The following is a 57671-nucleotide window of genomic DNA, read 5'->3' as shown; positions in this document are numbered from 1 at the left end:
CCACTGCACAAAACCCCATTCATACATACTCAGACACCGGTTGCTATGATGTGGGCTTATGGGTGATTAACCGGTACGGCTGCGAAGACTCGATACATACGACGGTGTGCGTGAAAGACATCTCCAGTATCTATATTCCCAATGCATTCACCCCGAACAAGGATGGCAAGAACGAATACTTCACAGTGGGCCAGTACAACTATTGCGAATTTGAGATGTATATTTTCGACCGATGGGGCAACCTGATTTTCAATACCACCAACCTGCAGGGATGGGACGGCACCGCCAACAACGGCACCGAGATGGCCCAGGAAGATGTGTATGTGTGGTTGGTGAAGGCGGTGGATTGCTATGGCACTCCATGGAGCAGGATAGGGCGTGTAACCCTGATCCGATAACCCACTTTCCGATCGGAAAAATAAAAATCAAACCGGAGTTCCTGCTCCGGTTTTTTTGTTGTGTCATGTGACATGCAGGGATGTATTCTCTTTGGTATTCTTTTGTTTTGAAGCCGGCATGCTAAAAAAAAGCCTGCGATTTTTTTGTCAAAACTTCCCATTATTACTACTTTGTTTACCTATAAACCGTAACCAATTCCGCTCCCCAGGGCGGATTGTTAATTAAGTCTTTGTTGAAAATTCGTCTTGGATCCCAGGCCAGGTGTCATGCATCCTAATATATACCCCCGTCCTATGAATTTGAGGTATTACCTTCATTTGTGCTTCGTTGGTTGTTTGTTGACTTTATTAACAACCGGCGCATGGGCCCAGTCCGGCTCCCGGATCAATGCTACAAATGCCGTGAGAGATATTGTTGATTGTGGTAGCAACCTCGGATTTGAAGATGGAAATCTTTCAAATTGGGAGGGGTGTTATTTTTCCGGATGTCCGGTGGGGCAGAAGTTTCCCAATTCATGTCCTGCCGATTGTTTTTCCACCAGCCTGACCTATGAAAACGGTGCATGGGTATGTACCTGCAACTCTTGTGGAGCAGGCAGCAGCCCGACCAAAAGCCCTTGTTGCCCCATCAAGTGTGATCAGGCGGGTTTGCAGCCGGGTGTCAACTCGGTCAATGGAACCCTTGGAACGTGCAGCGCACTTACGCCGACAGCCGGCAATGTGCGTCATACGGTAACTACGGGTGGCGGTACAGATCCCAACAGCGATGGCAACATTCCCGTGGTGGCTCCGGGAGGAGGCAATTTTTCCGTACGCATCGGGAACCAGGAGGCCGGATGGGAAGCAGAATGCCTTTCTCAATCATTCACCGTTTCCCCGCAAAATGCCCTGTTTACCTATATGTATGCGGTGGTGTTCATGGACCCGCCGGGACATACTGACGACAACCGTCCCCGTTTTGAGATCAACATCACCGATCCCAATGGCGATCCTGTTCCCTGCGGAGGAGAGTACCTGGTTGTGAGTAAGGATGCCGAAAGCCAGGAGGGCTTCAAAAAAGCCACCAGCCCGAATTGTTCTCGTGACTCGGAGGGCGACACCACGAACGTGTGGTACAAAGAATGGACGCCGGTTGCAACCGATCTTTCATCTTTCATCAACCAACAGGTGACCATTAAGTTCTGTACCGCTGACTGCGGACAAGGTGGTCACTGGGGGTACGCGTATGTGGATACCTACTGTTCTCCGCTGGAGGTATTGGGTACGCGCGTTTGCTCAACCGACCCCACGGTTACATTAACAGCCCCGTCCGGGTTCAGCAGTTATGAGTGGTTTGAAGGACAGGCGCCCGGTACGCCTCCGAGCATCGGCAACAGCATCGACCTGACCGTTCCGGTTGTGGATGGCGGAATCTATACCGTGAAGCTGGAAAACGTGGCCACACCCGGTTGCTATACCTATATCACGGATACCGTGGAAGTGTTCTCCGCCGAAGCCACCGGTGATACAACCGTGTGTCGGTATTCCACCAGCCCCTTGCAACTCACTGCCTCAGGTAGCGATGATGAAACGACTTACAGCTGGAGTCCGACCACCGGCCTGAGTTGCAGCACCTGTCCCAACCCGCAGGTCAATCCGCCCTTCTCTGACATCACTTATACCGTAACAATGACCAGTTCCCTCGGATGCGTCATCACGGAAGACATCAGCATCACAGCCATCGAGTGTCCGCCCAATGTCACCGCAACGGCTGATTCATTGTGTGAAGGCGGATGTGGAGATGTGACGGCCATAGGTACCGGAGGAACCCCGCCGTATACCTGGACGTGGTCACCCAACATCGGCACAGAGGCAGGCCCCTACAACGAGTGTCCCACTTCCACCACGGTGTACCATGTTACCATTACGGATGCATTGGGAGAAGTCGACAGCACCACAACAACCTTCGTGGTTTATCCGGTACCCACGGTAACCATGACACCGGATCTGAATGTTTGTTCGGATGACGACCCGACCTCTGACCTGACGGCAACCGTCAACGGTGGCACCGGTCCGTTCACCTATGTATGGGACGATCCCAACTCAGGTAACACATCCACCATCACGGTGACCAACGTATTGAATACATCCGTCACCTATCATGTATCCATCACCGATATCAACGGTTGTACCACAGATGGTGAGGTGACAGTTACCACAGCCTGCTCACCTTTTGTGACACTGGATGCAGCCGAGTATTGCCAGGGCGGATGTACCACCCTCGAGCCTCAGGCCAATGGTGGAGCGCCGCCTTATACATGGAATTGGGACAACCCCACGCTCAACGGACCGGGCCCCTTCGATGTATGTCCGACAGTAACCACCACCTATTGCGTAACGGTGACGGATTTGAACGGTGCCACTGCCAGCACCTGCGCAACAGTTACGGTGAATGATCCGCCGGTACTGACCACGTCATCTACCACAGCTACCTGCGGGCAGTGTGATGGTTCGGTTACGGTGACTGCTACCGGCGCCGGTCCGTTTGACTACCTGTGGAGTTCAGGATGCACCACAGCTACCTGTCAGAACATGTGTACCGGCAATTATTCGGTCACAGTTACGGATGACAATGGCTGTCAGTCGGAGATATCTCAACCGGTAAGTAATACCAATGCGCCGGAGATCCAGGCCATTCCCGATAGTGTGGCCTGCTTCGGAGATTGTGACGGAACGGTTGTTGCCATCGTTACCTCCACCGGAACCCCGCCGTATAGCTTCCAATGGAGTCCGGCTGGAACAGATTCGGTATTGACCGGGCAGTGTGCAGGAACTTACACCGTAACCATTACCGATCAACTGGGCTGCCAATCCGTAGCCAGTACCTTTATCTATGAACCCTCGGAAATGAGCCAGACGGTTTCCCATACAGACCTGTTATGTTACGGTGACCAGAACGGAACCATTACCTGGATTGTAGAAGGAGGAACATTGCCATATACTTTCAACTGGACACCGGGTGGTTATACAACGGCAAGTCTCACCGGGCTTGCCAGCGGCACATACAACGGCACCGTAACGGATGCCAACGGTTGTACGCAGACCACATCTGCAACCATTATAGAACCCACACCGCTGGTGCTGTCCATCACTCATACCAACACAACATGCTCCAATGATGATGGTACCGTAACGGTGACAGCTTCAGGCGCAACGCCGCCGTATTCATACATCTGGAACAACGGGGGTACCACTTCGGGTATCTCGGGATTGGTGCCGGGAACCTATTCGGTGACCGTAACGGATGTCAACGGTTGTGAAGTAACCACCGATGATGCGGTGCAAGGCATTCCGTTGCCGGCTGTGGATATCTCCGGCAGCACCGACCCGCTTTGTTACGGAGACTGCACCGGAACGGCCACTGCCCAGGGAAGCGGTGGTACGCCACCCTACAACTATGGGTGGAATGATGCAGCCAACCAGACGGGAGCTACAGCTACCGGCCTTTGTGCAGGAGAATACAAGGTATGTCTGACCGATGCCAATGGTTGCCCGGCCTGTGATTCAGTGGTGATCAATCAGCCGCCGCCGGTGACCTTGAGTACGGGAGCCACCGACGAGATCTGCCATGATTCCACCGGAACGGTTTATGCCACCCCGGGTGGAGGCACACCACCTTATACGTTGATCTGGAGCGATCCCACCGGTTCAACCACAGATACAGTAGCCGGATTGAAGGAAGGTACCTATTCGGTGACGGCAACCGATGCCAACGGATGCGTGATCACCGGCAGTGACATGGTGGAAAACATCCAGATACTGCCCGTGGCACATTTCGTTCCTGATCCGTATGAGGCATTGCTGATGAACCCGGTCATCAGTTTCTTCGACAAATCTAGCGATGCCATCAGCTGGGTGTGGGACTTCGGTGACAGTTCAACATCTACCTTGCAAAATCCTATTCACACCTACTCGGATACCGGTTGCTACGATGTGAGCCTCTGGATCATCAACCAGTATGGCTGTGAAGACTCGATAGAAACGACGGTATGTGTGAAAGACATTTCGAGTATCTATATCCCCAATGCATTCACCCCGAACCAGGATGGTAAGAATGAATACTTTACCGTGGGCCAGTACAACTACTGCGAGTTCGAGATGTACATCTTTGACCGATGGGGGAACCTGATCTTCAAGACCACCAGTTTGAAGGGGTGGGATGGTACTGCCAACAACGGCACCGAGATCGCCCAGGAAGATGTGTATGTGTGGTTGGTGAAGGCGGTTGACTGCTATGGCAATCCGTGGAAGCGCGTCGGGCACGTGACGTTGATACGTTAGACGGAAGGTAAGGGGGTAAGGAATTGTAAAAAGGCGGAGGGCTGTAACGTGTTGTCGGGGTAGTGTAGGGAAATGTGTTATTTTCCTCTTCCTTGTACAACAGTCAGAACGGTATACCCGATGATTTTCAGGTCGAGGGCGAGTGACATGTTCTCGATGTAGATGATGTCATACTTCAGTCGCTCGATCATCTGCTCCACATTTTCCGCGTAACCATACTTCACCTGGCCCCAGGATGTGATACCAGGTCTTACCTTGTGCAGGTGATGGTAGTGTTCGGCTTTCATTACGATCTGGTCAATGAAGTACTGGCGTTCAGGACGCGGTCCCACCAGTGACATATCTCCAATCAATACATTGTAGAATTGCGGGATCTCATCCAGGCGGGTTTTTCGCATGAAGCTTCCCAGGGGCGTGATGCGGCTGTCGTTTTCGCTGGCCAGCATGGGCTTGTCTTTTTCCGCATTCACATACATCGACCTGAATTTGTAGATGGTGAACGGTTTGCCGTACTGTCCGATCCTTTCGTGGCTGTAAAACACGGGACCTTTGGAAGAGATTTTTACGGCCAATGCGGTAAGGATGTACAAGGGTGCGCAGAACACAAGTACGCCCAGGGATATGGTAATGTCCATCGCACGTTTCATGAACTTTTGCCAGTGCGGCATCAGGTCGGGGTAGATCTCGATCAGTGCTGCACCGAAGATGGACGTCATTTTCACCGAACCGGCCAGGATGTCGTACATATCGGGAATGATCTTGATGACGATGCCCATGCCTTCCACGCGGTCCATGATGCGCCGGAGGTTGTCGTGTTCCGAAGACTCAATGGCGATGATCACTTCTTCAGCCTTGTTCTGTTCGATGATTTCCCGCAGGTTGTCAACATGGCCCAGGTGAGGTATGTTCTCTTTTAAAGGTGATCCGCCGTTTCCACCGTTCACCTGCACATAGCCGATGAACCGGTTACCCACGGCATGTCTCATGGATTCGAACTCCTGAAAGAGGTCCACTGCTTTTTGGTTGCTGCCGATCAGGATGGTTGGGAAACCGATCTTGCGGTGTTTGATCCTGTAAGACGTGATGCTGGTGAGGATGAACCGCAACAGGAAAGTAAGGGTGAAATGAAGGGTGAGGAGAAACAGGAACGATCGGTAATAACTTTTGTAGCTGGCCACTTCATCATCTAGAATCAGTGCGAAGAAAATGGTCAGAACACCGAGAAATGATGTCCACAGGGTTTGCGCCAGCTCTTTGAGCCTAGACTTCCGGTAAATGTCCCTGTAAGAACCCACAACGGTATACAGTATCAACCAGAAGATGGGGATGCAAATCAATCCGATAATGAAAGTCTGATCAACCTGTACGGGTATTTCATGTCCGAACTTCTGCGGTTCGATTACTTTTTTCCGGTACATGTAGAACAGACCCCACGCAAGTGCAGCCGCCACGAGGTCGGCCAGAACATATTTCAGCACTTGAAGGGTACGGTTCATACTCAGTGTACCAGTTTCATATTATCGATCAGGATATCCGGGTCAACACCATATGTGTCATCCCTGCTTACGCCGATGAACAGGGAGAAATCAATGGCGCTGGTATGGCTGCTCACCTCCTGGGTAAGGTTGATGTAAATCTTGTTCCAGGTTTCTGAGGGGTTCAGGAAGATCACAGGCACCTGGGTGCTGATCTGTGATTCATTGGCCATGATGCCCACGATGAAAGGGTGGTTGCATTTATAATTAAGTTCCAGGAAAACCGGTTTGCCGCTTTTGGGTAGCACGAAGGCATCACTGGTGGTGGCTTCGAAAATGTCTCTTCCCGGTTCAAGGTAGATGTGTCCGGAGGCTTTTCCTTCGAATGCTTCGGATGCGGAGGATTTCAGTAAAACCGTATCGCTTTTGGAGGTGGCAGCAAATCCTGAACCGGCATTCTCAAAGTCTTCCATAAACGGTATGTCCGTGAAGGAAGCATAAGAAGTGGTGGGGGAAAGTGTTGTGGTTTCGAGGTCTTTCAGGTCAACGTTGAAATCATGGGGATTGTAAAACGGATAGATCACCCGGGTAGCTGCAATGCCGTTCATTTTGATCCCGGGGTAGACGGAAATGGTGTGCTTCCCTTTTTTCAGCAGGGGAAAGTGGGCGGGTAACTCATAAGCACCGGCAATTTCATCATCCACAAAGATCCAGGCGTCGGTGATTTTTTGAGACGTTGTGCCTTGGGTGGTATAGTCGGTTGTAAGTTGAAAGTCATTGATGGTGATGTAGGCGGGAAGTTCTTCGTCGGGATTGATCCAGTCACAGGACACCCATAGCATTGACATGCTGGTCAGCAAAGTACATACGAACCGGAAGGAGGTCCGGTCTGCCCTTCGGTACAGGTGCTTCATTCGGGATGCAGTCAGGAAGGAAACGATGTTGTTTATCATTTATTGCCGATCAGCGTTTTTGTGAGATCAAAGCGGTGAAATGCGCACCTTCTCATTGATCTGCCATGCGATTCTGAGTGCATGATAGCCATCTTCTATGGTAACCGGAGGTTGGCTTCCCGTGCGGATGGCTTCCAGGAAGCAGGTCAGTTCTTCTTTGATTGCATTGGACGCGGGAATGTCAGGATGTTCAAAGTAAATTTCCTTTTTCCCCTTCTCGCCGAGGTCCAGAATGAGTGACATGGGATCAATGGGCTCTACGGCTTCCTTGATGCGGGTCACCTCGGCCTTTTTTTCCAGGAAGTCTACGGCTACATAAGCCTGGCCCTGGAAGAAGCGGCATTTACGCATGTTTTTAAGGGAGATTCTGCTGGCGGTAAGGTTGGCCACGCATCCGTTCTCAAATTCAATTCGTGCGTTGGTGATGTCCGGTGTGTCGCTTACCACCGCTACGCCACTTGCATGTATGTCCTTTACGGGCGATCTGACCACGCTCAGGATAACATCAATGTCGTGGATCATCAGGTCCAGCACGACGGATACGTCGGTTCCCCGCGGATTGAATTCAGCAAGCCGGTGCGCCTCTATGAACAAGGGCCGTGAACAGATGTGCCTTACCGCCTGAAATGCAGGATTGAACCTTTCTACATGTCCGACCTGTGCTGTAAGTCCGGATTCCCGTACCATCTTCACCAGCGTTTCCGCTTCTTCCGGGGTGTTGGTTACCGGTTTTTCAATGAAGATGTGTTTACCGGCGGCCAGCGCTTTTCTCGCACATTCAAAATGAGAAAGGGTAGGGGTAACGATGTCAACGGCATCCACCGCATCCATCAGGGCATCCACCGACTCAAAGGAAGGAATTCCGAAATTGGTTTCCGCTTCCTTCCGTTTCGCGGGATCTGGATCATAAAAACCTGTAAGTTCATAGCCGGGAATCTCGCGGAGCAACCGGATATGAATTGTTCCCAGGTGCCCCGCCCCCAATACTCCTATCTTCATGAATTTGCCTTTTGCGTGTAATGCCCGGCAAAAATGCAAATTCTGTCGGCAATAATGAACTCCAAACTGCTCTTATTTGAGCAGATGTACAAACGATTTTGATGTGATCAGGTGAACTGTTTCCGGGAACTCCCCGTGAATCACCAGTTGGTTGACATGGTGGTGCTCCAGTTCTTCCAACTGAGAACGGTTCAGAAGCAATACGGTGGATTGTCCGTGGTGATCGGTACGATCCAGGATGGTGGTGCCGTTGAACTCGCATTGCCAATGTGTTTCTGCCGTATTCTCGGCATACCCGATCTCAATGGTGGGTGTACGGAAGTAGTCGTTGTTTCCGATGCCATTCAGGTTAATGACGATGCGCAGGTGTCCTCCTTCGATTTCAACCTGTTCTTCATCCAATCCGAGGCTGGAGAACGATAGGTTCGACTGATGTTCTTTTTTCAGGTTAACAAGGATCTCGCCCGGGTTGACTTCAATGTTCGATTGCATGATGTTGGATTTTAAGTATAACGTTGGGCAAAGCTAACCATGCGACCCTCACGCCTTACTGAGGAATGTCAGTCGGCGTGGTGACTTTTTTCAGGAAGCATCGGTTTACAGGTTCCGTGTGTTACGCACAGAGAGCCGTTCCAGCAGCATCACCAGGGCGAACCCCGCAATGCAAAGAAGAATGGAGAACAGCAGGTAGGGTTCATCCGGGTAGCTTCCGGGTAGCACATTTTTCTGGATCAGCGGTTGTAGTTCGCCATGTCGGTCGGTGAAAAATTCTGTGGTGACTTTCCATGGCCATACCTTGTTCAGTGAGCCGATCATGAAGCCGGTCAGTACAGCAACGGTTACGTCATGTTGCTTCCTGAACATCCATGATAACAAACGGGCGAAGCTAGTTAGCCCGGTCACGCAACCTGCTGCGAAAACCAGCACCACCATCAAATTCATGTTCGTGACAGCGGAGAGAATGTATTGGTATTTTCCCAGCAGGAGCAGGATGAAGCTGCCGGAAATGCCCGGAAGAATCATGGCGCAAATAGCCAGGCATCCGCTCAGGAAAATGAACCAAAGGGCATCCGGCGTTTCTGCGGGAGTAATGGATGTGATCACGAATGCAACAATGCTGCCAATGATTACCGATATGACTGTGCGAGCATTCCACTGTTGTACTTTACCGGCTACAAACAGGGAGGAGGCAATGATCAGGCCGAAGAAAAAGGACCACAGCATTTCAGGGAACTTTTCAAGCAGCATCAAAACCAGTTTCGAAAGTCCCAGGATGCTGGCGCCTATACCGGCCAGCAGGGGCAGCAGGAAGTTGCCGTTGATGGCTTTCCAGCAACCTTTGATATCTCCTTTGATGAGAAGCCGGATGGTATTCAGGTTGATGCCGCGTATGGATGCAAGCAACGTTTCATAGATGCCTGAAATAAAAGCGATGGTGCCACCTGATACGCCCGGAATAACATCTGCAGCGCCCATGGCCATGCCTTTTAACGCCAATACAAGAGGTTGTAACCGACCGCCCATGCTAAGCTACTTGTATGGATGGATCAACTTCCCTCGCATAAGCCATCAGTCCACCCCTCAGGTTGTAGATGGAAGGATGCTGAAGCCGGTGTTCCAGGGCCTGGGTAACGGAGGCCGATCTGGCTCCGCTTCTGCAATAGACGACCACATCCTTGTCTTTTGCCACCATATCGAGTGATGCCAGGATGGATTGCATGGGAATATGGTCTCCGCCGATGTTACCGGCTTCACGCTCGTAAGCTTCCCTCACATCGATCAATTGAATGTCATCGTGCCGGTCCAGTCGTTCTTTCAGTTCCGCCGGGGTGATCTCTTTCATCGGACAAGTGGGTGATTAGGATGTTTGACGTTTGACCAGGTTTTCCGGGAGGAAATCGAAAAAGGTATCTCCCCGTAACCCCAGGCGCAGTGTTTCAAGAGGAATCACTTCTTCCGGCCCGATGTTACCCAGGTTCACGTTGCTGCCGAAGTATTTGATGAACCATGCCTGCTGGGATTTTTTCGGAGCCTCCCACATGATGTCTTCGGGTTTTACCTTGGCAACGATTTTATTCACAAGCGCCACGTGGGCGGTACCGCTCGGACGGTAGATGCCTACCGTTCCACTTTCCCTGGCTTCGGCGATCACTTTCCAGGAACCTGCTTCCAGTTCGGTTTGCATCATCTTGATCCATTTGGCCGGGCTGATCAGGATGCCGGCTTCCTTTGAGCCCACTTCCGACAACACCTGGTACTCTTTGGCCATGCTGCTGATGATCTCACACTTTTTGCCGTGGGGAAGCACGATGGAGCCATCGGATACTTCCACCACTTCCATTTTATACTTGTCAAGAACTTTGCGAAAATCCTTTCGTGACTTTCTCACCTGGAAAGCTTCGAACAGTGTGCCCCCGAAATAGGGTTTCATGCCTGCTTCGCGATATATGCGGAGTTTGTCTTCCAGGTGGGTGGTTACGTAAGCCGTCCCGAATCCGAGTTTTACAAAATCCGTCAGGTGCGCGCTTGTTTGACAAAAATCTTCTGCTTGCCGAACGCTGAGTCCCTTGTCCATCATCATGGTGATGCCATGCGTACGCGGCTGCGTTGTGCGCTCCGGGATGTAGGAAAGTTCAAAGTTCATGAATGGGGGTGATAAAGCTCTATCAGGTAAGAAATATGCGGGTCATTTTTAAGGGCAGGAAACGCTTGCAGGAATTGCTGATGTCCGGGGTAGTCCAGGGCAAGGGCATCCTCCAGGTAACGGAGTCCTTCTTTTCTCTGGCTATGCAGCAGCATGTAGCCGCTGATGCGGTAGAATATTTCCGAGAAATCGGGGTGTTCTTTACTTCCTTCAATGGCTGTCAGGATGCCTTCATCCACCCGATCCTGGGCGATCAGTAATTCCGCCAGGTCTACCCAGGCGGATGCGGTGAAGGGTTCAAGCTTGATAACTGTGCGATAGGCTTCTTCTGCGCCTTCATGGTCGCCGGTTTTTTTCAGGACTTCTCCCAGCATGTACCAATATTCACCGTTGAATTCATCCAGGCGGATGGCTTTGCGCATTTGCTGAATGGCTTCTGTTTCCTTGCGGTTCTGAAAGCTGGTGATGCCCAGTCCGAACCATGCGTCGGCCATGGCGGGATCTCCGCGAAGTGCACGCTTGTAGTATCTGGCCGCTTTGCTGTAATCTTCCAGTTCTTCCCAACACTCACCGATACAGTAAAGGGTTCGTGGGCTTTTGAAGTACATGAGGGATTGCTCGTATGCAGAGATGGCTTCTTTTCTTTTGTTCAGCGCCACCAGCATCTCGCCCATTTCAAAATGGGCCTCCCAGAAATTGTCTCTGATCAGACTGGCGTATTCAAATGAATGATAGGCGCCTTCATAATCCTCTTTTTTGCATTGAGCCACGGCCAGGTTGAACCATGCCAGTTCCTGATACGGATTGTTGTCGATCAGCGCCTGATGGAAACGAATGCTTTCATCTACCTGGTCGGTCACATCATAGCAAAAGGCAAGTTCAGACAGGATGTTGGGATTGGTCGGATTGGCGTCGTAGGATTTTTTCAGGAAACGAATGGCTTCCGTGAAATTTCCGAGGCTCTCACACTCCATGGCAATGTCGAAGTACGTCATGTCCAGCTGATCGGAGTGAAAGATGGCTTTGTTAAAATTCTCCCTCGCCAGTCCTTTTTCATCCAGCTTGGAATAGATCGCCCCCTTGATAATGAACAATTCGGCTGTGGAGGGATCTATGCTTTCAACCTTGCTCAGGATACGCAGCGCCAGACGCATGCGACCGTTGGCGGCCAACAGCTGGGCTTTGGTAAGCAGGAAGTTGGTGGAGTAAGGATATTGGTCAACGGCTCGCCTCGTTGCATCCAGTGCCATGCGGGCATTGTTGCAACCCATATAGTACTGGATCACATCTTCCCACTCGAAAGCATCAAGGAATGTGAAACTGCCATTCTTGAGCATCTGCTCATATCTTTCAACTGCAGCGGGTACTTTCGGGTCAGAAGCGTGATTGCCGTTGTTCCAAAACATAAGCGGGAACTTGCTTTCCCACAAATGTAACAAAATTGACCGTGGGGTGCTTATTTTGTTTTGAACAAAAACCTGTTTGAAATTTCAATAAGAGCCAATATTGATTGGGTGTCCGGCGGTTTACCGGTTCCAGGTTTCCCATGCTTTTTCTGCCTGCAGGTGCAGCATCTTCAGTCCGTTTTCCGTTTTGCAACCGGCCTTTTTGCCTTCGAGCAGGAACCTGGTTTCCGACGGGTTGTACACCAGATCGTATAACACATGATCCGATGAAAGTGCATGGTAGGGAAGAGGAGGAATGCCTTCGGTATTCGGATGCATGCCCAATGGGGTGGTGTTGACGACAAGCAAATGTTCCCGGATCAGTTTTTCATTTACCTGCTCAAACGGGATCCGGGATGCATTGGCGGTTCGCCCTGCCAACGTTACCTTCATCCCCAATTTGTTCAAAACGTAAATCACCGCTTTGGCTGCGCCGCCTGTGCCCAGGACAAGAGCGGTTGTGTGTTTTACGGATAGCAAAGGAGTGAGTGATGTTTCAAAACCGTAGGCGTCTGTATTGAACCCGGTGCAAATCACACGGCCGTTATCCCTTGCAATGCGAATCACATTCACGGCACCGATTTCGCGGGCAACAGGATCCAATTCCGATAAATAAGGGATCACCTGCTCTTTGTAAGGGATGGTTACGTTGAGTCCGCTCAGCTTCGGGTTCTTCAGTATGTCCGGAAATAACTCGATATCCGGAATCGGAAAGTTGTCATAGGTGCAACCATCCAAATGCTCACGCTGGAATTTTTCAGTGAAGTAGGTTTTGGAAAAACTGTGCTCCAACGGATAGCCGATGAGGCCGTATATTCTTTCTGTTGCCATGCCTCAAAAGTAGGCAAGAATGTGAAACTTGCGACTTTTGCGTGACGGGTGAATGAACGTTCGCGCACAATTGTTTTCTTTGCGGCATGAATACACCTCAATGTGAAAAATTCGGAGCGTGCGGAGGATGCAGCCTTCAAGACCAGTCGTATGAAGATCAACTGGCCGGAAAACGAAAACTGATTGCGGAAGCGATAGGCTTTCCGGAAGAAGCGATCTCCCTGCACTACGACCAACCCTATGGTTACCGGAACCGGATGGACTTCATCTTCGGTGAGCAAAAGATCGGTCAGCGGATGAAAGGACGTTGGTGGGAAACGGTAGAACTGGACCGGTGTCCGATTTCCAATGACCGCTTGAACGTGTTGATGCAGGAAGTGAATGCCATTGCACCCGAAGCGGACGCATTTGACGCCAAGAAAAAGACCGGCACCTTTAAGAATGCTGTGATCCGAACACCGGCCCTGTCCTCATCCGTGACCTTTGTCCTGAATGAAGAAAGTCCACTGCTCAAGGAAGCGGAAGCGCTGTGCAGACGCTTTGCCGAGCAAACCAGTGCGGAAAATGTGTTGATCGGGTATACACCCAGGGAAAGCGGGGTTAGTATCGTGGAAAAATTTGAGGTGATCAAGGGTGGCGCCTTTCTGAAGGAAGAGATATGCGGAAAACCTTTTGAATATCATTCCCAGGGCTTCTTTCAGAACAACACCGTTATGGCAAGCCAGATGGTGGACTACGTACACGGTTTGCTTGCTCCGAGAAACGGATCGCTGCTGCTCGATTTATACGGAGGCGTGGGGGTGTTCGGGATTTGCTGCAGTGACCTATACCCTGAAGTTATCACCGCCGAGGCGCATCCCGGTTCGGTGCAGAGTGCCGGTCACAATGTGGAGGCCAACGGTTGCACAAACGTTCGCTGCATCGAAATGGACATCAAGAACATTCATCTGGTTCAGTTGCCAGACAAGCCCACGGATGTCATCCTGGATCCGCCCAGGAGTGGCATGATTCCCAAGGCCATTCGGCGTTTGCTTCAAAGGAGTCCGGATTACATTGTGTATGTTTCCTGCAATCCGAAGCAGTTTGCGCAGGAGCTTCCTCAGTTCACAGATGCCGGATACCGGATTCAATCTGCGGCCATTTTCGATCTCTTTCCCCAGACACCACACGCAGAACTGGTGACCGAACTGGTACGCGGGTAACGTTTAGGATTTTTCAGGGAAAGGCAGATTGAATTGTCGGAAGTGGTGCCCCATGTGCTTCCATTGAAACCGCAACCACTCCTCCCGGTTAAGCGGTCCGAACAACGGATGAACAGGTCGGGCGTCCGGATTTGCTTCAAAGAAGGGAAAGAAAGCCAATACATCATCCACCAGTTGGGCATTGGCCGATGCCAGGTCAGGCTTGCGCAAGGGGCCTGGATTTTCGGGCATGACCGGCGTGCGCACATCCTGAGCGAAAGGTTCGGGCCCGTGTAGAAAAGCCATTCTTTTCGGTATGTCTTCTTCCGGAATCAATAAGGGCGCCTGAGCCCTGCCGTTGGAAATACGCCAGCTGCCAATCACGTGTTCGATCATGTGTTGTGGCGTAAGCTTCCCCCAGTTAGGTTTACGGTCCGGTTCCAGTTCGGAAAGAATCTTTGTGAGGTCCTGGGTCAGGTAGGTTTCGAAAGCGGTTTCCATGGTGCAATGATACGGAACATTCATATGAAAGGGATGGAATGTGTTGCCGATCCTGGTAGGTACCAATGGGATGTTTATTCCGGATTAAATTTGGATTTGATTGAGAAGTGAAGAGCCCTGGTAACGGTGCATCTGAAGCTGATTTTCGCCGTAAGGATTTTTGTTTACATTTGCCTCTGACTCAAACATTACAACCCATTTCAATCCCGCGAAAAATGAAATACAGATTGCTAGTCTCTGGGGCAGCCATTGCGGTCCTTTTCTATGCTTGCGGATCCGGTTCGGAATCCGGAGAAGGCATGGACGCAACGCAGCAACAAGCTGCGGACACGATGTCAGAAACATCATCGGAACCTGTGGTGTATTATGCAGCACCTTCACCGATGGAAGTGGTGGGGATCGTTGAATCCAATGCCGGTATGTTCAATGAGTCATTCCTCAACCCGACATCCAATGCCGCAAAGTATACCACCGGTTTGAAAAAATCCCTGAACCTGGGTGTGTATGGTTCCGACCTGAGTTATGTGGCGATCCTGAATCAAACACAGAAGTCGAGGAATTACCTGACCACGGTGAAAAGTTTGTCTGATCAACTGGGAATGAGCGGCGCGTTCGAAAAGTCTTTCCTGGATCAATTGGAAACCAATATTGCCAACCGCGATTCGCTGATCCGTGTCATCACCGAATTTTATTGGAATGCGGATTCATACCTGGTAGAGAACGAAAGAAGCACCACATCAACCTTGATGGCCGTAGGCGGCTGGGTGGAAGGAATGTACTTCGCCACGCAAATGGCAAAGACCGCTAAAGATGGGAAAGACAAACTGGTGAACCACATTGCGGAACAGAAACTCACGTTGAAAAATCTTGTTTTCCTGATGAGGGTGAAGAGCAGTGAACAAATGGATGCAACCGACATCCTGTCTGATCTGGAAGCATTGAAGGCGGTGTTCGAACAGGTGAGTGTGACCCACAATGATGGTGAAGTAAGCACCGATGAGGCCTCTGCCACCACCAAAGTGGGAGGAACAAATACCATTCAGATGACACCCGATCAGCTGACCGATATCACCGGTAAGATAGAGGCACTCAGAAACAAAATTGTTCAATAACTCAAAACATGAAATACATGTACCGCAAAGCATTATTTGGTCTGATCTTATTGGCCGGTTTTGGAACAAGTGCAGCGATCGCGCAATGTAAGTCGTTGGCAAAAACCTCCTGTGTACCCAGCCTGGGCGATTATCTTCCAAACGGCCGGTTGTATCAATCCGTTGTTGAGAAAGGCACATCGGGTGAGTTGCACATGGTGTTGAATGGCGGACAGCATTACAGGATCATTACCTGCGCAGACGAAAAACTCGGCGCAACCGAATGGGTTTTGAAAGATGCCAATGGCAAAGTTCTTTTTGATAACCGCGAACACAACATGGCCCAGGTATGGGATATTGAAGTGTCTACCACGCAGGAATTCGTTATGGAGTTGGAGGTGGGTGAGAAAAGAGGAGTTGGACGTGGATGTTCATGTGTTCTTGTAGGATATAAGAGGAGTCCGCTCGACCAGCTGAGCGAGTGATGTGAGCTAGCCGGCGCTGGTTGCCGGTATTAATTGTGTTTCATTTGTGATGTACCGCCTTTTCATCAGGCCCATACTGTATTTGTTTCCGCCTGAAGAGATCCATCATGCCGTATTTGCTGTTTTGAAAGTATTGCGGTATGTGCCGGGTTTTCTGGGGATTTCCTCTGCATTGTTTGAAAAGAAAGACCTGCGCCTGGAGCGAAAGTTGTTCGGATTGACATTTAAGAACCCGGTTGGGCTGGCGGCAGGGTTCGATAAGGATGCACGACTGATTGATCCGTTGTCCGCCATGGGCTTCGGTTTTATTGAGATAGGTACGGTTACGCCGCTTCCGCAAATGGGCAATCCACGTCCACGGATTTTCCGGTTACCCAAGGATGAAGCACTCATCAATCGCATGGGGTTTAATAACGATGGTGTGGAAGAGGCCGTTAAGCGTCTTAGGGCGCGCAAAAGTAAGGTGCTGGTCGGTGGCAATATAGGTAAGAACAAAGTCACGGAAAATGAGTTTGCCCTTCACGACTATGTGACTTGCTTTGACAAGTTATTCCCCCACGTAGATTACTTTGTGGTGAACGTGAGCTCACCCAATACACCGGGACTGAGAGAGCTTCAGAACAAGGAAGCATTGTCGGGCATACTAGAGGCCTTGCAGCAAAAAAACAACCGGCAGCCCAAACGGAAACCCATCCTGTTGAAAATAGCGCCGGACCTGGAAAATACCCAACTCGATGACATCATCGACATTGTAAAAGAAACCGGTATCGATGGCGTGATCGCAACAAATACGACCATCAGCAGGGAGGGACTGACAACCCCGCCGGAGAAGGTGAAGTCGGCCGGACAGGGCGGATTGAGTGGCGTTCCCCTCAGGGAGCGATCAACCCAGGTAATCCGTTATCTTCATGAAAAATCCGGTGGCGCTTTCCCGATCATTGGAGTGGGTGGTATTCACTCTCCGGAAGATGCCATTGAAAAACTGGAAGCCGGTGCCAGTTTGGTTCAGTTGTATACCGGTTTTATTTACGAAGGTCCGTCTCTTGTCAGACGGATTTGCAAAGAGATTATCCGACATGGCTAACCCCACGCAACCCATCCGTCTGATCGAGTGCCCGAGGGACGCAATGCAGGGCATTAACGAATTTATTCCCACAGAGGTTAAGGCCGGCTATCTGAATAAATTATTAAAGGTTGGTTTCGACTACCTCGACTTTGGAAGTTTTGTTTCTCCGAAGGCCATTCCGCAAATGAGTGACACGGCGGATGTGATACGTTTACTGGATCTGAAAGATGTGGAAACCGAACTGCTGGCCATTGTTGGTAACATGCGGGGTGCTGAACGTGCCATGGAGTTCGATGAGGTGGATGTGATCGGATACCCGTTTTCCGTTTCTGAAACATTTCTGCAGCGGAATATAAACAGTACGATCGAATCGTCTCTGGAAACCGCCCTTCAACTCCAGAATCTGTGTGAGGTCAAAGGGAAGGACCTGGTGATATACGTGTCCATGGCTTTCGGAAATCCGTATGGAGATATGTGGGACCCGGACATAGTTGCACACTATGTGGATCGCCTGGTATCGGAAGACATTGAGACGATTTCTCTGGCGGATACCGTAGGAACTGCTTCACCGGAAAACGTACGGATGTTGTTCTCTCAGCTGATCGAGGATTTTCCCAAAACCAGCTTCGGTGGCCATTTTCACGCCCGCCCCGACAGGTGGGAAGAAAAGATTGATGCTGCCTTTGAGGCGGGGTGCACACGTTTTGATGGCGCCATTCTGGGGTTTGGCGGCTGCCCGATGGCCGAGGATGAGCTTGTGGGAAACGTGGCTACGGAAAACCTTGTGAATAAATTCGGGGTGTCAGGGCAACTGAAATTGGACATGGAAAAATTTGCGGAGGCCGTTGCTGCTGCCGGGGAGATATTCCACATATGAAGCGATAAAAGGGATATTTTTTTATTTTTGGCCAAAATCAACTGAGAAACATGGAAGGAAGAAACAACCCACGCAACATCGTTTTATTCGTATCAGGCCTGATCCTTGCGGCAGCCGTTTCACGTATTCTTCCTCACTGGCCCAATGTTACGCCGGTGGCTGCAATTGCCTTGTTCGGTGGCGCAACCCTCAGTAACAGGAAGTGGGCATACGGCATACCTATGCTGGCTTTGCTGTTGAGTGACCTTGCTATTTGCGGGATGATGGGATATGATTTCTTCACTTGGGGCCGGTTGTTCATTTATGTGCCATTTCTGTTTACCACATTTTTGGGTACGCAATTTCAAAACAAACGCACCATCGGAAACATAGCCGCTTATGGGTTTTTGGCTTCCGTTGTGTTCTTCCTGATATCCAACCTCAGTGTGTGGATCTTCGATGATTTTTACACCCGGGACTTTACCGGATTGATCGATTGCTACACCATGGCCATTCCGTTTTTCCGCAATAGTTTGCTTGGAAATGCCTTCTACATGTTCATGTTGTTCGGCTCCTTCGCCTTAGCCAAAGATCGCTTCTTCGCCCTCGCCAGGGTAAAATGACCCCGTGTTTTCTTAGTTGGAGTGGGGGCAAGGACGCTTCCATGGCATTGTTTGCCCTTCAAAAGAAAGGTGAATTCCGTGTTCACTCGTTGTTGACAACGCTCAGTAAGGACCATCAAAGGGTATCTATGCATGGCGTTCGCGAATCCATCCTGAATGCCCAGGCTGAAGCATTGGGCATTCCCCTGAAAAAAGTGTTTTTACCCGCTTCCACAGACCATGATGCCTACAATTCCATCATGAAAGACGTGATGCATGGGTTCCGTGAAGAGGGCATTCTGCATGGTGCTTTCGGTGACCTGTTTTTGGAAGACCTACGAAAATTCCGGGAAGAAAAAATGCTGGCGGCCGGCATGCAAGCGGTGTTCCCCGTATGGCAGGCAGACACCACCGCTTTTGCCAAAGATGTTATTCAGGCAGGATTCAAAGCCGTTGTGGTTTGTGTGAACGGCGATAAACTACCGCGTGAGTTCTCCGGTAGGGACTATGATCAGTCTTTTTTAAATGATCTTCCCGCAGACGTGGATCCTTGCGGAGAGAACGGGGAGTTTCACACCTGCGTGGTGGATGGCCCGGTATTCAAACATCCGGTTGATTTTGAAAAGGGAGAGGTGGTATGCAAAACCTACCAGCGTCCTGCTGGGTCCGATGATCCGGGGCCGGAACAAATTCCCTTTTGGTTTTGTGACTTGTTGCCAGGTAAGTCGTTCTGAAAGACAGAAACGACAGCAATTGGTGCGGTTTGTTGAATAATTTGGAAACGAACCGCTTTCAATTCCCGTTAAAGGAAACAGGTCATGGTTTTTTTTGCCCGGTTCGGGCGCAGAACGCTTGTATTTTTGAGATATTTAAGTATATTCGAGAGAGTCTATTCAAACTCGACGTCCGATCAACAGTGTAAGAACGTGCGGATATGACTTTGCGGGGAGGATTATATTATATGGTTACCAGACTGCACATGGTGATAATAACCCTGCTGGCTGCATGGCCGGCGGTGGCTGCCCCTTTATACGGTCAGACCGTGGGCACCCTGGAAATGGTGTGTACCGTGCGGGAAGACGGTGAAGGACTGGCGGCCGCAAAGGTTGTGGTATTCCAGGATGGTGCCGAATTCCAGGCCAGGAATACAGATACCAAGGGTCGGGTGGTGTTCAAACTGCCATACCAGCATGTCTACCGCATTGAGTTTTCCAAGGAAAAATATGTGACCAAGTTCATTGAGGTCAACGCCAAGCTACCGAAAGAAGAATCGGATATTTCTTCCTCATTCAAGTTTGATGTCCGACTGTTTCCTTTCTTCCCTGAACTTGATATCAGCGCCTTGTCCAAACCGGTTGCAAAATTAGCTTTTGATCCGGGCTTTGGCGACTTCTACTACGACATGAAGTATCACAAGGAGGTGAAAGACGAGTTGAAGGCAGTGGAAGATCACGCCCTGGCCCTGGCCGGTCAGGAGCAACGAAAGTTGGAGCTGCTTTACAACAAGGCCCTTGCGGAAGCCGACAAATCCATGGCTAACGGCGACTATGCAAATGCCAAGGAGGCATACACCCGGGCCTCATCCATCAAACCCGAGGAAGCATATCCCAAGCAAAAGCTTGCTGAGATCGAAAACCTGTTGAAAGAGCAAAATGGCTTGCGTGCCAAATACGACGCAGCCATTACCAAAGCTGAAAAGGAACTTAATGCCGAGAAGTACCTGGAGGCAAAGGCGTCCTATCAATCGGCCCTTGTTATTTTCCCCAACGAACAATTGCCCAAGACCAAGATCAGCGAGATAGACCGGATACTGGAAGGCAAGAAGAAGGAAGACGAAAAAGAACAAGCATACATGCAGGCGATCAAGCAAGCGGATGCTGCATTTGCCATCGAAAATTACCCGGTTGCCATCACTGAGTATAAAAAAGCGCTTGGTATCAAGCCCGGTGAAAAACATCCGACTGACCGCTTAGCTGAAATTGAGAGGTTGCAAGCCAAGCAAGCCGAACTTGAAGCAAGTAAGAAAGAGGAAGCCTACCAGAAAGCCATGGCCAGCGGTGATGAGAAGCGCACAAACAAACAGTACGACCTTGCCATTGCTGCATACAAAGATGCGCTGAATGCCAAGCCTGGTGACGCCGTTGCCACCCAAAAGATAAAGGAAACGGAAGAATTGAAGGCGAAGCTGGATCTGGCCAATTCCGCCCAGAAAGAAAAAGACCAGGCCTACCTGAATGCCCTTGCCAAGGGTGACCGCGCGTTAAAAGAGAAGGATTACAAGACCGCCAGAGAAGGTTATACGGAAGCCAAACAGGTGAAACCTGATGAGGCTTATCCCCAAATGAAGATCGATGAGATCGATAAACTCCTGGCCGACCAGCAGGCACTGGCTTCAAAAGAAGCGGAAAAGGACAAAGCCTATCGTGAAGCCATAGCTATGGCGGACGGACTGTATAACGAAAAGAAGTACGAAGATGCCAAGTCGGCTTATCAGAAAGCCCTTGCCATCAAACCGTATGAGGTGGTGCCCAAAGACCGCATCAAAGAGATTGACGGCATCCTGGCCGCACTGCAGAAGGAAAGGGAAGATGCTGCAGCCCTCAAAGCTAAACAGGATGCGGCTAAGAAACAGCAACTGGAAGAAGAATACAGGAATACACTGATTCTGGGAGACAAGGCGTACGGTGCGAAAGATTACGATAAAGCCATTACTCATTACCAGAAGGCCATGGGCATGAAGCCTGACGATAACTACCCAAAGAGTCAGCTCGCCAAGATCAAGGAGTTAAAGGATCAGGCAGCACAGAACAAGGATACCGGCCCGGAAAAAGTCAAAGGGAAATATGCCGACCTGGGTGAAGGCGTGCACAACATGGGTACCACCAAGGAACGGAACAATACCGTGGAGTTGATTGTGGTGGTGAGAAGCGGAGTGGCTACTGAGTATAAGAAAGTGAGCACCAACTACGGTGTTACATACTTCTACAAGGGTGACAATCAGATTACCGGTGCTGTATTCGAACAGGAAACCCGTCCTTAGAATTCTTCCTTTAATTCTTTCTTGAGAAAATCTTCAAGTTGCTCCACATCGAGCTGCTTGGCAATGATCTCTTTCTTTCTGTTCAGCAGGAAAATCTTCGGTGTGGCGGTGATGTCATAAATGGACCTGAAAGGATTCTGTGCGTCGAGGTCGGCCACATTGATCCATTCTTCCAGGTGATGGTCCTTGATGAAATTCACCCATTTGGTTTCTTCCGTCTCCGTGCAAACGGCAAAGATTTTCACACCATGGTTTTTCACCCTGTCATACAGATCTTTCAGTTTGGGTGTGGCTTTTTTGCAATGACCGCAGTCCGGATCCCAGAAGAACAACACGATGTAATCGGCATCCACCTGGTGCAGGATCTGGAAGTTGCCATCCATGTCTTTTAGCACAATGTTGGGTGCTACCTTGCCGATTAACAGGCGGCTCAACACCTGCGCCCGTTCCCTGATCCGCATCAGCTGCTCTTCCTGCACCCAGAAAGCTTGGTCTTTGGTATAGTAGTTCAGGGCCATGTGAACGAACACCGCATCCATGCCCATGTACTTGGAACGCTCATATGTATTGGTGATGTAGTGCACCACATATTTGAACATCTCCTTGTTGCCCCTGACCCTTTCCACCAGGTAATCCGCTTCTTTGTTGATGGAGTCGGGAATCTGAATGGTCAGCTTGGTGATGTATGTCTCCAGCTTGTTGTGGAAGACCGGTGTTCGCAACAGGCGGTCGTCGGTCAGGTCAATGTTGTCGAAATAGTGTTTCTTGTAATAATGGTATTTGTAAAGGGTATCCGTTTCTCCTTTGGGCGGGTCAGGAACTTCCACGTCTTTGGATGCCAGAAACACCTTGCATATGAAGGCGTCGGGTTCGTTTTTGATCATGTTGTTCTTGTAGTCCTGAACCTCTTTGGAAATGTCTTCCAGTCTGGCGTCTACTTTTTTGGTAGACTTATCGGCCTCCTTCAGTGCTTTCTGTTCTTCCTGCAGTGACCTAACGTCTTTTTCCTTTGACTTGATGAAGCGCAGATACTCGTAAAAGACCTTGTTCTGGTATGAGCCCTCGACCTTCATGTTGTTTACAAAGTCGGTTGTGTCCGTGGTCATGCTGAACTTCTGCTCGGTCACGATCAGCTCGAAGTACTTTTTCCCGGGCAGGATCACCATGTATATTCCACCGGGCAATGTGTCGTCTCCTTCAAAGACGAACTTGCCATGATGATCAACCAGCACCGTATCTGTGATGTATTGTTTGTCGCCATAGTAATGGGCAAGGTTCACCGTGGTGTCGGCAAGACCTTTTACCTGAAAGGAAAGTTTGTGTCCGTTCTGCGCGAATGCCCATGCAGACACCAGAGACAGGAGTAATAGAGCCAATACTTTTCTCATATCTTTGTTTGGTCTGATTAATTAAGGTCGGACTTCAAAAGTAACGCATTCAAACGATAGGCCAAAGTTAGCGCACATGTGGGATTTTATCTGGAATACGCGGGGGTATTTCTTTTGGTTGCTGGTGGTATCGGTATTTGTATTTTTCCTCGAGCGCTTGTTTCCATGGAGGAAAGAACAGAAGGTCATGCGTAAAGGCATCTGGCAGGATTTCTTTTTTCTGGTATTCAACGGGCACTACCTGGCCATTGTGATTTCTCTTGCAACAGCCTGGCTGCTATCCAAAATTGCACATTTCTTTCAAATTTCCTGGAACCCGGAGTCTGTGAACCTGCTTTCGGGTGCGCCCATTTGGGTGCAAGCCATCGTTTTTCTGGTTTTCAAAGACCTGGTTGAATGGTGGATTCATCGCGCCCTTCACACATTTCCCTGGCTCTGGCGGTTTCATAAACTTCACCACAGCATTCATGATATGGACTGGATAGGCAACTTCCGTTTTCACTGGATGGAAGTGGTGGTATACAAAACCCTCAGCTACCTGCCGCTGACCATCCTGGGCGTGGATGGGAATGTGATCCTGATCATCGCCGTGATCGGTACGCTGATCGGTCACCTGAATCATGCCAACCTCAGGTGGGATTACGGTCCGCTCCGGCACATCCTCAATTCGCCCCGCTTTCATGTATGGCATCACGACAAAGTGAACCACCAGCCGCACGGGCAGAATTTTGCGATTTTCTTCAGCTTCTGGGATTGGCTGTTCGGTACGGCATATTGGCCCGAACAACCTGAGCAGCCGGAGGCACTCGGCTTTCAGGGCGATGAGAAGTACCCGCAACCCCTGTGGAAGAGAATGCTTCCGTGAACCGCACGGCATTCACAGACTTCTTAATTTTTTAACATTTGATTTTCGCATCGGCGTGGTCGTTTAGGAAAAACGGCTTACATTTGCCCCGCAATGAACATGCAAGCTACATATATCTCTTTTGCAACATTCGGCGGGACGACCGGTTCCGGTAGCATTGCATCATCCATCACCATCATTGCTACCACCATTACCCCTTTGGGGGTGTAGCAGTCATATCAACCACTTATTATTTATTTTGGGGCTCCCAGAAAGCCCGGGTGTAGAACTTTTTATACGGTATACAATGTTAGTTATGAAGTTTGGTGGCAGTTCGGTGAAAGACGCCACAGTGATCAAGAAAGTCATAGAGATCGTCAAAGGGCGAATCAAAAAAGAAAAGGCAGCGGTAGTGGTGTCTGCATTCGGCGGCGTTACCGACGAACTGATTCGCCTCAGCAAGGAAGCAGCCAGTGGCGACAAGGGCTACCGTTCCGGGCTGGAAGCCATGGAACTGCGCCATCTTACCGCCGTTAGAGAGCTTGTGAAAGTAGCCAACCAGAGTGCAGTACTGGCCAACGTGAAAGTACGCTTGAATGAACTGGATGATGTGCTTCACGGGATTTTCCTCGTCCGGGAGATCAGCCCGAAAACCCAGGACTTCATCCTTAGCTTCGGGGAAAGGTTATCCTCCTACATCATTACCGAAGCCTTCAGGGACGCGGGAGTGAAATCGAATTGGGCGGATGCGGTTCAATTCATCAGCACCAACAACGAATTCAACAATGCGCAGGTGGATTTCGAAACCACCAACAAACAAATCCGCAAGTTCTTTAAAGATGCGCAGGGTGTTCAGATCGTGCCCGGCTTCATCGGCAGCACGCCTTCCGGTGAGATTACCACACTGGGTCGCGGCGGATCCGACTATACCGCCGCCATCATCGCTGCTGCACTCAAAGTAAGGGAACTTGAAATATGGACGGATGTCGATGGCATCATGACCGCCGATCCGCGTAAGGTGACAGGTGCTTTTCCCGTGAGTCATCTGTCATACGAGGAAACCATGGAGTTGAGCCATTTCGGGGCCAAGGTGGTTTATCCGCCTTCCATTCAACCCGTCATGGAAAAAGGCATTCCTTTCCGCATCCTCAATACATTCAATGTAAATGCCCCGGGTACCCTGGTCAGCAAGAAAAGTGTACACTTCGATGCAGGCATCAAAGGCATCTCATCCATCGATCATGTGGCCCTGCTTACACTGCATGGCAGCGGTATGATCGGTGTGGCCGGTATCTCGATGCGGTTGTTCGGCGCCCTGGCACGACACCACGTGAGTGTGATCATGATTTCCCAGGCATCTTCCGAACACTCCATCAACTTTGCCATCCGCCCCGATGATGTAGCCACCGCAAGAAAGGCGATCGAATCCGAGTTCCGGAATGAAATCATCCTCGGACAGGTGGAGCCGGTTAAGGTGGAGGAAGATATGTCGGTGGTGGCCGTAGTGGGTGAGAACATGCAACGCACGCCCGGTGTGGCCGGTAAGCTGTTCAGTTCCTTGGGCAGAAACGGTATCAATATTTCTGCCATCGCACAAGGTTCTTCCGAGCTGAACATCTCCCTGGTGATCGACAACAAAGACATCAAAAAAGCGCTGAACGTCATCCACGAAGGATTCTTCCTGTCGCACCAACAAACACTCAACCTGTTCGTGGTGGGTACCGGAACAGTGGGAGGAACATTGCTCAACCAAATCCGTTCCCAGTTCGAATACCTGAAAGACACCCATCACCTGCAGCTGCGAGTGGTTGGCCTTACCAATACAAGGAAGATGGCCTTTGCGGAACACGGCGTAGACCTGATCGACTGGAAGCAGATGTTGCAACTCGAAGGAAAAAAAGCCGACTTCGGTAAGTTCATTGATCGCATGTTTAAGTGCAACCTCCGCAACAGTGTACTGGTGGATTGCACATCCAGCGGTGATGTGGCGGCCATCTACAAGGATGTGCTTGAGAAAAGCATCTCCGTGGTTACTCCCAATAAGATCGCATGCTCTTCTCCGTACAACTCATACAAGGCGCTGAAGCGTACCGCAGCATTGCGCGGGGTTCGTTTTCTTTTCGAGACAAACGTTGGATCCGGTTTGCCGGTGGTGAATACGCTGAATGACCTCATCAAAAGCGGCGATCGCATCGAACAGATCGAAGCGGTGCTTTCCGGCACCCTGAACTACCTCTTTAACACGGTCAGCGCTAAAAACAGCCTGAGTACTACCGTGAAGAAAGCGATGGATATGGGATATGCTGAACCCGATCCGCGTATCGACCTGAACGGCGTGGATGTGGCGCGCAAAATCCTTATCCTCGCCAGGGAAAGCGGAGCCAAACTGGAAATCAAAGATGTGAAGGTGGATCATTTCCTGCCGGAATACTGCCAGAAAGCAAAGTCGGTGGACGACTTCATGAAAACACTTCAAAAGTACGATGCCGATTTCGAGGTCAAACGGAAGGAACTGGAAGCAAAAGGAAGGCGATGGAGGTATGTGGCAACTTACAAAAACGGAAAAGCGGTGCTCGCACTCAAGGAATTTGAAAGCAGTCATCCTTTTTATCATATCGAAGGAAGTGATAACATTGTGCTGTTTACAACCATGCGGTACAAAGCACAACCCCTGGTGGTGAAAGGTGCCGGTGCCGGAGCGGAAGTAACAGCTGCCGGTGTGCTGGCGGATATTGTAAGGGTAGGTGCATAAATCAGATCAACCAACAGTGTCATGAAATCCATTCTCCTACATGTGCCCGCAACCGTTGCCAATGTGGCTTGCGGTTTTGATATCATGGGCTTCGCACTCGATACCCCGGGGGACCGAATGCGCGTGACCCGGTCCAAATCACCGGACATTAAAATCATTAATTCATCCAAGCAGAAAAACCTGCCCGTGGATCCTGCAAAGAACACGGCAGGTGTTGCATTGCGAGCATTCCTTGATCACATCCAAAGCGATGCGGGCTTTGAACTGGAGATCCTGGAAAAGATCAAACCGGGTAGCGGTCTCGGATCCAGCGCCGCCAGTTCAGCAGGTGCGGTATACGGTGCCAATGAACTCCTCGGTAAACCTTTGTCGCCCGTTGAGCTTGTTCCTTTTGCCATGGAGGGCGAACGGCTGGCCAGCGGAACGGCCCATGCCGATAACGTGTCTCCCGCACTGATGGGCGGTTTTACCCTTGTGCGCAGCTACGTGCCGCTGGATGTGATCTCCATCCCATACCCCAAAGATTTGTTTTGCGCCGTGGTGCATCCGCAGATCGAAGTGCGCACCGAAGATACCCGGAAGATCCTCAGGAATGATATCCGGTTGCGCGATGCGGTGACCCAATGGGGGAATACAGCCGGACTTGTGGCCGGACTCATGATGGGCGATTTCGACCTGATCGGGCGCTCACTCCACGACGTGGTGATCGAACCCACACGTTCCATCCTTATTCCCGGCTTTGAGCTGGTGAAAAAAGAAGCGATGGAAAGAGGGGCGCTCGGATGCAGCATTTCCGGATCCGGACCTTCCATCTTCGCACTCGCCAGAAATGAAGCCAGGGCGAAGTCGATTGCCGAAGGCATGGCCAAGACATATCAGAAACTGAAAGTCCCCTACCAAACGCACATTTCCGCGATCAACCCGGTAGGACCCAAAATATTGAAAGGATAGCAATGCAGTTTTACAGCACACGTGACAAATCCCTGCGCGCAGATCAGCGCCGGGCCATCATGGACGGACTTGCACCCGACGGCGGATTGTACATGCCGGTGGAGATCCCCGTTTTACCCGACAGCTTTTTCAAAGCACTGCCCGGGATGACCCTTCCCGAGATCGGCGCCACCGTACTCGGGACTTTTTTCGGCGACGGACTCTCCAAAGCTCAGATCGAAACCATGGCGGCCGACGCCCTCAATTTTCCCATTCCCCTGGTAGGGATCAGGGAACGGATGGCCACCCTCGAACTTTTTCACGGCCCCACCATGGCATTCAAAGACGTGGGCGCACGCTGCATGGCCCGGTTGCTCGGCACATGTGTACAGCAAGAAGATGACCACACCTATGTGTTGGTGGCCACTTCAGGTGATACCGGCAGTGCTGTGGCAAACGGATTTCACGGGGTGGATGGCATCCGCGTGATCATCCTGTACCCCAGCGGCAAGGTGAGCCCCGTTCAGGAAAAACAACTGACCACCCTCGGAGGAAACGTATATGCCCTGGAAGTGGACGGCGTGTTCGACGATTGCCAGCGCATGGTGAAACAAGTGTTCTCCGATCCGGAGATGCGCAAGGAGTTCAGGCTGACATCCGCCAACTCCATCAATGTGGCACGCTTCATCCCCCAAAGCATTTATTATTTCCACGGAGTGGGACAGATGCAAGGGGCGGAAGCCACCGTAACGATTCCCAGCGGAAACTTCGGCAACCTGTGTGCCGGGTTGTTTGCCCAGCGCATGGGGCTCAATATCCGTCGCTTTGTAGCTGCCACCAACGTAAACGACGTGGTGCCGGCTTACCTGCAAAGTGGAAAGTACGAGCCACGCGCATCCGTAGCCACCATTTCCAACGCCATGGATGTGGGGGCGCCCAGCAACTTCGAACGCATCCTCGACCTGTTTGATCACGACCATGCCCGCATCGCGGAGGTGATCCACGGCTACAGCTTCACCGATGACGAGACACGCTCCGCCATTGCCAAAGTATTTCAAGAATTCAACTACCTCCTGGATCCGCACGGCGCCGTTGGTTACCTCGCCATGAAAAAAGAATTGGCCGACAACGGTGGTATGGGCTTCTTCCTGGAAACCGCCCATCCGTCAAAATTCCCGGAAGTGGTGGAGCAGGCCACCGGCCTAAAGGTGGAGATACCCGAACGCATGCAGGAATTGATGAGCCGCGAGAAAAAGGCCACCCGCGTGCCTGCCGATGAACAGGCGTTGAAGGATTTCATGCGGGCGTTGGATTAGTTTGAGGCACTCATGCCTGGGTGTTGGGAATGTTTTTTGCCAAAAAGGCACGAAGACACCAAGATGTGAAGGGATGATCTGTTAGGCGAAGGTTTCATATTCGTCTTGTTGCAGCGGATGTTTTTTTGCCACAAAGACACGAAGACACAAAGGATATGAAAAGGGATGATTTGTGGCCCCATGGGTTAGGCGAAGGTTTCATATTCGTCTTGTTGCAGTGGATGTTTTTTTGCCACAAAGGCACAAAGACACGAAGGGTGCAGGTAGGTATGCTTTTGATTTCTTTGCGTCTGGTGGGTTAGGCGAAGGTTTCATATTCGTCTTGTTGCAGTGGATGTTGTTTTGCCACAAAGGCACGAAGACACGAAGGGTGCAGGTAGGTATGCTTTTGATTTCTTTGCGTCTTGGTGGGTTAGGCGAAGGTTTCACCTTCGTCCAGCTATCTTGTAGCGTTTGCTACACCAGGATCAGGCCTTTGTGCCTTCGCGCCTTTGTGGCATCCCCAACACATTTTGTTTCCATCCGGTATACACCGCAAAGCGGATTTTTGATGCGCTTTAAGGAAATGCCCTAACTTTAGGCCATGAATTACAAACAGCTCAAAAGCCTGCTGGCTGATCCGCGCAAGATCGTGATCACCACCCATACACACCCAGATGGTGATGCCATGGGTTCGTCGCTGGCCCTTGCCTTGTACCTGCAGAAGAAAGGACACCGGGTACAGGTGATCACCCCCACCGGTTATCCCGACTTCTTACACTGGCTGCCCGGCAACAACGAGGTGCTGATTTATAACATGAACGACGGCACCAAACGAAAAGGCGAACGGATGGTGGGACAGGCAGACATCGTTTTCGCGCTGGACTACAACGATCCCAAACGCATTGATGACCTGGGCAAGTTCATGCAGGATTCCAAAGCCACCAAAGTACTCGTTGATCACCACCCCGACCCGGTGAACTTCGCCGAACTGGCACTTTCAGATACACGCGCCTCCAGCACCTGTGAGCTCATCCACCGCCTGATCACCTCCCTTGGAGACAAGGCCCTCGTCAACCAGGACATCGCTTCTTGCCTCTATACCGGCATCATGACAGATACCGGATCTTTCCGGTTCGCCTCCACCTCTCCGGAAACACACCGCGTGGTGGCCAGCCTGATTGAAACCGGCATGCAGCATACCCTCATCCACGAACGCATTTTCGATTCATACAGCGAGAGCCGGGCACGCTTGCTCGGATATAGCCTGAAAGACAAACTGGTGGTGTTCCCTGAGTTTCATGCGGCCTACATCAGCCTGAGCAAAGCCGAGCTGGATCAGTTCGGATACCAGAACGGAGATACGGAAGGGCTGGTGAACTATGCGTATGCGATCAGCGGTATCCGCCTGGGTGCATTGTTCATGGAGAAAGGAGACCTGGTGAAGATATCTTTCCGCTCCAAAGGCAGCTTCGATGTGAATGAACTGGCACGCGAACACTTCTCGGGCGGAGGCCATAAGAATGCAGCTGGTGGCTCTTCCACCTTGACATTGCAGGAAACAGTGAAGAAATTCGAAGCGCTGCTTCCCAGCTACGCCGAAGGTTTGAAGGCATTTTGATGCGACCAAATAATTGCAGTTGCATGTCGTTACACCCATGATGCATCGCTCCCTTGCATATTCGTTTTTTGTTGTGTGCCTGATGGCCGCATGCCAGGAATCCGCTCCGCCGCCAAAACCGAAACCCCTTCCTCAAAAGGAACTGAAGGAAGACCTCGAGCACGCCAACAACATCCTCGTTCGCAATGAAATCTTCGAGATCGATAACTTCATCCGGAGAAGAAACTGGAACATGACCGAAACCGGATCCGGGCTTCGCTTTATGTCGGGAGGTGGTGGAACAGGCGATACCGTCCGCATGGGAAATAAAGTCACATTTTCTTTCAAGATCTCATTGCTGACGGGCAAACAATGCTACGATTCGGACAAGGACGGATTGCGTACCGTCAGACTGGGGCAGGAAGAACTTGAACCGGGATTACTCGAAGCCTTCCAGATGATGAAAAAAGGGGAGCAGGCCACGATCATCCTGCCGGCTCACCTGGCGTTCGGACTGGCGGGTGACGACAACAAGATACCCGGAAGGGCCTCGTTGCTGTACGATGTGAAGATCGTTGAAGTAATAAAATGAGTTTGTGGTTTGTGGTTTCTTGTTTCTTGTTTCTTGTTTGTAGTAGGTGCCAGGCAAATAACCAATAACTAGTAACCAATAACCAAAAACAATATCTTCACGTCCTGAACGCATGCTCATAACTACATGAAAAGAAAGAAACATCAGATGACCCGGTTGGGGCAGTTTGCATTGGCGGCAATTGTCTTGTGGGGAATGGCATCCTGCGGTGGGGAAGACAAGTCTTCCAACGACCCTTATCCGGATTATGCGAAGTCGGAAACCGGACTCTATTACAAAATTCTGAAGCTGGGAGAAGGAGATTCAACCCCCAAACCGGGAGATGTGATCACCATCGCCATTACATACATGACCGATAGCGATAGCATCTTCCTGCAACAGCAAACCACCTTTGCACTGGCTGGAGAACCCTCATTCAAAGGTTCTTTTGAAGAAGGGATCTTTACCATGAAGGAAGGGGATAGCGTGGCCTTCCGTGTGCCGGCAGATTCGCTTTTCGGGGTGATGATGGGCGTGGACCGACCGAACTTCGTTGATTCAGGAAGCTACATGCGGGTGGATGTGATGCTGGAACTTATCCACCACAAACGTGACCTTGTGGCCGATGCAAAAGCATATGAGCAATGGCTTGAGTCGGCAGACATGCGCGAGCTGAACGCCATGCGGAAGTTCTTTGATGCACAGGGCCTGACCAATTCCATCAAACCCACCGATGGCGGACTTTTCTTTTTAACCCAGGAAGGAGGAAAGAAGAATGGCAAGCATGCCCGGTACGGCAAGAGAATCCAGATCCATTACAGGGGCATATTCCTGGATGGAAAAGAATTCGATAACTCCTATAAGAATGGGGAGGGAATGGACTTTACGCTGGGGGCGGAAGGACAGGTGGTGCCCGGATTGGAAATGGTGCTTCCCGTGATGACGGAAGGTGAAAAGATCACCGTGCTGTTGCCGTCATTCCTGGCATACGGCAAGGAAGGATCGTCTTCCGGGATCGTGCCTCCGAGCACACCCGTGATCTACGAGATTGAATTAATAAAAGTATATTAGCCCAATTTTCCGTAGAAAAAACCAAGCATATGAAATCGTATAAATCAGGCCTGTTTGTCATGCTGGCCGCAGCTTCTTTGATGATGAGTTGTAACGAAAGTGAATTTCCCGACGGACTGTACGCCCAGTTTGAAACCACCAAAGGTGAGATCGTTTGTAAGTTGGAATACCAGAAGGTTCCGATGACCGTGACCAACTTCGTGGGCCTGGCCGAAGGTACCATCAAAAACACCGCACGCCCGGAAGGGAAGCCGTATTATGACGGACTCACCTTTCATCGTGTGGTGCCAAACTTTGTGATCCAGGGGGGTGACCCCCAGGGCAACGGACAAGGCGGTCCCGGCTATTCTTTTCCTGATGAATTCGATCCCACTTTGAAACATGACACCGCGGGTGTACTATCCATGGCCAATGCAGGTCCGGGTACCAACGGAAGCCAGTTCTTTATCACCCACGTAGCAACCCCTCACCTGGACGGCCGTCACAGCGTGTTCGGTAAAGTGGTGAAAGGCATGGAAGTGGTGAATGCCATCGCCCAGGGTGATACCATTAAGAAACTAACCATCCTCAGGGTTGGAAAAGACGCCAAGAAATTCAAGGCGGATCAGGCCAGCTTTGATGCGCTGATCGCCGGCATCAAGGAAAAAGCCGAAGCGAAAAAGAAAGAAGCGGAAGCGGCATTTCGCCAGAAACTGGATCCGGTGTACAAGGATACGGTTTCTACGCCAAGCGGATTGGTATACGCCATCACCCAGAAGGGCAACGGCCCGAAAGCCGAACCGGGCAAGATGGTGTCGGTGCATTACACCGGTTACCTCATGGACGGTACCAAGTTCGATTCGTCCCTGGATCGCGGACAACCCATTTCGTTCCCGCTCGGACAAGGCCGTGTGATCCCGGGATGGGATGAAGGCATCAGCCTGCTCAACGTGGGTTCCAAAGCAACCCTCATCATTCCGCCACACCTGGCATACGGCGAACGTGGTGTGCAGGGTGTGATCCCACCCAACTCCACACTCGTGTTTGAGGTGGAATTGGTGGATGTGAAGTAGGGAGTGGTTACTGGTTGTTGGTTATTGGTTACTAGTTATTGGTTACTAGTTATTGGTTGTTCGCTGTGCCCTCGGAACCTTAGCGAAGGTGGGATGGATAAAGGACAACAGAACAAAGAGATGAAAAAGGGAGGATGTACAGCATCCTCCCTTTTTTGTTTGTATCCTCGCAGATTTTATTCCTGGATCTTACTCTTCTTCCCCTTCGCCAATTCATACCAATCCACCTTGCGGCTGAAGTACATCATGCCGGCAAGCACGATAAACAAGCCGATGCTGCCGATCAGCAGGGCATAGTCTTCCGATTGCAGCAGGAGGAAGATGAACCCGTACAACAGGGCCAGGCTGCCTCCCATGCCGTTGGCCGCCTTCTTGTTTTGCAGGGCGCCGTGCGCGTACACCGTGATCAGGGAAATCACCGCGATGCTGGAGATCACATACGCCGGGTTGAACGACAGGTGTTCGGACAACGATACAAGCAGAACATAGAAGATCGAAAGTGCCAGTCCGACCAACAGGTATTGAATGGGGTGGATGCGTTTTTTGTTGAATACCTCGTATCCGAAAAACAACACGAAGGTCAGCGACAGGATCAGGATGGCGTACTTGGCGGAGCGCATCGACTTCTGGTATTCATCCAGCGGAATGTACAGGTCCACGCCAAAGGCAGACTCCTCAAATTGTTGTGAGCTGTCTTTCCAGGCCTGTGGGTAATTTCGGTTCACATGCAATACCTTCCATGTGGCTGCGGTGTGTGTGTCGGTGATGTCCGATGAATCAGGCAGGATGGCGCCGTTGAACTTGGGGTCGGGCCAGTTGCAATCGAGGTTCACCTGGGTTTCTTTTCCCACCGGCACAAGGCGTAAGTTCTGGCTGCCCCTGAGCGCGAGCTCCATGTTGAAGTCGAATCGCTGTGAAAGGCTGTCGATAGGAACCTTGTTGGCCAATCCGTCCGGTATCTTGTAAGAATTGGTTAATCCGGGTTCCAACGTGATGGGTTTCCGGTTCCATTCGATTTGCGTCGCCTGTTGCAAACCGCTCATGTCTTTGATGCCCACCGCAATGGTGGCCTCGTTCCATATCACATCATTCGGATCCAGGCCGAGTTGCGTCACATCAGGGCGCGAAAAGGAACCGGTGAGGTTCAGCCCGGATCGGTAAAGCGCCACCTGGTACATGCCGCGTTTGCGGATTTCAGGATCCACTTTGGCTGAAACATCAAGCCGGTCGGGTAGGAAATAGGCATAAGCATGTCCTTGCGGTTCTCTAACACCATCACGGTTGATGTAGGTAAGATAGGGCAGCACCAGCACCGGTCCGGTAACGGTTTGTGCTGTTCCCCATTTGTCGCTCACTTCCCGGATCGCTTCTTCTTTGCGGTACTCCCGTTCATTGATGATGCTCATGATCATGGCCATGGGTATGAGCATGAGCAGGATGAGTACGGCAATGGAGAACAGTCGCAACGTGATGGAGTGTTTGATCTCCTCTTTGATGCGTGGGATGGTGCTTTCTTGGGTCATGGTTGATAGTTATTGGTTGTTGGTTATTGGATATTAGCTGTTGATGATGTAATCGCCTACTACGCCCAGGTGATCGGATGAGGTGGAAGTGATGGTGTCAAAACGTGTGCACCGGATCTGGTTTGAGTGCAGGATATGGTCAATGGGGATACGGAGCATCGGGGCAAAGGAGGGATAGGTGGCTGCCAGGTTCTTGCGGCTGTCGGTCAGCCGGAGCCTGTCACGGAATTGTTCCAGGTTCCGATCCCATGGCACCGTATTGAAATCGCCTATGGCCAGCTTGGGTCCTTCGATGGATGAGAAATAATCTGCCGCTTCCAGCAGGTGGCGGTTGCGGGTATGCAGACGGGCTTCGGAAGTCGGAGACTGGGGATGGAGGGTGATAAACGCAATCTCCTGCCCGTCTTTGCACACACACCCGGTTAGGTTGGCCACACCACCGAAATACCGTACGGCTTCATGATCCAGGGGGTACTTGGAGAACACGGCAATGCCGAAACAGCATTCCTCCTCGGAATGAACCATCCGGTAGGGGTATTCGTCCTTCAACCCGTCGACGAGGATGCGGGTCCACGCTTCATTTACTTCCTGGAATGAGAGGAAATCGGCGCAGCTTTCCTTCGCCGCTTTCAGGGTGGAAATATAATCTCTGTTTGACTTCAGAACGTTGAAGTGGGCAATGCGCAAGTCGGTACCCGCATGGGTTTCTTTTCCCAGGGATGCCGGGTAGGTGGGAATGACCGTGGTATATACCAGGCATGCTGCAAACAAGTGGATGGTAGCCAGTGAAAGCCGTTGCCGTACGATGAGGTAGAGGCCGAATCCCAGCAAAACGAGATGTGCCTGCCATGCCAGGGATGCCGCTGCCATGTACCAGATGTTGTTGGAGGGAAGTGAGATGGCGGCCATGTAACATAGCACGGCCAGTGCCGATAGAACCTCCAGGTCGGATAATATGCGCTTCCATTTTTTCATATAAAGAACTTTGAGTTTCAAAGTAGATGATTAAAAAAAATCAACGATCCTTCAGCATTTTCTCCAGCGCGGCAAGATGCTCCTGGAACGCTTGTTTGCCTGCTGCTGTGGCGGCATATGACGTGTTCGGTTTCTTTCCGATGAACTTCTTGGTTACCTTCACATACCCCAGTTGCTCCAGGGCGCCGACATGGCTGGCGAGGTTGCCGTCTGATACATCCAGGGTTTCCTTCATGGTGTTGAAGTCGACCCGGTCATTCACCATCAGTACAGACATGATGCCCAGTCGCACGCGGCTTTCGAAAGCCTTGTCGAGGTTATGTAGCCACTCTTTCACTTTGTCAGATGTCGTACTTCCTGTACATGGTGATGCCGTAAACGATATGCATCACTCCAAAACCAATCGCCCAGAACAGCAGTGAATATCCGGTGAACACGCAGGCCACCAGTCCGAGCATGATTTCCGACAAGCCCAGGTAACGGATGTCATCCAACGTGTACTTGCTTGCATTCAACAAGGCCAGTCCGTAAAATATAAGCGTGCAGGGTGCGGCGAGATAAGTCAGCTGGTGAAAGGCCAGGCTGCAAATGAAGAAACCACCTGTTACCAAGGGGATGGTCAGGTTAACCACCAGGCGCTTGCTTGCTGTTCCCCAAACAGGAATACCCTGTTTTTTGGCTTTGCGTGTGGTAAAAAATATGCCCGATAAAAGGGCTGCGATCAATACGCCTACCGCAATACCCACGTGGGTGAAAAGGGCACTCTTCTTTAGCGCACCACCTGGTGTGTAAATCAATTCATACAGGGGATAAAATCTTTTGCCCCATAGAAAATAGGTGACGGTGGCACCGATGAGTGCACAAACACCTGCGGCGATTCCGCTCAGGCCGCTCAGGGAGATGAACCTCGATGAGCGTTCCATCATGCTGCGGATCTCGATCAGGTCCTGGAGGGAAGGTTGCGGTTTTGTATCCATAAAAGTACTTTGAATTACAAAGTTAATGCTTTGAATCATCAACGCCAAATATTCAATAGGTATTGCAGCATGGGAAGAAGGAGGTCAGTGGTTGTATTTCGACTTGTAGAAGGCGGCCGCTGTTTGCAGGATGAAGTCGATCGTTTTCTTATCAGATTCGATAAAGCTGGAGTAGTTCAGTTCTTTCCCATATAGTTTTTTGTACACATCGGATTGGATGAACGGTTTGTAACGGGCATCCACCATCAGGTTCATGATCACGGTCACCACATAGGTGTCATAGTAGTAGGGGCGGTTGGCTTTATACAACAGTTCGGGGATGCATTCGGTGGCATGCAGGCTGATCACAAGCTCTTTGTACGACTTGGTGAGCACAGGGAAATAGGGCATGCAGTTTTTGAGGAATTGAACCACAGAATCCCGTTTTGCCTCAAGGGCGTCCATTTGTCGTTTGCTGATGCGTCTTCCCTGCATGGTCGGGGCGATGTAGGCGAAGGTCAGTGTAGGCCAGTTGTCGGGCGGGCTGATCTTCATGTTCATGTTTACCCTTTCCTCGGGGTGGTTCATGGCGTACAGAAGAAGGTCTTTGGCGTTCAGGCTTTGAAAATCGGCATCGGTCAGCATGAAGTTGTTATCAACATAACTCTGGTTGCGCCCGGAGGCAAGCCTGTTCACCTTATAAGAAGTGAGGCAGTTGCCGTTTACCGGTTGCAGCACCTGTGAGTACCAGGTACGTTCACCGACCGTGATCTTCTGAAACAGCGAATCGAAGGCATATTGGCCGTTCTGCGCCATGGCAGGAGCGGTCATGCTCAACAACACGAATACGGCAAGTGGCAATCGTTGCATGGAATTCAAACGCAATTGGACGCTTTAATATACATATTCCGTACGATGACGGAGGAACAGCCCATGCATACGTAAACAGGCCGTCAGGGTTTGAAAACACGCTGGATTTACCTTGCAAAGCGGTTTGCCAATGCCAGTGCAGGTCCGATGGCCAGCAGCATGAATACGGTTGACTGGGGCAAGAGGGAGATGACATACTGCATGCAATAGATGCTGCCGATGGTGATGGAAAACCCGATGCATGTGGTCACGGTAAGTGCGGTTCCTTTTCGTTCGGGTGGTGCGGTTTGAGCCACCAGTGCGGAAAACTGGGGCGAGTCCGCCACCACAGTCAGGCCCCATAGCACGAGGAACAGATACCACACCCTATCGGGTATGTGAACCGACAACAGCCATCCTGCAGCCAGGCAACACAGTCCGGATACGATCAATGCACCATATGCTACCTTTTCGCTTCCGGCTTTTCGCGCCAGCAGACCTCCGGTAATGCAACCGATGGCTCCGGACGCGATCACAACAAAAGTGGGCCAGGCGGTCGGTGATCCCGGGTGTTTCATGGTGAGTAGGGTGGGGAGGAAGGCCCAGAACGTGTACAACTCCCACATGTGTCCGAAGTATCCGAACGCCGCGATCCGGAAAGCCTTGTTGCGAAATACCTTCAGGGATGCACCCATGTCCATCCGGGGTGCCGGCTTCCGGTGCGGTCCGGGTGCAACTCCCAGACCGACTGCCAGTGCACCAACCACCGTCAACGCCGACGTGAACCAGAACACCAGTCGCCATGACAGGGTGGCGTCGTATGCACGGATCAGATGCGGCAAAGCGGTTCCCATCACCAGGGCGCCTACCAGCCAGCCCAGGGCTTTTCCCAGTCCCAGTTCAAAATAGTCGCTCACGATTTTCATGCCTACCGGGTAGATGCCGGCAAGGAAAAACCCGGTGGTGAACCGCGATGCCATCAGCGTGCCTTCGCCCTGAATGCCCCACGTGACGGCGGCATTGGCAATGGATCCCAGCAGTGCACTAACCATAAATACTTTGGAAGGAGGGAAGCGGTCGGCAATGCCGAGCAGGGCATATACCAGTGTCCCGGCAATGAATCCCACTTGCACCGATGATGTGAGGGAGGCCAGGATGTCGTGACCCAGTCCGTACTCATCCGCCAAAGCCCCAACCACGGAATTACCTGCGAACCACATGGATGTGCAGAGGAGCTGTGCGACCACCACGGTGGGCAGTACGACGGATAGGTTGCGGGTGGGGAAGGGCATGGAGAGAAATTACGAATTAGGAATTAGGAATGGGTCGGATTCCGGCTCGTCTGAATGCGTCTGACTTCTGATGTTCCATCTACATTCTGAACCTATAACTACTCGCGGGATTCTGGCGGAATGCATCGACCCATAAACCTGTGATGATGGAAAGAAAACCGAGGGCGAACAACATGCCGCTGGCCGGCCAATGCATGATTTTGAACATCACGGCTACGATGTACGCGGAAATGCCACCGGCGACAATGTAGCGTGCAGCACCGGAAAGAATGCGGAGCCCCTTTTTTTGTCCGAACGAATATTCATAAGCGGAATAGGCAAATGTGATCATCTGCAGACCTGAGATGCCGGCAGCAACGCTATCGCTGATGCCTGGTATCATTGGCATGAATAAGGCTGGCAGGGTCCAGAACATAACGAGAAACAGGCGGAAGTGATCCATGACATCCCGCTTGGTTTTGGCCCGGTAGCGCAGGAAATAGAATATAGCGATCAGGGCGCAGGAGGATTCCGATAATTCTTCGTGTCCCGGTAAATGTTGAATCGACAGGAACCTGGAAACCAACAACAGGGTAATACCCAACCGGATCGGTAGCAGGAAGCCTCGTCTTTTGATGATGTTTTGCATGCGAGGTAAAGATAGGGGTCGTAAGTCGAAAGTCGCGAGTCTCAAGTTGCAAGTCTCAAGTTATGCATGGCTCACTGAAAAACTGAAAATTGCAAAAAGGATATTGAACCACATAGGCTATGAGGCCACAATAGGCATTCACATAGTTTGCCTATGTGTGCTATGTGTCTATGTGGTTCAAAACATTTGCTTGTACCGCGGTTGATTTTTGTCACGTGTGCGGCATGGTTTCTACGTGGCCAACCACCCGCCTTCGCTCCGCTACGGGCGGGCAAGCAAGCAAACTAAAAACCACAAACCCTTCACATCTGTCAGACTTACAAAAAACCGCGAAAACAAACACCGGGCAACCGTACCCGTTTCCCAAAATTATTTACCTTGCCATCTCCCCAATGTAAATCCAGCTCATGAAGTATTTTGTAGTATCTATCGCCATGGTTGCCATCGGACTATCTTCCTGTCAACAAAATTCCGAACCGCAGGAGTCCGCCTCCAATGATTCCGTTCCCGCATTTTCAGACATGCTGGAACAGTACCATGAAGATCTGTTCCGTTTCTACCCGTTGTCTGCTACCTACGAAGGCGATAATCGTTTCAACGATCAGCTGCCCAATTCGCTTTCATTGTCGTTCCGCACGGATCTGAAATCCTTTTACCAGGGATACCTCGACCGGCTGGTGCAGTACAACCGGGATTCGCTGAATGAAAACGACCAGGTCAGTTATGACGTGTTGCAATGGGAGTGTCAGATGGCATTGGATGAAATGGCATATGATATGCACCTCATGCCCATCAACCAGTTCAACAGCCTGCTGCTTGAAATCGGGCAACAGGCCGGAGGCACCAGCGCACAACCGTTCAAGACAGCAAAGGATTACGAAAACTGGATCCAGCGTCTTCAGGGGTATGTGGATTGGATGGATACCGCCGTGGCCTGCATGCAGAAAGGCATCGACAAGCAGATCGTGTTGCCGAAGCCGCTTGCCGAAAAGGTGATTCCGCAGCTGGCGGCATTGGACCACGGTCCGGTGGAATCCCACCTGTTCTATACACCGGCGGCACATCTGCCTGAAGGATTGTCGGAAAATCAAAAAGAACAGATCACCGCCACCTACCGCGCCATGGTGAGCGATCAGATCATTCCGGCATACCAGCGAATGCGCAAATTCTTTGAGGAGACATATCTCCCGGCCTGCAGGGCCACTTCCGGCATCGACGGCATTCCGAACGGCAAAGAGTACTATCAGCTCCAGATCAAGAAATACACCACCACCGATATGACGGCCGATCAGGTGTTTGAGGTGGGCACAAAGGAGGTGGACCGGCTGATGAAGGAACTGGAAGCCGTTAAGCAGCAGGTGGGGTATGAAGGTGATCTGAAATCCTTTTTCGACTATGTGCGCAACAGGAAGGAACTCATGCCTTACACCGATGCGCAACAGGTGATCGATCATTTCAAGGCCATTCACGAGAAGATGAAGCCAAACCTGGAGAAGCTGTTCCGCCACACACCGAAAGCCGGATTCGAGGTGCGCCGCACCGAAGCCTTCCGTGAGGCGTCTGCCAGCGCCGAGTATGTGGCCGGAAGCAACGACGGAAGCCGGCCCGGGATCTTTTACGTACCTGTTCCGGATGCGAAGAAATACAACATCTTCGGTGATGAAGACCTCTTCCTGCACGAAGCCATTCCGGGACATCACTACCAGGTGTCTCTTGCGCAGGAAAATCAGGACCTTCCGACCTTCCGCCAAAGGCTGTGGTACAGCGCCTATGGTGAAGGATGGGCTTTGTATTCCGAATCGCTGGGTAAAGAACTGGGCTTGTATACCGATCCGTACCAGTATTTCGGCATGTTGAGCGGAGAGATGCACCGGGCCATCCGCCTGGTGGTGGATGTGGGCATGCATGTAAAGGGTTGGACGCGGGAAGAAGCCATTCAGTATTCACTGGAGCACGAAGCTGAACCGGAAGCCAGCATTGTGGCGGAGATAGAAAGGTACATGTCGTGGCCCGGACAGGCGCTTTCCTATAAGATCGGGCAGTTGAAAATCAGGGAGCTCCGGACGTATGCGGAACATGAGCTGGGTGATGCTTTTGACATCCGTGCATTCCACGACCTGGTGCTGGGGAGCGGATGCATCCCGTTGGCCATCCTGGAAAGCCGTGTTAAAAACTGGGTGGCTGCGCAGAAAGCAAACGCCTGATCAAGGTTGGGCTTCCGGTGGCGTAGGAGGGATCGCATGGTACCCGAAACGTTCGCACAACTCGATGACATCCGAGTAACCGTATTCGTGGATGAAATTCCACATCTTCTGACGACATTCGGTTGGTTTCCTTTTGCTGTTCACATTGGCCAGAATATCCACCCAATAAATAAGGTAGGGCTTCACTTCATTTGCAGTGATCAATCCGGCTGAAATGTAGTTGTTGAAGTAGCCCAGGCGGTCCAGGAACCCATCGAAGATACCTTTGATGATCACTTCTTCCGGCGTGAACCGGTTGCACTCCCGATGGGTGCGTAGTGCGGAGGTGATCAGCTTGTCGGTGAAATGCATCTGCTTTTCCCCATTGTTTTCCTCCGGCCTCAGGTCGATGTAGTTCGCGTTCCAGTCGAGCAGGAGCAGGGCGCGTTTGATGGTTGCATCCTGCAAGAATTCTTTCATCTCCTTTGCGATCAGTTCGGCACGCTTCCATTTCTGTGCCCGGGTGTATTCGAAGATGCCTTTCCCGAGTAAAAGAACCGATACCACGAAGGCTCCGATCTTTAGCCAGAGTTCGAGGTTGATGCTGTTGGATGCTTCCATGATGAAGTAGCTTTGGGAGCAAATATATGGCGGGAATTAGGAATGACGAATGGGGCCGTGTACCCATCATGCTTCCTCGTATCTGTTGTCTGATATCTAAAGTCTAATGTCTCATTTCGGATAAATAAATCCGCCCTGTTCCAGCAGTTCGATGAACTCGGTGATCTTCTTTGCGCGCGTTTCTTCCTTTTTTACTTTTTGAATGCGGTGCAGGATGGCAAAGCGGTTCTGGCTGTTCAGGGTTTTGAAGTGGGCGTGGGCAGCAGGGTTCTTTTTAAATGCCCGTGCCAGGTCTTTCGGGATGGTGATGGTGCTTGCAGGGGCATAGGCATTGTCCCACATCCCGCTTTTCTTTGCGGCTTCTATGGCTTTCATGCCCGCAGGTTGCATGGCATTTTCCGCAATCAGCCGCAGTGCTTTTTCCTTATTGATCTGTGACCAGATGCTTCGGGGCTTTCGGGGCGTGAATCGCTGGATCCAGCACTGATCATCAAAGGCCTTTTTTTGTCCGTCAATCCAACCCCAGCAAAGGGCCGTTTCAACCGCATCCATGTAGGACACGGAAACGAGGCCCGAATTTTTCTTAGCCAACTTCAGCCATAAACCGTTTTCACCGGCATGGTTTTCATGCAGCCAGTCCCACCACTCGGATGGAGAAGAAAAAAATAGAATGGGAAGGGGATCCAAAATAACTACGGATTACGAATGACGAATGGGGGCGTGTGTTTCGTCCTGCTTCTAAAGTCTAACATCTAATGTCTCCACTTTCCCTCCACATGCTTTTTGAAGCTGTCAAGGATAGCCTGCCAGCCTGTACGTTGCATGTCTACAGAATGCACATTTTCCGCATCAAAGGTCTCCGTGACTTTTGTGCCTCCGGCTTCCGTTGAGAAAGTCACTTTCACCTTGCGCCCGTCGGCAATGCTGTACACGATGCGTTGTTGTGTGATCACTTCTTCGTATATGCCTTCAAAATCGAAACCGGCGCTGCCATCTTTCGCTTCCATGCGTGAGGTGAATTTACCGCCCACACGCAGATCATTTGTGGAGTGAGGGGTGTGCCAATCCTCGGAGGCCTGGTTCCATTGAGTGATGTCTTCGGGAGTGGTCCATGCCTTCCAGACCTTTTCAACCGGGACGCTCACGACGGTTTCGACGGTTATGGTGGTTGTTGTATGGTTCATGATATTGATGTTGGTTGAATGCTTTCAAAGATAGAAGGCATTTTCTTTCAACCGGTATCCGTTATGTTAAAACTCAAACTTGTACGACAACACCGGTAGCAGGCCCAGCTGATAGGACGTACGGATGCTGTTGGTGTGCCGGTCGAAAAAGTAATCGTAAATGTTTTCGTGGTTGGTCACATTCTGGATGTCGAGCTTCCAGGTACTGGTGGTCTTAGGCCGGTTCTTGCGGTACAGCAACTGCATGTCAATGCGGTAGTAGGAAGGGGCCCTCTTTCCATAGATGTTTGTTTCATCATACACCGTGTGTCCGGCTTGTATGGATTCCTCCAGCAGGATCGGGGTTTGTCTCCTTCCTCCCGACCAAACCACCTTTCCACTCAGGCCGATGGTGTTCTTCTTGTTGTTCTTTCCCACTTTCCATTCCTTTCCTCCGAGCCAGTTGGTGGCGAAGTTGCTGTTGAAGACCGTATTCCGTTCTACATTATCCAGCGACGTGTATTTGGATTCATACAAAGATCCGGTGACCAGGAAATAGTAGCCATCGTCGTAATAACGCTCCAGGGTGAGTTCAACCCCATTGTTCCTGCCGGTGCCTTTGTTGATCAGCGAATCGGTGGTGTAACCATCCGAGCTGTTGATGGCAGAGTAAGGGGTGTTTGGGTAGTTGGGAACGGGTACGTTATATAGCTCCTGATAGTAAAGCTCGGTTTTCAGGTTCAGCTTTTCAGCCAGCCGGCGGGAGTATGCCACTACGTAGTGACGGGCTTTCAGGAAACCCAGATCTTTGTTTGGAAAAACAACCTTGCCGTTCGGTAAGGTACGTTGAGCCTGGTATACACTGGCATCTTCCACATGGCTGTGGAGGCCGAAGGCTGCACTCAGTGATTGCAGGTTGTTGATCTGCCATTTCAGTCCGATGCGTGGCTCCAGCGCATCCCGGTTGTTCAGGGTGAGCCGGGTATAGTGAATGCCGCTGTTCAATGTCAGCTTCTCATTGATCCTGTAGTTCCACGCAGCATAGGGCTGTATGGTGTAAGTGTGGCCTTTGGTGTCGAGTGTGACAACCTTGGCATCCGTATCTTCATTGTAGTAGCTGCTGGCCAGTTGATAGGCCATGCGATTGGCGTTCACCCCAACACGGAATGTATGCCGGGCATTGGCTTTCATGTTCCATAAAACCGATCCGCGCAGGTCGGTGCTGACATGGCTGTTGTGATCGGTCTCGTGCAGGAAATTACCGTTGGTGTCAAGTTGGTTTTCCCGGTAATTGAAGGAGGTTACCGAAGTGGCCACCACGCTTCGGATGAACGATTTGTCATTCAGCCAGAATTTATGCGTAATGCCGGTTACACCCATGTGGTTGCGCACGTGGTTTTCGAATTTTGAAGAATCGCCTTCCCAGTTTTCTTCGATGCCATTGATGCCACCCAGGCCGAATACGCTGAACGTGCCGGCTTTTTTTGTGGGAAGCAGCACATTGTACGATAGATCCTGGAAGTCTGGGGCGGCATCCCCCACAATCTTGATACCGATGATGTTCATCAGGGCCAGCGTACTGTAACGGTAATTGGCCAGGTAAGAACCTGAGTATCCTTTTTTGAACGGGCCTTCCGCTGCGATATCGGTACCAAGTATACCGGCCTGAACCGCATACTCTCCGGTTTCGGAATTGCCTTTTCGCAAGTTCATGTCAAACACCGCCGAGGTGGCATTGCCGAATTCAGCCGGAAACGCACCCGTGAAAAAATCGGAATTGCTCATCATATGGCTGCTTAACATCGAGATACCGCCTCCGGAAGAACCGACGTCGCCGAAATGGTTCGGGTTAGGGATCTCAATGCCTTCCAGGCGCCAGAGCACACCGCGCGGACTGTTGCCCCGTACCACCAGTTCATTCATGATGTCGTCGTTGGAGGTTACCCCGGCAAATGACAATGCCATCCGTGCAGGGTCATCAAAACTTCCAGCATACCTTTTGGTTTCTTCCACGGAAAAGGGACGTGCGCTGAGTGTGGCCATCTCGTTGGCTACTTCTCCCTGTGTTTGCTGGTCAGCCTGAATGGTAACGGTTTCTAGTTTGACCACGGATTCCACCATCTTGATCTGAAGCACGGTTTGTTTTCCGGATGTGACCAACACGTTGGGGATGATCTGTTCTTCATATCCCAGATAGCGCACGATCAGGGTCACCCGGCCCACGGGTACCTGCTCGATCTTGAACTTCCCGTCGGCATCCGTTGCGCTGCCCATGATCGGGTCGGAATCCATGATGATGACATTGGCGCCAATGATGGGAAGCTCCGAATCCCGGTCAACCACGGTGCCACGAATGGTCTGCTGATAATCCTGTGCCTGTGTCGTTAGATACGGGAAGCAGAGTAAAATGAATAAGATCTTTTTCATGCGCATGTAAATGTTCCGTCCGCCCGTCAACTGGCAGACCGGTTGTTATAGAGACACGTTTTGGAAAAAAGGTTGCACGTGTCTGGTAAATATCCGGTGCGGAGGTACATGTCTTTATTTTGAAACATGGCGGTGGCGTGCTTTCGGGTCAATGGCATCCCGGATGCCTTCGCCCAGAAGGTTGTATGCGGTAACGGTGAAAAAGATGGCCAGGCCTGGAAAGATGACCAGCCACCATGCTTCGAAGTGCTCACGACCGTCGAACAACATGGATCCCCAGGTGACGGTTTCCGGGGGAACACCGATGCCGAGGAATGACAATGCGGATTCAACCAGGATGGCATTGGCGATGCCGAACGCCACCGATATCAGGGCCGGGGCAATGCCGTTGGGCAGGGCATGTTTCAGGATCACCCTCCATTCACTCAAACCCAATGCCTGCCCGGCTTGTATGTATTCCAGGTTTCGGATTTTTAATAACTCCGCCCGCGTAAGACGCGCGATTCCGGTCCACGTGGTCAATCCGATGATCACCATCAGGTTAATCATGGACGGACGTGCAATGGCCGAGATGGTGATGATCAGGATGAGGTTGGGAATGGAAATGAAAATTTCGATCAATCGGGAGATGATGCTGTCGGCGGGAATGCGGGTGGTGACCCCCAGATAGGGTATGCGGCTGAGTAGTTTTCCCAGGCGAATGAATACAAAAAACACAACACCCATGATTGTTACACTGACCAGGGAAGCTCCCAGTATGTGCCAGCCGGAGCCTGTCATGGCTTCGGACAGGGCAACCGTCCTGCACTGAAATCCATAGAACCATCCCAGGATCAAGCCGGGTATGCTCATCAGCATTTGTCCGCGCGTGGTGGTGAGTTTGTGGTCACCAAAATAACCGGCGATGGCACCCAGTAGAATGCCCAGCATTGCTGCGATGCCCATGGATATGAATCCGATTGAAAGTGAAACCCGTGTGCCGTGTATCAATCCTGACAATACGTCTTCTCCTTTTTTTCCCGTACCCAGCCAATGCCGGAAACGTGGCGGCATGGAAACCGAAACGCCATCCGGGTTCTTAAAAACCTGTTCGCCACCCGGCGCAACATACCGGGCGTTATAGATGTCAATATTCTGCGGATCATATGTTACCGGCGCCCAGATCACCGCATCGCAATTCATGTGTTTCCAATCGGCGATATCAAGCTGGATGTTTTCTTCCGGGCCGGTCCCATCAGCAGGAAAATGGTATTTGTTCTGGAATGAAAATGCGGGAAACAGATGTTGTCCCCGGTAAGACATGTACAAAGGCATGTTGTTGGCCAACATGGGTGCCAGCAAAGCAATCACGGCAAGAAACGCAAGCAGGTATACCGATGCGAGCGCCCCTTTGTTCCTGCGAAGTTCCCTCCACAAAAGGCCTTCCCTGTGCCCTTTGGTCCGTATCTCCTTATTTTTTGTCATAAGTGATACGTGGATCAGCAATGGCGTACAACATGTCTGCAAGCAGGAACCCGACAAGCGTAAGAACCCCTGACAGGGTGAGTACGGCGATAATTACCGGGTGGTCTTTGCTCATAATGGCTTCGTACATCTCCAAACCCATTCCGGGGATGGTGAAGATGGTTTCCAGGATAACCGATCCGCCAATGGCATAGGGGAAGAGGTTGGTGAACACCGTGATGATCGGTAGAAGTGCGTTTCTGAGGGCATGCCGGTATATGACCGTGCCTTCCCCGAGTCCTTTCGCGCGGGCGGTACGAATGAAATCCATTTCCTGTACTTCAATCATGGAGATGCGCATGGTGCGGGACAGGAATGCAAAAGAACTGTATGTGTAGCAGATCACCGGAAGAACCAGGTAGGGGAGTGTGGTCATCAGCCGGCTCCACCAGGAACTGCCGTCGGGAAATCCTGTAGGGGGAGCGATGCCGGAAGCAGGCAGCCACGGAAGGATATCCGGGTTGGCAAAGGTCATCAGCAACAGCGTGGCCACCCAGAATCCTGGCAGTGAATAGAGGATGAACAGGAACAATGACGACAGGCGATCAAAACGGGAGTGACGTTTCACCGCAGAGCGGATACCGATGGGAATGCTGATCAGGTAAGAAAGTACAACTGAAATGAGTGTGAAGAACAGTGACCATCCGATGCGTGAAGGAAGAATGTTTGAAATGGGTTGCCGGTTCACAAATGAAATACCGAAATCACCCCGGAGGATGCCCCTCGAAAATTCACCGTCTCCGAACATCCAACGGTGATACTGGTTGTTCCCGTAAAAGCGCAAAACGGGTACGTAGGCTTTCCATTTGGCAGGATGTTCCCGTACACGCCCGAGTGCAGTCCTCACGTCTGCCAGCGCACTGGCGAAAGGCCGGAGACAGGCATACTTGCCGTAGTCGGTAGCCAGTTGTTTGAAACGTACCTCCAGTTGATCGGGATCGTAGATGGACAGCAGGCCGGTGCTTTCGAACATGCAACGGTTGAGCGTGGCCAACACGGAGTCAGGGTGCGCCCCGGCATAAAAACCACTGTCAGGATCCAGGTTGTTGTGCAGGCTTGTGAGGTGCTCCAACGCCATGCGGTATTGCTGGATTTCAGGCCAGTTGCCATAAGTAGCGATCAATCTTTCCATGGCATTGCGCACACTTTTCGGGTAGATGCGGTACAGGGTATCGGGTTCGGCAAGGCTTGTTATATGCACATAGAATACAGGCAGGTCGAGCCCGAGTTTATGTCGCCACAACCGTTTTTGCTGTTGCATGCTTTGTGACTGCTGGAGCAGCTCACCGCCGGCACTGGCCGAAGTCAGCAGCCGGTCAACCGGATCTCCCGGCATGTACTGACTCAGGGTAAAACCCAACAAAGTGATCAGTACCAGGGTAGGAATAAAAATGAGGATCCGACGGAGGAAATATTTCCCCATAATGCGTGGTGTTGTCTTTTATTCCACGGTTGCACTGCGGAGGGCCATGCCGCCGTTTGCCGTTAGCAGTTTCAAGGCGTTCAGGCTGATGCCGGGTTTCTCAAAGTACATGCAGGCATTACCGAACCTTTTGTGGATCACATTTCTGCGTGTGCTGGCATAGAGGAAAACGTAGGGTTGTTCGTCGTAAATGATTTCCTGCAATTGTTTGGCAAGAGGTATACGGATGGAATCGTTGATGATGTAGCGGATGGAATCCACCAAGGCATCGCTTTCAGGTGTTCCGAATCCTGTATAGTTGCTTCCGTTGTTGCCCCAGGAGGCGGTGTGCCAGGTTTGTTTGTAGTCGATTGGTGCTGCAGAGCCCGACCATGCGGCGAGCATCATATCAAAATCATGATCTTCCGCTCTTTCATACAATGTATTTACGTTCAGCGCCACCAGGTTCACTTTGAGGCCGGCTTCATATAAGCCCTGCTGTATCATGGTGGCCATGTCTTTCCATTCCACTTGGGTGGTCATGAAGTGCAGGTCGGCAACGAATTGCACTTTCCTTCCATCAATCACCTTGTCGCGGATGTTGTCGTTGTCGGTATCCACCCAGCCCGCTTCATCAAGCAGTCGTTTTGCTTCAGCCACATCATGCGGTAGGGGTTTGAGGTTCTTGTTACATTCCGAATGAATGGGAACGACCGGCCCGCTGACACGCTTGGATTTGCCGAGTGCGATGAGTTGCAGAATATCATCCGTTGGTGTCAGCAGTGCAACAGCCCTGCGAACACGTTTGTCAGTAAGCAGCTTCTGGCGGTGAACACCATCTGGTCGCATGTTCAGGGCAACAAAGCAATAGTTGTATGTATCGGTATAACGGCTGTTGTAGTTCCTTACGAAGTTGGGATCTTTTTCCAGTGTCATCAGCGTGTTGGCGCTCAACATACCCGAACCGTCAAGCACCTGTGATTTGAAATCAAGTAACTGGGCATTCGCATCCCTGTTGATGCGCAGGATGATCTTCTCCGGGTAAGCCACGTCGTACACGGTCGGATTGGCAAGATGTTGGGTCCAGTGATTGGGTTTGCGCACCAGCGTGAGTGATTGTCCCATATCCCATGATTCAAGCTCGTAGAGCCCGAGGCGTCCTTTGAGGTATTTGGGGTCGTTTCCGTATTTGGGGTCGTTGTATTCATTGGCCCAGGCCACCAGGTCTGCCTGATCGTCGGCTTTGAATCCGGGATCATCCATCTGTTCGAAGGAGTAGTTTCTCAGCACATGGTTGGGGTCGAAATAATGTTCTTCCACAATGCAGAAATCGGTCAGGAAAGCCATGTTCTGCACGTATTTCTTTTTCATGACCATGGTGAATTTCAGGGGATCTGACGGATCCTTCTCAATGGTCTTCAGGTTCTCTACATAAGGTTTCGCGCTTGGGTTGTGAACCAGCGGGCATTTCGAAGCTTTCAGTGAAAAGATCACATCATCTGCAGTCAGCGGGGTACCGTCATCGAAAGTGACACCTTCTCTCAGTGTATAGCTGTAAAGAAGTTCGTCGGCGGAAATTTCAGGCATGGCGGCAGCCAGGTCGGGGCGCAGGGTCAAATGCTTGGGATCGCTGGCCAGGAGGTATCGCTCGGTGAAATCTTGTACAAATGTGCGTATGCCTGAATTCCCGTTTGTAGGATGGAGGTTGTCGGGGTCGCCCAAGATGTGGTATACCACCACATTGTCTTTGGACCAGTCCGGCATGATTTCTTGTGCATCCGCAATCAGAATATAGGAGCTGTCTTCTTTTTCAACGACCTTGGATGGCGGTTGATCCGGAGATTCATTCCCGGATGTTCCACACCCTGCAATGCCAATACCGACAGCCAGTACAAGCCATTTCAAAGATGTGTTCATCGGGTTGGCTGTCCATGTCATCGCAATATTATTTTGTGATCCAATTGTTTCGTGTTGTTGCAAATATAATATTAAACACCTTCTTTTGAATTTTAGCTTGACCGGCGACTAACCTCCCCTCCGCCAACAAAACCTCTGTGCAATGGAACCAACTGATAAGGAAGTTCTGACTGCAGTCGCAAAGGCTGTAAAGGAATTGGACAAAGTTACTGAAGGGCACATCACCAATATGGACGCATTTTATATGGATACAGCCCGGGAGTTGCTTGTGAAGATTATCCGCTCCAATGGGTATCAGCTCTCAGATGCTTATCGCATCCGGAAACGAAAGTGACTTCCCGGCCCTGATCATTTTTACTGCGAAAATTGCCAACAACTTTGCTATTTTTGGCTTTTAATTATTTGCTATCATGACCAGGATCAAATTCGGAACGGACGGTTGGCGTGCTATCATTGCCAAGGATTTTACAGTTGATAACGTAGCTCGCGTGGCAGTTGCCACAGCGGAATGGCTGAAAAGAAGCCACCTGCCCAAAAAGGTGGTGATCGGATATGATTGCCGTTTCGGTGGTAAAATGTTCGCGGAAACGGTGGCAACCGTGCTTGCCCATGACGGACTGGAAGTGCTTTTGTCAGAAAAGGAAGTGACCACACCGATGGTATCACTTGCTGTCATGAAGAAGGAAGCCGGACTCGGGGTGATCATCACCGCCAGTCATAACCCGCCCGAATACAATGGGTTTAAGCTGAAAGGTTCCTACGGCGGACCGCTTCTCCCTGAAAAGGTGGAAGAGATCGAAGCCCTCATCCAGGAAGAACATGGTTTGCAACTGGATGATTTGTCACTGGAAAAATTCAAGCAGGAAGGTTTGATTAAGTTGATTGACCTGGAAACCATGTATTGTGATCATGTGGCAGCCAATTTCGACCTGGATGCCATTCGCAAATCCGGACTCAAAATAGCATATGATGCCATGTACGGTGCTGGTCAGGATGCCGTGAAACGTCTGCTGCCGGATGCAACAAGGATGCATTGCGAGAAAAACCCGTCCTTCTACGGCGTAGCCCCGGAACCTATTCACAAAAACCTTCAGCCCTTTTCAGACCTGATTGCTGAATCGGGCAATTTCGCATTCGGCTTTGCTACCGACGGAGATGCCGATCGCATCGGTGTTTACGATGCCAAGGGGCGGTTCGTGGATTCTCACCATGTGATCTTGTTGTTGATCAAATATCTGTTCGAACAAAAGAATTTCAAAGGTACCGTCTGCACTGCATTCTCCACATCTGTTCGCATCGGCAAACTATGCAAACATTTCGGTCTGGAGAACAAGGTGGTGAAGATCGGCTTCAAATACATCTGCGGTGTCATGCTTAAGGAAGATGTGCTGCTGGGAGGGGAAGAGTCCGGAGGTATCGCCATCAAAGGGCATATTCCCGAACGCGACGGCATTTGGATCGGCCTCACCATCCTGGAATACATGGTGAAAACCGGTAAAACACTGGCACAACTGATTGATGATGTATACGCCATTGTGGGGCCATTCGCCTACGAAAGAGCGGACCTTCACATCAATGAAAAGCTTAAGGAGAAAGTCATCGCCAGTTGCCGCGGAAATGACATCCGGAAATTCGGTGACTTCGCCGTGAGCAAAATGGAAGACCTTGACGGCTTCAAGTTCTTCATTGGTGATGATGAGTGGCTCATGATCCGCCCCTCCGGAACAGAGCCCGTCTTGCGTACCTACGCGGAATCTTCCACGAGCGAACGTGCCAGGGAAATCCTCAAAGCCGGATACGATACCCTTATCGCATGATCCTGAGACGTGCAGTGATATGCCTGGCCCTGGTTTGCCAGGTATGTGTGCTGCATGCGTATGGTGCAGCTCCAGATTCACTCAATCGTTCGCGGTTGCGCACCGTGGTCATTGGTGAAACCGCGCTGTATGGAATAACCATGGTGGGACTGAACCAACTATGGTACGCCGATTACCCGCATTCTGCCTTTCATTTTTTCAATGACAACCGCGAGTGGTTGCAAATGGATAAGTGCGGACATGCCATGACAGCCTATTACGTGGGAAGGTTGGGCATGCAGGTGATGCGCTGGACCGGTGCGTCTGATAAACAGGTAACATGGTGGGGAGGAAGCCTCGGTTTTGTTTTTCAAACCACCATTGAGACCCTGGATGGGTTCAGCAGCGAATGGGGCGCATCGTGGGGAGATCTGCTGGCCAATACAACCGGTACCGGCTTGTTGATCGGACAGCAACTGCTCTGGCACGAGCAACGCATCGTTCCCAAATTTTCTTTCCATGGTACCGGTTTCGCCAAATACCGGCCGGAAGCCTTGGGAAGCAACTGGCAAGAATCGCTGTTGAAAGACTACAACGGTCAAACATACTGGCTGTCGGTGAACCCGCATTCCTTTCTGCTCAAAACGAAAGATGAGCAGGGGGGATGGCCCCGATGGCTCAATGTAGCTATTGGGTATGGTGCGGAGGGCATGACCGGTGGACACTACAACCCGCTGTATGTGGATGCGAACGGAAACCAAGTTACTTTCGAAAGATACCGTCAGGCTTACCTGTCACTAGACATTGATCTCACCCGGATTGAAGTGAAGTCGAAAGCACTGCGCTTTTTGTTCCAGACCTTTGGTTTCCTGAAAGTGCCTGCGCCTGCGCTTGAATTGAACAGGAAACAAGGACTGGTGTTTCATCCCCTGTATTTCTGATGAAAACCTATCAATATCCGTTTGAAGTTGGTGACAAGGTTGTGTTCATCAATGAAGAAGGAGGAGGGGTGATTGCATCCGTGCTCGGACCAGGAAGGGTGGGCGTGATGCTGCCGGAAGGATTGGAGATTCCCGTCTCCGTCGGTGAACTGATGCTCGCCGACCCGGATATGCAGGAACGGCTTAGCGAAGAATTGGTGGCAACGGCAAGGGCAAACGAACCGGTAACTGCCCAACCTTCACCGGTGAAAAAGCGAAGTACGGAAGTGCCGGAACTGGACCTGCACATTGAGGAACTGGTGGAACGGCCGCGCGGGTTGTCAAATTCCGAAATGCTGCGCATCCAACTCGAGTACTTTGAAATGTTCATGGCGGAAGCGATGCAAAACCGATGGCCCAAAGTGGTAGTGATTCACGGCGTTGGTGAGGGGGTTTTACGCGCGGCTGTCAGGGAGCGTATGGCCGCATGGCCGCACGTTAGTTACCATGATGCATCTTACACCAAATATGGTTATGGGGCCACGGAGATTCTGATCCGGTATGGGGGTGGTTTGTAAAGAAGTAATTACTCTCTTCGGTCGTGTAAATTAGGCTGCGCCATGCATACGTTTCGCTATTGGAAATCTTCCTGCGATCATGTCAATTGTCAATAGCTCCCTTTGGTCACGTCAATGGCATCCGGCCGTTCTCAATACCTGCTAGCCAACTTGCGACTCGCGACTTGAAACTTGCAACTCATTATAACCACAAACTAGAAACCACAAACCAATAACTCTTTTCGTATTTTTGTACCGCAGGTTGTTTCCGTCGCTTCCTACAGCACGTCTGTAGGGGGAGGAAAGTCCGGGCAACGCAGGGCGCCACACCCCTCGAAAGCGGGGGACCTGAAGTACAGTGCTTGCACTACTACTTCGGGGACAGACAGTGCCGCAGAAAACAAACCGCCATGTAGCATGCGCTTCGCTGGCTACATGGCAAGGGTGAAAACGTGGGGTAAGAGCCCACGCCTGCACACAGCAATGTGTGCTTGAGGTAAACCTTGTGGGTTGCAAGGCCAAATAGTTCGGGGCAGGGTTCCGCATCTGCGGAATCCGGAAGGGCTGCCCGCCCGACCCGAAGGGTAGGCCGCTTAGATAAATGACGGGAGCCCGCACATGCGGGAAACAGAACCCGGCTTACGGACCTGCAAACATGAAGGGCTGCCATTGGCAGCCCTTCTCCTTTCTACACTTTCCGACGATTTATTTACCAACCGAGAGGGCCATGTTCCGGTTGAGGAATGCCAGTTCGTTCGCTTCTACCTGCATCTGCAATTGGGTCAGGTGGTGACACAAGATGGGAACCAATGTCAGTGCGGAGGGAACATCCTCTTCATTCAGAATAACGAAATCATCCGCATCGAAATAGGTGCTCATGGATCGGTTATAGGATTTCACCTGTTCACGCAATTTTTCAACTGAATACGGTCCGTCGTTCTGAAGATAAACCATCTTCACGGCGCTCGTATTTTCAGGGTGATGCATTTGCAGCAGATCCAATTTGGCCGCATCGGCAACCGGTATGTCTTCAGCTGTGGAAATCAATTGTGCCTTGATGTCATCCAGGAAATTGTACAGTGCATCCGAAGCTTCGCGCATCTGACGTACACTTTCGTTGTTATTGGTCTTGGTGTACAGCAGGTTGTTGGATGCTGCCAGTTGCTTCTGCTGCTGATCAAGCACATGATGCGCCTGGTAAAGGCCTTCGGTTACGTTGTAGCTGAGATGCGTGTTGGTAAGCCCGAGCAGCATGCCTCCTCCGGCCAGCATCAACACCGAAGATACAATGGCGTTGAACCGTTTTTCGGGTTCGCGCAAACGGGTGGTCAGGTACAAAGGCGCATACACCAGGATGAGGGCGCCGAGGCTGCCTTGCATCAGGATGTTGGCAAAGGGCCAGTGCATCAGTTTGAACATAACACCCATGGAAGCGGTCATACCGATGATCAGTCCGACGGCAAAGACCACATTGTCTTTCCCCTGACCTCCGTCACGCATCTTGAGGGTGAGCAGCAGGGGAAGAAAGATGAGACTGAAAGTGACCATGCCGAGCACGAACAAAACATTGGCGCCCAACATGTGATTGATCTTGAAGACACCTCCCAGGAGGATCAGCAAGGCGGAAAAGAATCCTGTATATTTCATTGTGTTTTTCATGGCATAGAAGTTTTTAAAACGCATCAGTTGATCGGTTTCACGCTGGAGCTCGCTGAGTTCCCTGGTGAAAAACCGTTGGATGATTCGATGATAGAACACTTCAAAGGCGGTACCTTCCGGCATTTCCTGTTCAAGGATACAGCAGATGTGATCCAACAGGTTGTGCCGTAGCTCTTCCGTTACGATACCGCGCGCTTTGATATCGTTCAGGATAAAATCGATTTCTGCGTCCGTTACATTATGCATGGCCCGGTTTCGGATCGAGGTCCAACAGGTATTGCATGGTCTTCACAAAATCAGCAAACTCATTCACACGCTGGGAGGCGGTCACACGACCTTGCTTGGTGAGCGTATAGTATTTGCGTACACGCTTTCCCATGTAAACCTCCTCCGTATCCACTTCACCGTTTTTTTCCAGTGCGTGCAAGGTTGGATACAGAGCTCCCTCGGTGATCTGAATTTTATCCGACGTGAGTTCCTTTACCTTTTGGGTGATCTCATACCCGTACATCTTTCCATGCTCTTTCAGGAGCTTCAGCACAATCGTTTTCAATGTGCCTTTGATCAGTTCTGACGAATACATAACACAAATATACATAAGAATATTATGTATTGTCAAGTAAATGCATAAGAATTTTAGGTATGGGGGTGAGGAAGGCCCTGGGGAGGCGTGACATTCATATGGGTTACATGTTTTTGGATGGTATGTAACCTTCGTTTGTCAGGGCTTGCACAATACCTCGCAGAAGAAAACTATCAATAAAACTTAATCGATAACGTGTACTTTTTCCTTGAATCTGTCGCAGCATTTTTTTGTCTCTTAGGGCTTTTATTTTTCTGGAAACGGTGGTATGATGCATATCCCTAAGTACCTTGCGAATGTCCTCTGCTTTAATTACCTGTTTTTCTGCGGCTATTTTGAGTATGGTGTGTTCGTCGGAATCAACATATTTCATTTTAAGAGAATAGTTGATAGCTGGCAAAAGCAAGTGCTCGCATACAAATGATCTTTCCGATAGCTTTTCAATTTTCTTGATTTCGTTGCTCAATCCTTCCAACACATATGTACACCAATGGTCCATGCCATCATATGTTCCTTGATCCGCTTTGGCCAGATATTGATGATAGAGATCACGATCAATACAAAATACCGCGGTTGGGTTCAGTATTTGTCCGACATGAACCCGAAATCCTGTTTGAACAAGCATAGCATAGGTAAGCAATCTTCCGGTTCTGCCATTTCCGTTACCGAACGGGTGAATCCACATAAATCTATGGTGCGCAATGGCTATTCGGATGAGATGATATTGTGACGGTATATCTTTTTGCATGAATTCGAAAAGCTCATCCATGTATTCATTAACCAGTAAACTTTCGGGCGGTTTGTGTATTGCACCCTGAATGCTAACATCATGTTGACGATATTCTCCGGGAGTTTTATCACCTTCTCCATCCGGGGGAGGAGTGAGTTTATTCACAACCGTTTTGTGTAATTCACTTATGAATGCTCTGTTTATGGGGAATTCTTCAGCGTTCTCATCAACCCATTTCATTCCGGCTTCTATGTTCCGTATTTCCTGAATGTCTTCGTTTACATAGGGCCTGTCCTCCAATTGTGTTTCGATGAATTGGGCAATGGTTGTATTGTTACCCTCAATTCTAGCAGAGCCAACACTTTCCAGATAATGAAACAGTTGTTTTAGTTCGAAGAAGAGTTCAGGTAGTGTGGTGCCTCCTAATCTCATTCGTCTCAGGTGTTCCAGTTCTAAAACCAAAGAAGTTAATGCGCTGCCAAAAATTGGTTCATGAAGGCTGAGGGCGGTATTTTTTTGAGACATAACTATATATACTTGTATTTAGCCTTTATTTGGTTCTAAATTTAGCATAAAAAAACATTATCAATTGATTGT

Annotated in this window: 51 protein-coding genes and 1 other RNA gene (1 of these 52 cut by a window edge); 24 read left to right on the top strand and 28 right to left on the bottom strand. The window is 50.8% G+C overall.

The annotated features are described in order from the left end of the window. Nucleotides 1–398 carry the final stretch of a gliding motility-associated C-terminal domain-containing protein gene (locus H6585_07860; protein MCB9448242.1) on the top strand. The gene continues 3631 nt to the left of window position 1, outside the view, so the window shows 398 of its 4029 coding nt (coding positions 3632–4029); the start codon falls outside the window, past its left edge; the stop codon is at nucleotides 396–398. A 402-nt stretch (nucleotides 399–800) separates the two neighbouring features. Beyond that, on the top strand, nucleotides 801–4718 hold the full coding sequence (locus H6585_07855) for a gliding motility-associated C-terminal domain-containing protein (protein ID MCB9448241.1): 3918 nt from the start codon (nucleotides 801–803) through the stop codon (nucleotides 4716–4718). A 77-nt stretch (nucleotides 4719–4795) separates the two neighbouring features. On the opposite strand, the gene H6585_07850 is transcribed toward H6585_07855, so the two are convergent. From H6585_07850 to H6585_07810, 9 genes are all read right to left on the bottom strand, one after another. After that, nucleotides 4796–6214, bottom strand: a complete 1419-nt coding sequence (locus H6585_07850; protein ID MCB9448240.1) for a sugar transferase — start codon at nucleotides 6212–6214, stop codon at nucleotides 4796–4798. A gap of 2 nt (nucleotides 6215–6216) precedes the next feature. After that, nucleotides 6217–7146 carry a hypothetical protein gene (locus H6585_07845; GenBank protein MCB9448239.1) on the bottom strand — a complete coding sequence of 310 codons (930 nt, stop codon included), beginning with the start codon at nucleotides 7144–7146 and terminating at the stop codon, nucleotides 6217–6219. Between the two features lie 27 nt (nucleotides 7147–7173). Then, entirely contained in the window at nucleotides 7174–8145 is a 972-nt protein-coding gene (locus H6585_07840; protein MCB9448238.1) for a Gfo/Idh/MocA family oxidoreductase, read from the bottom strand. Between the two features lie 72 nt (nucleotides 8146–8217). After that, entirely contained in the window at nucleotides 8218–8637 is a 420-nt protein-coding gene (locus H6585_07835) for a hypothetical protein (GenBank protein MCB9448237.1), read from the bottom strand. 105 nt (nucleotides 8638–8742) lie between these two features. Beyond that, the gene (locus tag H6585_07830; protein MCB9448236.1) at nucleotides 8743–9669 is read right to left on the bottom strand and encodes a DUF368 domain-containing protein; all 927 of its coding nucleotides are present in this window, start codon (nucleotides 9667–9669) and stop codon (nucleotides 8743–8745) included. Between the two features lies 1 nt (nucleotide 9670). Further along, on the bottom strand, nucleotides 9671–9988 hold the full coding sequence (locus H6585_07825) for a rhodanese-like domain-containing protein (protein ID MCB9448235.1): 318 nt from the start codon (nucleotides 9986–9988) through the stop codon (nucleotides 9671–9673). Between the two features lie 15 nt (nucleotides 9989–10003). Beyond that, nucleotides 10004–10789 carry a phosphosulfolactate synthase gene (locus H6585_07820; protein ID MCB9448234.1) on the bottom strand — a complete coding sequence of 262 codons (786 nt, stop codon included), beginning with the start codon at nucleotides 10787–10789 and terminating at the stop codon, nucleotides 10004–10006. Beyond that, nucleotides 10786–12195, bottom strand: coding sequence for a tetratricopeptide repeat protein (locus H6585_07815; GenBank protein MCB9448233.1), 1410 nt, complete (start codon nucleotides 12193–12195; stop codon nucleotides 10786–10788). Before H6585_07815 ends, H6585_07820 begins: the two co-directional genes overlap by 4 nt. Nucleotides 12196–12315: 120 nt before the next feature. Then, nucleotides 12316–13065 (bottom strand): shikimate dehydrogenase, encoded by a 750-nt coding sequence (locus H6585_07810; GenBank protein MCB9448232.1) that lies wholly within the window; start codon nucleotides 13063–13065, stop codon nucleotides 12316–12318. Nucleotides 13066–13151: 86 nt separating this feature from the next. Between H6585_07810 and rlmD the strand changes: the two genes are divergently transcribed. Next, entirely contained in the window at nucleotides 13152–14267 is a 1116-nt protein-coding gene (gene rlmD, locus H6585_07805) for a 23S rRNA (uracil(1939)-C(5))-methyltransferase RlmD (GenBank protein ID MCB9448231.1), read from the top strand. Nucleotides 14268–14270: 3 nt separating this feature from the next. On the opposite strand, the gene H6585_07800 is transcribed toward rlmD, so the two are convergent. Then, complete coding sequence (locus tag H6585_07800) at nucleotides 14271–14747, bottom strand: DinB family protein (protein ID MCB9448230.1); 477 nt, start codon at nucleotides 14745–14747, stop codon at nucleotides 14271–14273. Between the two features lie 215 nt (nucleotides 14748–14962). On the opposite strand from H6585_07800, the gene H6585_07795 reads away from it, so the two are divergent. From H6585_07795 to H6585_07765, 7 genes are all read left to right on the top strand, one after another. Then, entirely contained in the window at nucleotides 14963–15859 is an 897-nt protein-coding gene (locus tag H6585_07795) for a hypothetical protein (GenBank protein ID MCB9448229.1), read from the top strand. Nucleotides 15860–15876: 17 nt separating this feature from the next. After that, the gene (locus H6585_07790; GenBank protein ID MCB9448228.1) at nucleotides 15877–16323 is read left to right on the top strand and encodes a hypothetical protein; all 447 of its coding nucleotides are present in this window, start codon (nucleotides 15877–15879) and stop codon (nucleotides 16321–16323) included. A gap of 49 nt (nucleotides 16324–16372) precedes the next feature. Continuing rightward, entirely contained in the window at nucleotides 16373–17407 is a 1035-nt protein-coding gene (locus tag H6585_07785) for a quinone-dependent dihydroorotate dehydrogenase (GenBank protein MCB9448227.1), read from the top strand. Further along, complete coding sequence (locus tag H6585_07780; GenBank protein ID MCB9448226.1) at nucleotides 17400–18266, top strand: hydroxymethylglutaryl-CoA lyase; 867 nt, start codon at nucleotides 17400–17402, stop codon at nucleotides 18264–18266. The genes H6585_07785 and H6585_07780 overlap by 8 nt, the downstream gene beginning before the upstream one ends. A gap of 50 nt (nucleotides 18267–18316) precedes the next feature. Next, nucleotides 18317–18868: a hypothetical protein gene (locus H6585_07775; protein MCB9448225.1), complete on the top strand. Its 552-nt coding sequence runs from the start codon at nucleotides 18317–18319 to the stop codon at nucleotides 18866–18868. Then, nucleotides 18865–19581 carry an adenine nucleotide alpha hydrolase gene (locus H6585_07770; protein MCB9448224.1) on the top strand — a complete coding sequence of 239 codons (717 nt, stop codon included), beginning with the start codon at nucleotides 18865–18867 and terminating at the stop codon, nucleotides 19579–19581. Before H6585_07775 ends, H6585_07770 begins: the two co-directional genes overlap by 4 nt. Nucleotides 19582–19826: 245 nt before the next feature. Continuing rightward, nucleotides 19827–21887, top strand: a complete 2061-nt coding sequence (locus tag H6585_07765; protein ID MCB9448223.1) for a hypothetical protein — start codon at nucleotides 19827–19829, stop codon at nucleotides 21885–21887. Here the strand turns inward: H6585_07765 and H6585_07760 are convergent. Further along, nucleotides 21884–23275, bottom strand: a complete 1392-nt coding sequence (locus tag H6585_07760; GenBank protein MCB9448222.1) for a DUF5106 domain-containing protein — start codon at nucleotides 23273–23275, stop codon at nucleotides 21884–21886. The two genes, H6585_07765 and H6585_07760, sit on opposite strands and share 4 nt — an antisense overlap. A 76-nt stretch (nucleotides 23276–23351) precedes the next feature. Between H6585_07760 and H6585_07755 the strand changes: the two genes are divergently transcribed. From H6585_07755 to H6585_07720, 8 genes are all read left to right on the top strand, one after another. Next, nucleotides 23352–24140, top strand: coding sequence for a sterol desaturase family protein (locus tag H6585_07755; protein MCB9448221.1), 789 nt, complete (start codon nucleotides 23352–23354; stop codon nucleotides 24138–24140). Nucleotides 24141–24426: 286 nt separating this feature from the next. Further along, nucleotides 24427–26871, top strand: coding sequence for a bifunctional aspartate kinase/homoserine dehydrogenase I (thrA, locus tag H6585_07750; protein MCB9448220.1), 2445 nt, complete (start codon nucleotides 24427–24429; stop codon nucleotides 26869–26871). Nucleotides 26872–26892: 21 nt separating this feature from the next. After that, a complete protein-coding gene (locus H6585_07745; GenBank protein ID MCB9448219.1) occupies nucleotides 26893–27822 on the top strand; it encodes a homoserine kinase in 930 nt (309 codons plus the stop codon). Between the two features lie 2 nt (nucleotides 27823–27824). After that, entirely contained in the window at nucleotides 27825–29117 is a 1293-nt protein-coding gene (gene thrC / locus H6585_07740; protein ID MCB9448218.1) for a threonine synthase, read from the top strand. A gap of 583 nt (nucleotides 29118–29700) precedes the next feature. Continuing rightward, nucleotides 29701–30717 (top strand): bifunctional oligoribonuclease/PAP phosphatase NrnA, encoded by a 1017-nt coding sequence (locus tag H6585_07735; protein MCB9448217.1) that lies wholly within the window; start codon nucleotides 29701–29703, stop codon nucleotides 30715–30717. Nucleotides 30718–30754: 37 nt separating this feature from the next. Continuing rightward, on the top strand, nucleotides 30755–31288 hold the full coding sequence (locus H6585_07730) for an FKBP-type peptidyl-prolyl cis-trans isomerase (GenBank protein MCB9448216.1): 534 nt from the start codon (nucleotides 30755–30757) through the stop codon (nucleotides 31286–31288). 126 nt (nucleotides 31289–31414) lie between these two features. Beyond that, nucleotides 31415–32338 (top strand): FKBP-type peptidyl-prolyl cis-trans isomerase, encoded by a 924-nt coding sequence (locus H6585_07725; protein MCB9448215.1) that lies wholly within the window; start codon nucleotides 31415–31417, stop codon nucleotides 32336–32338. 83 nt (nucleotides 32339–32421) lie between these two features. After that, nucleotides 32422–33390 (top strand): peptidylprolyl isomerase, encoded by a 969-nt coding sequence (locus tag H6585_07720; GenBank protein MCB9448214.1) that lies wholly within the window; start codon nucleotides 32422–32424, stop codon nucleotides 33388–33390. 176 nt (nucleotides 33391–33566) lie between these two features. Here H6585_07720 and creD read toward each other — a convergent pair whose 3' ends face one another. The 7 genes from creD to H6585_07685 form a co-directional block, all read right to left on the bottom strand. Beyond that, complete coding sequence (gene creD / locus H6585_07715; protein ID MCB9448213.1) at nucleotides 33567–34913, bottom strand: cell envelope integrity protein CreD; 1347 nt, start codon at nucleotides 34911–34913, stop codon at nucleotides 33567–33569. 33 nt (nucleotides 34914–34946) lie between these two features. Beyond that, entirely contained in the window at nucleotides 34947–35888 is a 942-nt protein-coding gene (locus tag H6585_07710) for an endonuclease/exonuclease/phosphatase family protein (protein MCB9448212.1), read from the bottom strand. A gap of 40 nt (nucleotides 35889–35928) precedes the next feature. Then, the gene (locus H6585_07705) at nucleotides 35929–36225 is read right to left on the bottom strand and encodes a transcriptional regulator (protein MCB9448211.1); all 297 of its coding nucleotides are present in this window, start codon (nucleotides 36223–36225) and stop codon (nucleotides 35929–35931) included. Nucleotides 36226–36229: 4 nt separating this feature from the next. After that, nucleotides 36230–36865 carry a hypothetical protein gene (locus tag H6585_07700; protein ID MCB9448210.1) on the bottom strand — a complete coding sequence of 212 codons (636 nt, stop codon included), beginning with the start codon at nucleotides 36863–36865 and terminating at the stop codon, nucleotides 36230–36232. 84 nt (nucleotides 36866–36949) lie between these two features. Then, nucleotides 36950–37714, bottom strand: a complete 765-nt coding sequence (locus H6585_07695; GenBank protein MCB9448209.1) for a hypothetical protein — start codon at nucleotides 37712–37714, stop codon at nucleotides 36950–36952. A gap of 107 nt (nucleotides 37715–37821) precedes the next feature. After that, nucleotides 37822–38985 (bottom strand): MFS transporter, encoded by a 1164-nt coding sequence (locus H6585_07690; GenBank protein MCB9448208.1) that lies wholly within the window; start codon nucleotides 38983–38985, stop codon nucleotides 37822–37824. Nucleotides 38986–39064: 79 nt separating this feature from the next. After that, a complete protein-coding gene (locus H6585_07685) occupies nucleotides 39065–39613 on the bottom strand; it encodes a hypothetical protein (GenBank protein MCB9448207.1) in 549 nt (182 codons plus the stop codon). Nucleotides 39614–40020: 407 nt separating this feature from the next. Here H6585_07685 and H6585_07680 point away from each other — a divergent pair, with 407 nt between their 5' ends. Then, nucleotides 40021–41817 (top strand): DUF885 domain-containing protein, encoded by a 1797-nt coding sequence (locus H6585_07680; protein MCB9448206.1) that lies wholly within the window; start codon nucleotides 40021–40023, stop codon nucleotides 41815–41817. Here the strand turns inward: H6585_07680 and H6585_07675 are convergent, their stop codons facing one another. The 7 genes from H6585_07675 to H6585_07645 all read right to left on the bottom strand — a co-directional run bounded on the left by H6585_07675 (nucleotide 41818) and on the right by H6585_07645 (nucleotide 50850). After that, entirely contained in the window at nucleotides 41818–42417 is a 600-nt protein-coding gene (locus H6585_07675; GenBank protein MCB9448205.1) for a hypothetical protein, read from the bottom strand. Between the two features lie 111 nt (nucleotides 42418–42528). Continuing rightward, entirely contained in the window at nucleotides 42529–43107 is a 579-nt protein-coding gene (locus tag H6585_07670) for a YdeI/OmpD-associated family protein (protein ID MCB9448204.1), read from the bottom strand. Between the two features lie 62 nt (nucleotides 43108–43169). Continuing rightward, nucleotides 43170–43601, bottom strand: a complete 432-nt coding sequence (locus tag H6585_07665; GenBank protein MCB9448203.1) for an SRPBCC domain-containing protein — start codon at nucleotides 43599–43601, stop codon at nucleotides 43170–43172. 66 nt (nucleotides 43602–43667) lie between these two features. Beyond that, the gene (locus H6585_07660; protein ID MCB9448202.1) at nucleotides 43668–46007 is read right to left on the bottom strand and encodes a TonB-dependent receptor; all 2340 of its coding nucleotides are present in this window, start codon (nucleotides 46005–46007) and stop codon (nucleotides 43668–43670) included. Nucleotides 46008–46121: 114 nt separating this feature from the next. Then, nucleotides 46122–47471: an ABC transporter permease gene (locus tag H6585_07655; GenBank protein MCB9448201.1), complete on the bottom strand. Its 1350-nt coding sequence runs from the start codon at nucleotides 47469–47471 to the stop codon at nucleotides 46122–46124. Continuing rightward, a complete protein-coding gene (locus tag H6585_07650) occupies nucleotides 47458–48933 on the bottom strand; it encodes an ABC transporter permease (GenBank protein ID MCB9448200.1) in 1476 nt (491 codons plus the stop codon). Before H6585_07650 ends, H6585_07655 begins: the two co-directional genes overlap by 14 nt. Before the next feature lie 18 nt (nucleotides 48934–48951). Continuing rightward, complete coding sequence (locus H6585_07645) at nucleotides 48952–50850, bottom strand: hypothetical protein (protein MCB9448199.1); 1899 nt, start codon at nucleotides 50848–50850, stop codon at nucleotides 48952–48954. A 121-nt stretch (nucleotides 50851–50971) separates the two neighbouring features. Between H6585_07645 and H6585_07640 the strand changes: the two genes are divergently transcribed. The 5 genes from H6585_07640 to rnpB all read left to right on the top strand — a co-directional run bounded on the left by H6585_07640 (nucleotide 50972) and on the right by rnpB (nucleotide 54760). Beyond that, nucleotides 50972–51163, top strand: coding sequence for a hypothetical protein (locus H6585_07640; GenBank protein MCB9448198.1), 192 nt, complete (start codon nucleotides 50972–50974; stop codon nucleotides 51161–51163). A 76-nt stretch (nucleotides 51164–51239) separates the two neighbouring features. Further along, nucleotides 51240–52646 carry a phosphoglucomutase/phosphomannomutase family protein gene (locus H6585_07635; protein MCB9448197.1) on the top strand — a complete coding sequence of 469 codons (1407 nt, stop codon included), beginning with the start codon at nucleotides 51240–51242 and terminating at the stop codon, nucleotides 52644–52646. Beyond that, nucleotides 52643–53566 carry a DUF2279 domain-containing protein gene (locus H6585_07630; protein ID MCB9448196.1) on the top strand — a complete coding sequence of 308 codons (924 nt, stop codon included), beginning with the start codon at nucleotides 52643–52645 and terminating at the stop codon, nucleotides 53564–53566. The genes H6585_07635 and H6585_07630 overlap by 4 nt, the downstream gene beginning before the upstream one ends. Next, nucleotides 53566–54123, top strand: a complete 558-nt coding sequence (locus H6585_07625) for a Smr/MutS family protein (GenBank protein ID MCB9448195.1) — start codon at nucleotides 53566–53568, stop codon at nucleotides 54121–54123. The genes H6585_07630 and H6585_07625 overlap by 1 nt, the downstream gene beginning before the upstream one ends. Nucleotides 54124–54356: 233 nt before the next feature. Continuing rightward, nucleotides 54357–54760, top strand: an RNA gene (gene rnpB, locus H6585_07620) — RNase P RNA component class A. A 47-nt stretch (nucleotides 54761–54807) separates the two neighbouring features. On the opposite strand, the gene H6585_07615 is transcribed toward rnpB, so the two are convergent. The 3 genes from H6585_07615 to H6585_07605 form a co-directional block, all read right to left on the bottom strand. After that, nucleotides 54808–56007: a hypothetical protein gene (locus H6585_07615; GenBank protein ID MCB9448194.1), complete on the bottom strand. Its 1200-nt coding sequence runs from the start codon at nucleotides 56005–56007 to the stop codon at nucleotides 54808–54810. After that, nucleotides 56000–56344: a helix-turn-helix transcriptional regulator gene (locus H6585_07610; protein ID MCB9448193.1), complete on the bottom strand. Its 345-nt coding sequence runs from the start codon at nucleotides 56342–56344 to the stop codon at nucleotides 56000–56002. The genes H6585_07615 and H6585_07610 overlap by 8 nt, the downstream gene beginning before the upstream one ends. Nucleotides 56345–56447: 103 nt before the next feature. Continuing rightward, nucleotides 56448–57599, bottom strand: a complete 1152-nt coding sequence (locus tag H6585_07605) for a Fic family protein (GenBank protein MCB9448192.1) — start codon at nucleotides 57597–57599, stop codon at nucleotides 56448–56450. Nucleotides 57600–57671: the final 72 nt, after the last annotated feature.

Source organism: Flavobacteriales bacterium (assembly GCA_020635855.1).
Lineage (GTDB): Bacteria > Bacteroidota > Bacteroidia > JACJYZ01 > JACJYZ01 > JACJYZ01.
This window is presented reverse-complemented; position numbering and strand designations above follow the sequence as displayed.

Excerpts from the sequence above, each read along its gene's own strand:
- H6585_07800 (MCB9448230.1), bottom strand. The coding sequence starts at position 14,747 with ATGGAAACCGCTTTCGAAACCTACCTGACCCAGGACCTCACAAAGATT.
- H6585_07645 (MCB9448199.1), bottom strand. The coding sequence starts at position 50,850 with ATGACATGGACAGCCAACCCGATGAACACATCTTTGAAATGGCTTGTA.
- H6585_07680 (MCB9448206.1), top strand. The coding sequence starts at position 40,021 with ATGAAGTATTTTGTAGTATCTATCGCCATGGTTGCCATCGGACTATCT.
- H6585_07735 (MCB9448217.1), top strand. The coding sequence starts at position 29,701 with ATGAATTACAAACAGCTCAAAAGCCTGCTGGCTGATCCGCGCAAGATC.
- H6585_07700 (MCB9448210.1), bottom strand. The coding sequence starts at position 36,865 with ATGGATACAAAACCGCAACCTTCCCTCCAGGACCTGATCGAGATCCGC.
- H6585_07615 (MCB9448194.1), bottom strand. The coding sequence starts at position 56,007 with ATGCATAATGTAACGGACGCAGAAATCGATTTTATCCTGAACGATATC.
- H6585_07780 (MCB9448226.1), top strand. The coding sequence starts at position 17,400 with ATGGCTAACCCCACGCAACCCATCCGTCTGATCGAGTGCCCGAGGGAC.
- H6585_07845 (MCB9448239.1), bottom strand. The coding sequence starts at position 7,146 with ATGATAAACAACATCGTTTCCTTCCTGACTGCATCCCGAATGAAGCAC.
- H6585_07625 (MCB9448195.1), top strand. The coding sequence starts at position 53,566 with ATGAAAACCTATCAATATCCGTTTGAAGTTGGTGACAAGGTTGTGTTC.
- H6585_07760 (MCB9448222.1), bottom strand. The coding sequence starts at position 23,275 with ATGAGAAAAGTATTGGCTCTATTACTCCTGTCTCTGGTGTCTGCATGG.
- H6585_07790 (MCB9448228.1), top strand. The coding sequence starts at position 15,877 with ATGTACCGCAAAGCATTATTTGGTCTGATCTTATTGGCCGGTTTTGGA.
- H6585_07775 (MCB9448225.1), top strand. The coding sequence starts at position 18,317 with ATGGAAGGAAGAAACAACCCACGCAACATCGTTTTATTCGTATCAGGC.
- H6585_07770 (MCB9448224.1), top strand. The coding sequence starts at position 18,865 with ATGACCCCGTGTTTTCTTAGTTGGAGTGGGGGCAAGGACGCTTCCATG.
- H6585_07630 (MCB9448196.1), top strand. The coding sequence starts at position 52,643 with ATGATCCTGAGACGTGCAGTGATATGCCTGGCCCTGGTTTGCCAGGTA.
- H6585_07675 (MCB9448205.1), bottom strand. The coding sequence starts at position 42,417 with ATGGAAGCATCCAACAGCATCAACCTCGAACTCTGGCTAAAGATCGGA.
- H6585_07810 (MCB9448232.1), bottom strand. The coding sequence starts at position 13,065 with ATGGCAACAGAAAGAATATACGGCCTCATCGGCTATCCGTTGGAGCAC.
- H6585_07850 (MCB9448240.1), bottom strand. The coding sequence starts at position 6,214 with ATGAACCGTACCCTTCAAGTGCTGAAATATGTTCTGGCCGACCTCGTG.
- H6585_07690 (MCB9448208.1), bottom strand. The coding sequence starts at position 38,985 with ATGCCCTTCCCCACCCGCAACCTATCCGTCGTACTGCCCACCGTGGTG.
- thrC (MCB9448218.1), top strand. The coding sequence starts at position 27,825 with ATGCAGTTTTACAGCACACGTGACAAATCCCTGCGCGCAGATCAGCGC.
- H6585_07695 (MCB9448209.1), bottom strand. The coding sequence starts at position 37,714 with ATGCAACGATTGCCACTTGCCGTATTCGTGTTGTTGAGCATGACCGCT.
- H6585_07655 (MCB9448201.1), bottom strand. The coding sequence starts at position 47,471 with ATGACAAAAAATAAGGAGATACGGACCAAAGGGCACAGGGAAGGCCTT.
- H6585_07725 (MCB9448215.1), top strand. The coding sequence starts at position 31,415 with ATGAAAAGAAAGAAACATCAGATGACCCGGTTGGGGCAGTTTGCATTG.
- H6585_07835 (MCB9448237.1), bottom strand. The coding sequence starts at position 8,637 with ATGCAATCGAACATTGAAGTCAACCCGGGCGAGATCCTTGTTAACCTG.
- H6585_07815 (MCB9448233.1), bottom strand. The coding sequence starts at position 12,195 with ATGTTTTGGAACAACGGCAATCACGCTTCTGACCCGAAAGTACCCGCT.
- H6585_07685 (MCB9448207.1), bottom strand. The coding sequence starts at position 39,613 with ATGCAAAACATCATCAAAAGACGAGGCTTCCTGCTACCGATCCGGTTG.
- H6585_07840 (MCB9448238.1), bottom strand. The coding sequence starts at position 8,145 with ATGAAGATAGGAGTATTGGGGGCGGGGCACCTGGGAACAATTCATATC.
- H6585_07640 (MCB9448198.1), top strand. The coding sequence starts at position 50,972 with ATGGAACCAACTGATAAGGAAGTTCTGACTGCAGTCGCAAAGGCTGTA.
- H6585_07610 (MCB9448193.1), bottom strand. The coding sequence starts at position 56,344 with ATGTATTCGTCAGAACTGATCAAAGGCACATTGAAAACGATTGTGCTG.
- H6585_07635 (MCB9448197.1), top strand. The coding sequence starts at position 51,240 with ATGACCAGGATCAAATTCGGAACGGACGGTTGGCGTGCTATCATTGCC.
- H6585_07720 (MCB9448214.1), top strand. The coding sequence starts at position 32,422 with ATGAGTTGTAACGAAAGTGAATTTCCCGACGGACTGTACGCCCAGTTT.
- H6585_07820 (MCB9448234.1), bottom strand. The coding sequence starts at position 10,789 with ATGAACTTTGAACTTTCCTACATCCCGGAGCGCACAACGCAGCCGCGT.
- H6585_07650 (MCB9448200.1), bottom strand. The coding sequence starts at position 48,933 with ATGGGGAAATATTTCCTCCGTCGGATCCTCATTTTTATTCCTACCCTG.
- H6585_07745 (MCB9448219.1), top strand. The coding sequence starts at position 26,893 with ATGAAATCCATTCTCCTACATGTGCCCGCAACCGTTGCCAATGTGGCT.
- H6585_07605 (MCB9448192.1), bottom strand. The coding sequence starts at position 57,599 with ATGTCTCAAAAAAATACCGCCCTCAGCCTTCATGAACCAATTTTTGGC.
- H6585_07785 (MCB9448227.1), top strand. The coding sequence starts at position 16,373 with ATGTACCGCCTTTTCATCAGGCCCATACTGTATTTGTTTCCGCCTGAA.
- H6585_07660 (MCB9448202.1), bottom strand. The coding sequence starts at position 46,007 with ATGAAAAAGATCTTATTCATTTTACTCTGCTTCCCGTATCTAACGACA.
- H6585_07710 (MCB9448212.1), bottom strand. The coding sequence starts at position 35,888 with ATGAAAAAATGGAAGCGCATATTATCCGACCTGGAGGTTCTATCGGCA.
- H6585_07665 (MCB9448203.1), bottom strand. The coding sequence starts at position 43,601 with ATGAACCATACAACAACCACCATAACCGTCGAAACCGTCGTGAGCGTC.
- H6585_07830 (MCB9448236.1), bottom strand. The coding sequence starts at position 9,669 with ATGGGCGGTCGGTTACAACCTCTTGTATTGGCGTTAAAAGGCATGGCC.
- H6585_07730 (MCB9448216.1), top strand. The coding sequence starts at position 30,755 with ATGATGCATCGCTCCCTTGCATATTCGTTTTTTGTTGTGTGCCTGATG.
- thrA (MCB9448220.1), top strand. The coding sequence starts at position 24,427 with ATGTTAGTTATGAAGTTTGGTGGCAGTTCGGTGAAAGACGCCACAGTG.
- H6585_07755 (MCB9448221.1), top strand. The coding sequence starts at position 23,352 with ATGTGGGATTTTATCTGGAATACGCGGGGGTATTTCTTTTGGTTGCTG.
- H6585_07795 (MCB9448229.1), top strand. The coding sequence starts at position 14,963 with ATGAAATACAGATTGCTAGTCTCTGGGGCAGCCATTGCGGTCCTTTTC.
- H6585_07765 (MCB9448223.1), top strand. The coding sequence starts at position 19,827 with ATGGTGATAATAACCCTGCTGGCTGCATGGCCGGCGGTGGCTGCCCCT.
- rlmD (MCB9448231.1), top strand. The coding sequence starts at position 13,152 with ATGAATACACCTCAATGTGAAAAATTCGGAGCGTGCGGAGGATGCAGC.
- H6585_07825 (MCB9448235.1), bottom strand. The coding sequence starts at position 9,988 with ATGAAAGAGATCACCCCGGCGGAACTGAAAGAACGACTGGACCGGCAC.
- creD (MCB9448213.1), bottom strand. The coding sequence starts at position 34,913 with ATGACCCAAGAAAGCACCATCCCACGCATCAAAGAGGAGATCAAACAC.